The organism is Micromonospora sp. NPDC092111 (genome assembly GCF_044755745.1).
GTDB lineage: Bacteria > Actinomycetota > Actinomycetes > Mycobacteriales > Micromonosporaceae > Micromonospora.
Window position 1 is genome coordinate 1 of sequence record NZ_JBIVRQ010000005.1, and the last position, 54,305, is coordinate 54,305.

Below are 54,305 nucleotides of genomic sequence, written 5' to 3' on the forward strand. Positions count from 1 at the left end.
ACAGGACACCGACACCAACGACCTACCAGCGCTCAGCGCCTAACAACAACGAGGAATCACGCTCAACCGCAAACACCACGTCCAAGGACTTGACCTTGAACGGGGGCCAACGTCCCACTGTCCGACCAGGGGATGGCGGCCGGCGGAAGCCGGGATCCCGCCGCTGACCTGCGTACGCTCGACGCGGCAGCCAGCCTGGGCGGATCTCGGATGTTAACGGGATGTGACCCCGCGATCACGACCCGCAGAAGGGCGCCCGCGCCGCGGTGGCCCGGCTAGCTGTGTCGGCCGGGGCCTTTGCCGGCCGGCCGCCCTGCCCCGCTCGGCCAACGCCTGCGGTCGGCTGTGTCACCGGCCGCAGCCGGCGCGGCCGGCACCGCCCGGGCGACGGGTCGCCCCCGCGCAACCCGAAGGCGAACCCTCGAACCTTCGACAGGGGTGGTCACGGCGCAGGAGTCAGGAGAACCACTCGACCGTCGACGTTGAGGATGTGACCGTCGCCGAGGCGGGCAAGGGGCTCATCCCAGTGGACATGGCCGCACACCGTCAGAGCTGGCGCGTGGGCGCGGAGGCGCGCGCCGACAGCGCGGTTGCCGGCCTGGCCGATCCCGTCGCCTGCGGGTCCTTCGTGCAGGACCAGTACGTCGGGTCTGTCGGCGAGCACGGCGTCGATCGAAGCGAGCTGCCGGCCCTCGCTGCGGCGTCCCGGCCGGTGCGGGTCGCCGACGATGCCGCTCACGCCGGCGAAGCGGACACCTCCGTGGTCGACCCAGGTGCCGTCCAGCAGGGTTGCGGCCGGGCCGAGGTCACGGAGATCGTCGGCGGACACGACATCGTGGTTGCCGGCCACGCCTAGCACCGACGGGCACCCGGCCGCCGCGAACGCCAGCCACACGTCGTCGACCTCACCGGAGGCGCCCCGACGATCCGCCCGGGGCGACGAGTACAGATCACCGGCGAGGACCACCACGACGCGCTGCGGCGGCGGCAGGAGTCCCTGGTCGGCCCACACGTGCAGATAGTCGGCCAGCGCCACACCCAGCAGTACCGGCGCGCCGCCCCACGGCGAGGGGGCCACGCCCTGCAGGTCGCCGGTCACCACCACCGCGTCGCAGCCGTCCGGCACGGCGGCGACCCCGAGGCGGCCCACCGGCAGCCGCACCGTTTCGGTCCCGCCTCCGGAACGCGCCTGCTGGTATGCGACTTCGGTGACGGCCTTGACGTCCGGGCCGGTGATGCGCACGTCGACACCGTAGCCGCGCCATGCTGATCCGTCGCGCCCTATCCCCCAGCGCCCGGTCACGTACCGTACGCAACCCCGGACCGGCCCGGCGGTAGGCGGAATCCGGCGAGCATAGAGATCGACACGATGTCGAGAACTGGTGATCGGCTCCGTCACCGCGGTGAACGTGACCATGATGGGTCGCACCAGCACTGAGGAGAACCAAGATGGCCAAGTACCTGCTGCTCAAGCACTACCGCGGCGCTCCGGCTCCGGTCAACGACGTGCCGATGGACCGGTGGACGCCGGAAGAGATCTCGGCGCACGTGCAGTACATGAACGACTTCGCCGCCCGGCTCGAAGGGACCGGCGAGTTCGTCGACGGTCAGGCGCTCGCCCCCGAGGGGACGTTCGTCCGGTACGACGGCGAGGGGCGCCCGCCGGTCACCGACGGCCCGTTCGCCGAGACCAAGGACCTCATCGCCGGCTGGATGGTGATCGACGTCGACAGCTACGAGCGCGCCGTCGAGCTGGCCGGGGACCTGTCGGCCGCCCCCGGGGCGGGCGGGAAGCCGATCCACGAGTGGCTTGAGGTGCGCCCGTTCCTGGCCGCGCCGCCCACCATCACGGAGTGACCTCTCGGATGAACGAGGCCCTGCTCCGGAGCCTCACGCCGAGCGTGCTCGGGATCCTCGTCCGCCGTGGAGTCGACTTCGCGGCGGCCGAGGACGCCGTGCAGGACGCGCTGGTCGAGGCGGTCCGCGTCTGGCCGGCCGACCCGCCGCGCGACCCGAAGGGCTGGCTGGTCACCGTGGCCTGGCGCCGGTTCCTCGACACGACCCGGTCGGACGCCGCCCGCCGCCGGCGTGAGGACCTCGTCGACGAGGAGCCGGCACCCGGGCCCGCCCCCGGGGTGGACGACACGCTCCAGCTCTACTTCCTGTGCGCCCACCCGTCGCTGACGCCGTCGTCCGCGATCGCGCTCACCCTGCGCGCCGTCGGCGGGCTGACCACCCGCCAGATCGCCCACGCCTACCTGGTGCCCGAGGCGACCATGGCGCAGCGCATCAGCCGGGCCAAGCGCACCGTCTCCGGAGTACGGTTCGACCAGCCCGGCGACGTCGCCACCGTGCTGCGCGTCCTCTACCTGGTCTTCAACGAGGGCTACTCCGGCGACGTCGACCTCGCCGCCGAGGCCATCCGGCTCACCCGGCAGCTCGCGGCGGCGATCGACCATCCCGAGGTGGCGGGGCTGCTCGCCCTCATGCTGCTCCACCACGCCCGGCGCGCCACCCGCACCACGCCCGACGGCAGCCTGGTGCCGCTCGCCGAGCAGGATCGCCGCCGATGGGACACCAGGGCGATCGCCGAGGGCGTCCAGATCCTCCAGGCGGCCCTCGCCCGGGACCGGCTGGGCGAGTTCCAGGCCCAGGCCGCCATCGCGGCACTGCACGCCGACGCGCCCACCGCCGGGGAGACCGACTGGGTGCAGATCGTCGAGTGGTACGACGAACTCGCGCGCCTCACCGGCAGCCCGGTCGTCCGGCTCAACCGCGCGGTGGCGGTCGGCGAGGCCGACGGACCGCGCGCCGGGCTGGCGGCGCTCGCGGCGCTGGACGACTCACTGCCCCGCCACGCGGCGGTGGCGGCGTACCTCCACGAGCGCGACGGCGACCTGGCGACGGCGGCACGGCTGTACGCCGAGGCGGCCCACCGGGCCCCCAACCTCGCCGAGCGCGACCACCTGACCCGCCAGGCCGCCCGGCTCAACGCCCGCCGGCGGCGCTGACGGGTCACGCCACGTGGAACCCGCCCGGCCAGGTGTCGGGCGATCGTGCTGCGAGGGCCGCCCGGGTGCGGTCCGGGTCAGGCGGCGTCTTCCCGCCGGTCGAGGGTCAGCGCGGCGGCACGGTGGGCCCGCTGCCGATGTCGAGGTAGTCGGCGAGCCGGGCGGCGCCGGTGAGCATCGCCCTGCCGCGCTCGGTGAGCCGTTCCCGCCACTGGCGCAGGGACGCGGCGAGTGGTTCCGTGCCGCCGGCGTCGCGCACCCGACGCAGTACGCCGGCGATGTGGTCGAGCCGGTACCCGCCACGGCGCAGCAGGTGTGCGAGTTCGGCGTCGCGGACGTCGTCCGGCGAGTAGGCGCGGTAGCGGGTCGCCGGATCGCGTGCCGGCTGGAGGATCCCGGCCCGCTCCCATTTGCGCAGGGTCGCCGGTCGGACGCCGAGCCGGTGCGCCAGGGCACTGATCGGCACGGCCTTCCGGGTCTGCGGTCTGCGCTCCGTGCCGATGAGTACCGCGACGGCCACCTCGACCGCGTCCAGGGTCTCTCGGTCGCGTTGCAGCAGGGCATGGCTGCGGTCGATCGCGCACAACGCGGTGTCGATCTCGCCCCGGTTGACGGCGCGCATGATCTCGCCGCTGGCCGCGTGGCCGTGGCCCGGGATCAGCGCGAGGTAGGCGCTCAGCGCCTTCGCGTGCACCTCGGTGAACCGTCGGTAGCCGCTTGAGCTGCGCTCGGCCGACGGTAGGACGCCGTCCCGCTCGTAGTTGCGCACGGTCTGTGTGGACAGGCCGTGCGCCCGCGCGAGGTCGGCCGGCCGGCGTACCCCGGTGTTTGAGGTTTTCATGGCTGTCATCGCGCTCGATCGGTCGAAAGTCTCAACGGGTGATGCAACGATACGGTCAATGGGGTGACGTTCTTCCTCGACCTGCTTGCCGTACCGCCGACCCTGCTCGCGCTCGGCGAGCCGACCCATGGCGAGTCCGCCTTCCTCCAGCTCCGCAACGGGGCCTTCGCGTCGCTGTGCGAGCGTGGCTACCGGTCGATCGCGCTGGAGATCGACCGGGCCGCCGCGCTGGTCGCCGACGAGTTCGTCCGAGGCTCCGCCACCGTGACGCTCGACCGCGCGCTCGCCGAGGGGTTCAGCCACGAGTGGGGTGTCGCCCCGGCCAACCGCGACCTGCTGCTGTGGATGCGCGAGTGGAACGCCGGGCGGCCGGCTTCCGAGCACCTGACGTTCCACGGCTTCGACGCCCCGCTGGAGATCGCCGGCGCCCCGAGTCCGCGGCGCTATCTGGTCCAGGTTTGTGACTTCCTCGGCTCCCACCGATCGGCGGAGATCGGCGAACTGGTCGGTGCCGAGGAGCGGTGGAGCGATCCGGCCGCGATCTGGGAGCCGGGCAGGTCGATCGGGCGCTCGGCCGACGCCCAGCGCCTGCGGGTGATCGCCGACGACCTGCTGACCGAACTGTTCATGCAGGCGCCCCGGCGGCCCGATGGCTGGCGGGCGGCGCTCGTGCAGGCGACCTCCGCGGTCGCGGTGCTGCGCTACCACGCGGCAGCCGCCGCACCGCTGCCGCAGCCCGAGCGTGTCGCCCGCCTGGTCGGGGTCCGGGACGCGTTGATGGCCGAGAACCTGCTCGCGATCCGCTCGGCCGAGGCGCACCGTGGTCCGACGCTGGTCTTCGCGCACAACCGGCATCTCCAGCGCCAGCCGAGCACGATGACGATGGCCGGGATGGAGCTGTCGTGGTCCAGCGCGGGCGCGATCGTCGGATCACTGCTCGGCGACCGGTACGCGGTGATCGCCGGCAGCCTCGGTGCCAGTCCCGCGCTCGGCATCGGGGCACCGGACCCGTCGACGTACGAGGGGAAGCTCCAGCAGACGACCCGCCTCCCCCGATACGTCCGGGCCACGGAGGTGGAGCGAGGCGAGCAGCGGACCCACGACTACCGCTACTTCCCGCTGGACCAGGCCACCGTCGAGCACGCCGACGCGCTGTTGCACGTCCCGACCGGCACCGGCCCGGCCATGCTCGCCGATCGGATCCGCACGCTGCCCGGCGTCGAGCAGCTCGTGGCGAGCGAGGAGAACGGATCACCGGAAGGCACCTGGGGCGACCGGTTCCTCTACGTCGGTCCGGACCGTCGACAGCCGTTCGCCACCATCGTCGAACACGACGTGCCCGGCTTCGACGAGGCATCCCAACTCGACCGCCCCGGCGTCTTCCGCCTCAACCTGGACCTGGGCCGGGCCGAGTTCGAGAGACTGTTCGGCTTCCCACCCAGGGACTTCGACGAGCACCGGCACGAATTCGACTTCGCCCGGCTGGACACTCTCGTGCCGCATCCGGGCTACGCGCTCCACGGCTTCGGCAGCATCGTCATGCCCGGCCCACAGATGCTGCCCGAGATCGACCGGCTGGTCGCGATCGCCCACGCCCGAGCAGTCGCCCGCCACGACCGCGCCACCCGCCGGGCCACCGACCAGCAGGGCTGAGGGCCTTTGACCACCCGCCGCGCGGACGGGGTTCCCCTCTCCGCGCGGCGGGGTCGGGTCATTCGCGTCCGGTGATCTCGACGGTGGTGCGGGCGAGCGTCCTGCCCGTTGCGTCCAGAGAAGTCAGCAGGACGGTGTCGTCGACGGCGTCGACGGCGGTGGCGGGCACCAGGAACATCTGGGCGTGGACGTCCGCCCGGACGCCGGCGGGTGCGCCGACCACGACGGTCCGCGCGTCCCGGGTGGGCAGGTAGCCGACGAGACCACCGAGGGTCTCGCTGACCGTGTGCTCGGCACCGCCGCTGGTCGCGCCGACGGCCGCCTCGTGACGGCCGGAGGCGAGGCTCTCGACGTACCAGCCCGACGATCCCGTCCAGAGCCGGAGCGTACGACCGTCGTCCAGCGCGACCGTCGAGACCACGGCGTAACTGGCGGGCGGCTGCCACGCCTGCTGCGGCGCCGCCGGATGCGGAGCGAGCATGATGATCGCCGCGATCACCAGGGACGCCACCGCGAGCCCCACGAGGCTGCGGAGGGGGGCGTGGAACCGAGCGCTGTTCATGCCACGATTCTCACCGCTTTGGACGGTCACCGGAGTCAGCCGGATCGCCGGATCTCCGGCTCCGCACTCCTCCCCTGCGTTCACCTATGGTGGACCGCATCCGATCAGACTCCCGCCGTCGTCGCACCGCACCTGGCCGGGGCGGTCACTTGAAGATCGCCAGCGGATCGATGACGATCTCGCCGGCCCGGTCGTCCCAGTTCTCGACCCGCCCCAGGCAGCGGGCTCGGAAGGGCCCGTTCGGCACCCGGAAGCGCAGGTCGGCGTCGTCGCAGTCGACCCGTACGCGGGGCGCGGCGGACGGGTCGTCGGGTTCCCCGTACGGCGCCTGGAAGGTGAGCGTCCTCGGGTCGTCGCCACCTTTGCGGTACACGCCCCTGATCAGCACGAACTGATCCAGGTCGCGTAGTCGGACCGCGCCGCGCGCCCCCGCCGAATGGTCGCGGGACAGGTCCCGGGCCAGCATCGGGGGCAGGGTGACGGTCTGCCGCTCCAGATCGACGTACGCGACATCGCCGGCCTTCTCCAGCACGTCCATGATGATGCCGACGACCGTTATCGGCTCGTCCTTCTCGATGTACTCGTGGAACACGTTGCGGTCGACCTGTCGGGTCAGCGCGGCGTCGGTGAGCCCCGCGAACGCCGCCCGGACCTCGGCGTTCGTGCTGCGGGTGATCTCCTCCCGGACGGCCCGCTCCAGCGCCGGCTTGTATCGCAACTGCTGATACATGCCCATGATGGCCTTGGTGTTCAGGTAGAAGGCCACGTCCAGGCTGCGGGGCCGGCGCCGGTGCGTGCGCCAGCGCCCCACCAGCAGCAGCGCGACGCCGACCCAACAGAGCGCCGTCGCGGACCACAGCAGGCTCCAGGAGCCCCAGACCTGCCACCAGAGAGCATCAGTAGCAGCCACGGATGTCCCCGAACGCGTCGAGCAGGGACGAGCGGGTGGCGTCGACCATCCGACCGCCGGTCGCGCGGGCGACCCGGGCCAGTTCCACCGGATCGGCCTCGCCGTAGCGGATAGCGAAGACGGGCACTGATCGGCCTCCTCGGCGTACGGTACGCAGAAATTCCTCCGGACCGATGCCCGCGTTGTTCTCACCGTCGGTCATCAGCACCACAGCCACGGACCGGTCGCCGTCGCTCTCGATGGCCTCGCGGTACGCGTGCGACAGCGCCGACCAGACGGCCGTGTCGGCGTCGAACTGGCCGGAGCCCACGAAGTCGCGCAGCGCATCGAGGTCGCGCTGGCTTTCGACGGTGAAGTTGCGTTCCCGCAGTACCCGCCCGCCGAACTGGACGACCGTGAAGCGCTCACCCCGGTAGAACCGGAAGAATTTGCCCCGGTGGGTCCGGTCGGCCCCGCTCAGCCCGGCGAAGGCGTCCCGCAGTGCCGAGATCCGCGCCCCCCTCATGGAGCCGGAGTAGTCGAGCACGAAGATGACCCGCCCCGGGCGGCGCAGCTTCGGGTCGGCGTACTTCTCCAACAGCGTGTCGACGACCGCCCGCTGGTCCGGGAAGTACAGCGCGGTGCCGATCGATCCGGTCAGCCGCGGATCGCGTCGGCTGGCGGGGTTCACCGGTCGGCGCAGCGTGCGCTGGCTGATCCGTTCCTGCACCTGGTTGCTACGCAGCCAGGAGACCACCGTGTCGTAGCGGGCCCGCTCCGCCTGGTCGAGGAGTACGAGCGGATGGTCGGACTGCACGATCCCGTCCGCCGGATAGACGATCTCCAAGGGGCGCCGCAGCTTCCCGCTGGCGTTGAGCGACAGCAGCGTCGCCTCGTGCCCGATCAGCGCCTCGACGTCGTCCTGGCGGGCCACGAACGAGTCGACCAGCGCGGCGGAGGACGGGGCGGACAGCGTCTGGCCGCTGAGGAATCCGCGCAGTCGGTCGCACGTGACGTCCTCGGGTCGCAGCGCGGCGCCGGTGCCCGCAGCGGCGGTCGCCACGCCCACCAGCGCCGGCAGGGCGGCGCCGCTGCCCCGGGGGTCGGCCATCGCCAGCCGTAGCGTGCCGGCGGCGGCGCCGTCAGCGACGTCCGCCCAGGTCAGGGGCGCACCGGCGGCCTGCCGGCGGAGCTTCGCCCCGGCCTCGGGCGTTACTCCGACAACCACCGGGGAGAGCATGATCGGTGTGCTGATCGGGGCGGGTGCGGGGTGGTCCGGGTCGTTCAGGACGAGTTGGAGGTATCCGCCCGAGGAGAGCCAGGCCAGGTCGTACGGCTGGTCGGCGGTGGGCAGTGGCGACGTGTCGACGCCGGGACGGTAGTCGACCCGCACCGCCACGCCGGTCTCGCGGCGCAGGTCGTCGAGAATCGGCTGCATGTCGGCGAGGTCGGTGCTGGCCAGGATCCGCAACGGCGGCCTGGCCGGGACATCGGGCGTGCAGGCGGTGGCCAGCGCCAGCGCGCAGAGCGCGGAGGCGCATCGTCGGAGCCGGTGCCGGCTCATCGCGAAGGACAGTTACCGGTCATGGTGATCATCCGCTCCAACGTGTCGAACGGCGGCCAGTGTGCGGTGGTGCCGGTGTGCACGGCCTCCGGCGGCCGGGGGAGGCCCTGGGCGTCGAGGTGGTGCTGGAGCGGGCCGCCGTCGGCGGCGAAGCTCTCGCCGACAGGTCGGAACCCGAGTTCGATGGCCCGCCGTCGCAGGTCGGGGTCCTTGGTGAGCAACTGCCCGACCCGCTCCCCGGCGGGCGTGAGCGGGATGAACTGAGGTTCGGTGAGGAAGTTGACCGACGGATACAGCAGTATCCGGTCCGCGTCCACGCTTCCGGTGTGGGTCTTGAACCGCAACTGGTACGACAGGTACTGGTGCTCGTAGATCACCACGATCGGCCGGCTCCGGCCCTCCGGCGACGTGTAGGGCTCGATCAGGTCGGCCGGCGGTAGACCGATCACCCCGAGCAGCGGCTCGATCGCAGCGGCCAGTTTCTCGGCTGCGCGCTGGTCCTTCGGAATCTCCTCACCGTTGCGCACGAACGCGACCAGCGCCATGTAGGTGGCGGCCGAGTTCGCACGGCAGATGTCCGGGGTCCAGGCGGTGACCCGGTTCGCGCTGGCCAGCCGGCCGAAGGAGTTCCAGCGCCGGCCGTCCTGGACGAGCTGGAGAAATCGCTTCAGGTCGAGGCGGTAGTACAGCTCCGGCCCGGCGTCGCCCGTCACCGGGACGGCGATGCCGGCCGCCTGCAGGCTCTCCGCGTACTCGCGGTAGCTGGCCAGGACGATCGGACTGGTGAACGGCTTGTAGGTGGTCGTGCTGCGGCCCTGATCCTTGAGCCTCGCCAGGATCAGGTCCGCAGCGGGCTGCCCGGAGGGAAACACGAAATCGTACGGGTCGAGGCTGTTGGTGGCGATGTCCCGCGAACCGCCACGGCTGATGTGGACCCGGACGTGGTGTTTCAGCAGCAGCCGCTCGACCTCGGCGTCGAGGAAGTACTCCGATTTGGAGGCCAGTCTGCCCTCGACCACGGCGATCGGCCTGAGCGGTGCCCAGGCGTTGCCGGACAGGAGCAGGATCAGCGATCCGATCGCGGCGACCACCGACACCGGCACGATCGACCACAGGAAGCGCCCGCCGAGAAATGCCCGGCTGGGCTGCCACTGGATGGCGAGACGGGGTTCCTCGACAGCCGACCTACCGAGAGCCACGGCATCCCCCAGGTCCGCTCCCGATCCACCTGCGCACAGGGTAACAACCACGGCAAGAGCGCGACGCGCGCCGATTCAGGCGCGCTCCCGGTGGACGCTCCGGGCCGCCGGCCCGGGGTGGCGACCGGCTCCGTCGACTCACGGGCGACCTGTCCCCGTCGACTCACGGGGTGCCGCGTCCGCCGCCACTCAGTCGAGACAGAACTCGTTGCCCTCGACGTCCTGCATCACGAGGCACGACTCGTTGTAGCCGTCGGCAAGCAGCAGTCGCACGCGTACCGCGCCGAGCGCGATCAGTCGTGCGCATTCGGCCTCAAGGGCGGCCAGCCGCTCGTCACCCACGAGCCCGGTGCCGACCCGTACGTCAAGATGCAGCCGATTCTTGACGACCTTGCCTTCGGGAACGCGCTGGAAGAACAGTCGCGGGCCCACCCCGGAGGGATCACCGCAGGCGAACGCCGCACCCTGACGCTCAGGCGGCAGCTCACGATCGAAATCGTCCCAGGTGGCAAACCCCTCCGGTGGCGGCGGTACGACGTACCCCAGCACCTCGCACCAGAACCGAGCGACGCGCTCGGGTTCCGCGCAGTCGAAGGTGATCTGGACCTGCCTGACCGACGCCATCGGTCCACCATAGAGGTGGAGTCTTTCCGTCGTCACCACGGGGAACCGGCCCGGTCGGGCGCGGCCCGGGGTGCTGGGACACTATCGTTCTGGCGTGCACATCCGTTTCGACGTCCCCGCCGATCCCGCCTATCCCGGCCGCGTGGCCGCTGCGCTCAGCAGCGTCCGGCTGCGCAGGTACGGCTACGTCGGCGCGGTGCTGGCGGCGGTCGGAGCGATCGGTCTCGCGGTCTCGTGGGGGTTCGCGTGGGGCGAGCAGGTCTCGCCGCTGTGGTTGTCGATGGCCGTGGCTGGTGTGCTGTCGATGCTGTACTCGCCGTGGGTGCGGTGGCGCGCCCGACGCCGCTCCGGTCGCTACGCCGTCGAGGGCGGCTACGACATCACCGACGACAACATCATGATGCGCAGCGGCTCGGAGTCCGGCGGCATCGCCTGGGACGGGGTCGCCCAGGTGAGGGACACCCCGGAGTTCTGGATCGTGTACGTGGGCCGGATGCCGGCGACCGTGATCCCCCGCCGCTTGATGTCCGCCGAGGACGCCGAGACGCTGCGAGCCTTCATGACCGGACGTGGGCTGCTCCAGCCCCGTTGATCTCGTCTCCCACCGACCGCGCCGGCCGGACCCCCGAGTTCGTCGGGCCGGTCGTCGACTGACCGGACGGTGTACGCGCTGCCGCATCGACCCGCGCCGCCCACCCTGCCCGCCCCGCGTTCACCACGGATGATCCCCGACACGAACTACGATCTTGGCGCGGGCGTGTTCCACCTCAAGGCGGCGGATCGCCGCGGCCGTTTCCGCCAGCGGATACGTCCGCTCCACGATGGGTGTCAGCTTTCCGGACTCCAGGAGCTCGGTGAGGACGGCGAGGTTCGCGGCGCTGGGGACGGCACTGAGCTGGAGCACCCGGTGACGGACGAACCGGGCCACCAGCGTGCCCCGCACCATCAGGCCCATCGGGCCGACGAGGCTGCCGCCACCCGACACCCCGCCGCCGGAGAGCACCACCGTTCCCCGTGGGGTCAGGGCCCGCCGCAGGTCGGCCAGTGACCGGTTGCCGACCAGGTCGAGCACCACGTCGTAGCGTCCACGGTCGCGGGCGAAGTCGTCGCGGGTGTAGTCGACGGTGTGGTCGGCCCCCAGCGACTCGACGAGTTCGGCGTTCATCGCACTGCACACCGCGGTCACCTCGGCGCCGTACGCCTTCGCGAGCTGCACGGCGAACGTGCCCACGCCGCCCGAGGCTCCGTTGATCAGAACGCGGTGCCCGGCACCGACGCGGGCCCGGTCGCGCAGCCCGATCAGCGCCGTGTTCGCCGCGAGGGGAACCGCCGCCGCCTGCCCGTAGGTGAGGTTTCTCGGCATGGTGGACACCGCCCGCGCCGGGGCGCAGACGTACTCCGCGAATGCGCCGTGGGCCTCGCCGTACACGTCATCTCCCGGGTGGAGGTGTGTGACGTCGGCGCCGACCGCCTCGACGACGCCGGCGAAGTCGGTGCCCCGTACGGTCACTTTCGGGCCGCGCAGGCCGAGCTCCGGGGCGCCCAGGCGGGCCACATAGGGGTCGCCCCGCAGGAAGTGCCAGTCGCGGGCGTTGACCGAGGCGGCCCGCACCCGGACCAGCACCTGGGAACGGGTCGGGGTGGGCGTCTCGACGTCGGCCAGCCGGAGCACGTCCGGGTCGCCGTAACGGTGGTGGACGATGGCTTTCATCTACGCCTCCACAAGCTTCGTCGCGCGGGTCGGAACGGCCGGGACGGGGTGTCGCCGGCGGATCAGCCATTCGGCGATGGCCAGATTGAGCGTCCAGGCGGCACCCATGAGCGCCGCTCGGGACAACTCGGTGGTCGGACCCACCGCCAGCATCCAGGTCGACAGCAGTACGGCCTGCGTCCCCGCGCCCTGCCCGATCGCGTAGCCCCGCATCATCCAGGCCCGATGTTGGCGGATACGGCGCTGCCGGATGGTCAGGAAACCCGCGGCGATGGACCCGAACATGGCCGCCGCGAACAGGTACCGCAACGCCATGAGCAGTGGACCGTCACCTGGCGGCAGCGGGTAGGAGGCGTTCATCCACCAGCCGGTCGCGGCCACCGTGAGCCCGCACAGGACGAGAACCCGCCCCGTCCGGCGGTGCCAGGTCCGGTGCCGGGCGCGGAACCCCGGCGCGAACTGGAGCGCCCCCAACACGCTGAACGCGACGGCGGCGACGATGTGCAGCAGCACCGGGACCGGCGCGGCGAAGAAGCGTTCGTTCGCGGGCGTCACCTCCCCGCCGGAGAGGGCGGCCACCCGCAGCGCGCCGCCGAACGTGGGGACCGCACTGAGCAGGAGAAGCCCGGTGATGAGGGGCCAGTCCCGGCGTCTTGTCGTCATGGCCTGAGCATGGCGATCGGAGGTCTGCGGGTTCATCGGTCCACGGGCCGCAGGCGAACCGGCCGATGGTCGGGGACGTGGACCGTACTTTCGGCGGCCGTCCTGGGCGGGGGGTCGCCTCAGCCGCCGCGCACCCGATCGGTCTCGTACGCCCACATCGCGACCTCGACCCGGTTACGCGCCCCCAGCTTCGCCATCAGGCTGGCGATGTGGGTCTTGACCGTGCTCAGCGTGATGTGCAGCTCGGCCGAGATCTCCGTGTTGGTGCGTCCCCGGGCCACCGCGGACAGCACCTGCTCCTCCCGGTCGGTGAGCCGGTCGATCGGCTGCCGGGGCGGGGCGGCCGGCCCGGCGTCGGCGAACGCCTTGAGCAGCCGGGTGGTGATGCTCGGCGCGATCAGGGCATCCCCCCGGGCCGCCGCGTGGATGGCCTGGGTGAGCAGGGCCGGGCCGCAGTCCTTGAGTACGAAGCCCTTGGCGCCGGCCCGCAGGGCGGCGTAGACGTACTCGTCCAGGTCGAAGGTCGTGATGACCACCACCGCCAACGGGTCCACGACTCCCGGCCCGGCCAGCAGCCGGGTCGCCTCGATCCCGTCCAGACCGGGCATCCGAATGTCGAACAGGCACACGTCGGGGCGTAGCCGCCGAGCCAACTCGACCGCCCGCTGCCCGGTGGCCGCCTCCCCGATCACCTCGACGTCGGGCTGAGCGTTGAGGATCATCGCCAGCCCGGTGCGCACGATCTCCTGGTCGTCCGCCACGATCACCCGCACGCTCCCGGGTCGGCTCATGCCGCAGCCCGGGGCAGCGCGGCGGTGACCGTCCAGCCGTGGTCGCGGTCGGGCCCGGCGTCGACCGAGCCGCCGAGCAGGTGGGCCCGCTCCCTCATGCCGATCAGTCCGAAGCCGCCGCGCCCGGACACCCGCGCGGTCGGGCCGCCCCCGTCGTCGCTCACCCGCAGGTGCACCATGTTCTCATCCGCCACGACCCGCACCGTGATCCGTGTCGCGTCCTGGGCGTGCCGGCGGGCATTGGTGACCGACTCCTGGGCCAGCCGGTAGATCGTGGCCGCCACCGACGCCGGTAGTCCATCCAGATCGCCGACCAGCTCCACCTCCACGGCCGGACCGTGATCGGCATGGCCGGCCAGCCGCTGGAGGTCGGCGATGCGCGGAGTCGGCAGACGCTCGGCCGGTTCGTCGTGGCGCAGGGCCCGCACCATCGTGCGCATCTCGGCCAGGGCCCGGCTCGCCTCGGCCTCGATGATCCGCAGCGCGTCGGCAGCGGCCGAGGGTTGCGTCTCCATCATGGCCAACCCGGCCTGGGCCCGGACCGCCATCGCGGACACGTGGTGGGCGACCGTGTCGTGCAGGTCGCGGGCCAGCCGCTCCCGTTCGAGCAACTTCACCTGCTCGAACTCGCGTTGGCGAGCCCGGGCCCGCCACCGTAGCGCGGCCCCGACCGCGAGCGCGGCCGAGATCACCCCGGCTCCGGCCAGGGCGTCCCCGGGGCCGACGTAGCCGACCGCCGCCGACCAGGTGATCTTCGCGGCGACGATGGCCGCGCCGAACGCGGCCTCCCGCCCCGAGCCCCACCGCGACAGCGAGAACACCAGGAACAGCAGGAAGGCCAGCGTGTTCATCCGGAGATCGCCGTGTACGAGGACCTCGCCCAGGGCGCAGGCCGGGAAGGCGACCACCGTCATCAGCAGCGGCCTGGTCCGCCGCCACAGCAGCACCGGGGTGAGGCCGACTCCGATCAGAACCGGCACGACGGTCGGCGATGGCAGGTCCGACCGGACGAGCCCTTCCAGCGACCCCGCCGCCGCGAGCAGGGCCACCAACGCCCAGTCGCGCCACCCGCGCCGTGGCGGGTTCGCCGGGCGAGGCTCACGCCACCAGGACCGCAGCAGCTCGCGCACCACCTGATCGTACGGGCGGGCACCGCACCCGTTCCATACCCTCCTGGTGCGCCTCGGGACTGCCGCATGATCGCGGCTTCGGGCGCCGGCCAGTTTGGAAGTGCCTACCGGCGGCTGTCTCGGTCTGGTTCGGCGGGCACGGTTGCGGTACTTGGCCGCTGTGGTGCTGTCGTTTGTCTGGTCCAGCCGATGAAGCGGTGGTGTAGTGCGCCGGCCGGTGCCCAGGGCATGTCCTCGGCGGCTTGGACGAGGTAGGAGCCGAGGTAGAGGGCCAGCGACACCGGGGCGTCGGCGTACTCCGCCCGCAGCTCCCGTTTACGGGTGAGGCAGGGCCAGGGCAGGTCGCAGCCGCCACAGCTCCAGATCGGCAGGACCGGGCCGTGGGTGCTCACCGCGCACCACCCAGGAACTGGACGGTGATCGTGCGGGCCTGACGGCTGGTCGCCCAGTTCACCTGCCAGCACGGATACGGGACCAACCGTGACCACCAGCGGTGGCAGCCGACACACATCCCGTCGAGCCCTCGGACATGCACCGCGAGGATCGCCTGTTCCTGGCTACCGCTCACTACTCACCTTCCTGCGGCCAATGGCCACGATTGATCGGGACCAAGTGCCGGGCACGACAGGGCAAGTCGGCTCCACAGCGACAGATGCGCGCCGCTGCTGTGCCACGGCCTGCTCGGCGGCCTGGCGGCGCTGGCCGGTGCCGGGTGGTGGTGGTGAGTCCGCCCGCCGCAGCAGCCAGCGCAGGATGTCGCACAGCTCGGACCAGACCGCCACAGATTCCGAGGGTCTGCCACCAGCGCTGCCAGGTCGACCCGGCAACAGTGCTCATCGGCTCGCGGCGTCGAGCAGGAGGGCGGCATCGACCAGCAACTCCTGACACCACGGCCCGGTGCAGTCGGACGACGGCCAGCCGCACTCGACAAGGTGCGCGTACACCCACACCATCCCCAACTCCCAGGACTCGTGGACGCGGACCAGGTCGATGGTCAGGGGGTGCTGGCCGAGGATGCCGGGGCTGGACTGCCACTGATGCCCAGCCAGCCGAACCCGGTGCCCCTCAGCATCGGCGAGGGTACTCACCGGATCGGCCGGGAGTAGCGATACTCGGCGGTGTTCCGCCGATGAGCCTGGGCGATCAGCCGGTCGCGGGCAGCGGCCTGCTCCCGGGCCTGAATGCGCCGGCCGGTGCCAGGGGGTGGGCTGAGCTGGCGGCCGGTGAGCCAGCGGTACAGCCGGCGGATGAGGTGCATGGTGATGTCGCCTCCCTCGCTCCGAGGACGGCGATGTTTGCTCACATCACGTTCGGGATGTGCACCCCCGCCGCTTCAAGCCTCTCGGTGTGGTCCCCCGAGGTACAGGCGACCCGTGTCCGCCGAGCGTCCGCCGCTGTCCGCGGACAGCGGCGGCTAGGGTGTGCCCGTGAGCGACTACGTGCAGGTTTGGACGGCTGTTCACTCCCGCGACGCCGCCGTGAAGCTGGCGCAAGACGGTGTGGCGGCCAGGCTCGCCGCGTCCGCCCAGGTGGTCGGGCCAGTCGCCACCGTGTTCTGGCACCACGGCGAGCTGGGCACCGGCGAAGAGTGGCAGGTCATCCTGTACACGACCATCGAACTGTACGGCGCGATCGAGTCGTGGCTTGGCGAAGATCACCCGTGGGACAACCCGCAGATCATGGCCACCCCGATCGTGTACGGCTCGCCGGAGTACCTGGCGTGGATCAGTCGGGCAACTGCGGACGGCCAGCAGCTCCCGTGAGCAGTGCCCGCAGCTCGACCACGCCCGGCAGGGTGGAGTACGGCTCCAGGCGGTTGAGGAGCGCGGCGAGCCGCTGCCCCGGGCGGATCGACCCGACACCCCCGGACAGCCGCACCGCCGTCGTAGCGGTGGCGCACGCCTGCTCCACCTCGTTGGCGTCGAGGTAGGCGTCGGCCAGCCACGACAGGTACAGGGCCTTGTCGCGGGCGTGTGTGTCATCGAACCGGGCCATTGCCCGCTCCAGCATCGGGATGGCGCGGACCGGCCGGCGCAACACCGTCCAGCAACGGCCGGCCATGATCTCACCTTCGGCGTGGTCGACCCAGTACACCCAGTCGGGTTCGGGCCGGTCGTCGTGCTCGGTAAGACAGGTGGTGCCGTGCGCGAGGTGCCGGTCGGCTGCGGTGGCATCACCGGCGACGGCGTACGCCCATGCCGTCCGTAGGTGCAGCAGCGCACGTACCCCCGGTGTCGCGTTGTCGGCGGCGGCGCAGGCGGCTGTCGCGGTGTCGACCGCCCGCCCACCGACGGTCTGCTGGTAGGCAAGGAACGCGAACGCGTTGCCGGTGAGCGCCTGGTCGCCCGCGTCGCGGGCAGCGGCGAGGCTGGTCCGGTACATGTGGTCGGCGCGGACGTGTTGACCGGCGTCGAATGCGGCCCATCCTGCGAGCTGCGTCTGCTCGGCGAGAATAGCCAGTAGCTGACGGCCGGTGGCTTCGCTGTAGGAACCTTCTTGCAGGAGCCGGCTGGTGGAGTCGACTTCCGCCGCGTACAGGTGGTGGGTATCGGCGCCGCCGAGGTAGTTGTCCAGGCGGCGAAGTCGGGCGGTGCGTTCGGCGAGGCGTCCCGGGGCGGACGCGCCGACTTGCCGGCCGTGGCTGAGCAGGGTATGCGGCAGCGCGGCGGCGACTCCGGCGGCAGCGACGAATTCGCGCCGGCCGATGGTAGCTCGGATGCTGCCGAGGGCCACGAGTTCACCTCCGGCGTTGAGTGCGTCGTCCACGCGTTGGGCGACCGCCGTGGTGGGTGCCTTGGCTCCGGTTTCCAGCTCGTGCAGGTACGTCTTGCCATAGAAGGTGAGCTTGGCCAGCTCGCGTAGGGAGAGGCCCCGGGTGTCACGAAGCTGTCGCATCCGTTCGGGGAAAGACGGTTCGGTCACGGCTTGGCCTGCTCTCGGGGTAGAGGACCCGATCGGCGGCACCGCCAGCCTCTACCCCGACGGGCCGCCCGTCTCGCACGGTACGCCCTGCGTGCCCTCAGAGCAGCACACCCGACTACTCAACAGGTCCACCGTGTTGCCGAGGTGCTGACCTGGCCTGCGGCGGTGATCTACCCCGGGCAGGAGCCGGTCGGCTACTGTATGTGGAGCTGGCGGAGATCCTGCGCGCCCGGATCACGTCCGGGGTCGCCATCAGTTGTCACCCAGCCCAGGTTTCAGACGTTGAAGCGGAAGCAAGCCGGCGTTCCGATAAACGACGTTGCCAGGGTGATGGGTGAGCAGACATCCACCGCCCTGAACCGGTACACGCACTCGACGAGTGAACGTGACTGCCGGGTGCTGGCGTCGTTCGCCGCCCCGCCTCCCGCAGGTGTGGCCGGCGGCTGGAGAGTGGCCGCGCCGACCGGTTGGGCAGGTCGACCGGGCGGGAGCGATCCTCATCGCAGGTGCATGACCGTGACCGCCCCCACGAGCAGGAACATCGGCGACGCAGCGGCGGTTCCGAGCACCACGGCCGAGCTGATCCGGCTCGCCAGAAGGCTCCGGACCAGGAGCAGCCCGACCAGCAGGGTACCGAGGAGCGCTGGCGCGGTGTTGACGCCGAGGATCAGCATGTCTTCAAACGGCGAGTTGTCGTACCACACCCTGACTGTCGATTGCAGGTCAAGGATGACGATGTAAGCGATGAAAACCAGGAAGTGCCAGCCGAGCATGACCGTGTACGCCGCACCGGCGTCCAGCCCGTAGTCGTCGCCATGCTCTGCTCGTCGCACCCGATCGCGCTCCCGTTCCGCCGGTGACGTCGTCGTCGCACACGGTATCCACGCGTAGGTGAGGATTCAAGACGCGGCCATGCCCCGCCTGTGGTACGCGGAATCCGAGGCGAGCCGATCGGCAGAGCCAGCGCGATGCTCACTACTCGGCGGTGTTCCGCCGGTGGGCTTGGGCGATCAGTCGGTCGCGCGCGGCGGCCTGCTCGCCCGCCTGGATGCGGTGGCCCGTGCCGGGCGGCGGGGTGGGCTGGCGGCCGGTGAGCCAGCGGTACAGCCGGGGGATGAGGTGCATGGTGTCGCCTCCCTCGCTTCGAGGGGCGGCGATGTTCGCTCACATCGCGTCAGCCTGGATACGCACCGCCGCCACTGAGAATCATCTTGTGACGACGGAGCGCATCCGATTAGAGGTGACGCGTCCGGCACCTGTCCGTAACCGGGGTCCCGGACAGGTCAGCAGGTGGCGAGCGCCGCAGCCGACCGGTACTCCACCGTCCACTCAGCGTCCCGCTGGTCGGCCGGTAGACCGTTCAGCCCCGCTAGGAGGTGGTCCCGGGCTGCGGCCCGGTCACCAAGTGCCAGGTATGCCAGTCCGAGGCCCATCTGGCAGAACGTCGGGGACAACCAGTACGCGATGGCCGGCGCCGCCTCCGACTCGGCGGCGGTGGTCAGGTCGCTCGCTTCGCCGAGCAGCCGGGTCGCGGTGGCCCGGTCGCCGAGCAGCGCGTACCCGTGCGCGGCCTGCACCGCGTCTCCGACTCGTTGCAGCGCCGACGCGCCGGGAGTGTGATAGGCGGCGACGAAGTGCCTCACGATGCCGCGCGGGTTGCCGCGCTGGCGCTCCAGGTAGCCGCGGAAGTTCTCCACCTGCGCGGCCATCGGGCCGCTGTCGACCGCGTCGGCCTGGTCGGCGGCCTCGGTCAACACCCTGATCGCCTGGACGTCGTTACGGGCCTCGGCGTGCAGCCAGCCGACGAACTGTGTCCACTCCGCCACCACGGCGTGCAGCCCGGTCGCGTGCGGTCCTCGGGCTGCCCGGGCGAGGTGCTGGACTATGTGCCACTGCGGTTCTGCCCAGGACAACATCATTGGCGCGGCGATGGCGTCGTCGAGGCGTCGCTGCGCGGCCAGCGCGTCGGCCAGCAGACGCACGGTGGTGGCGTCGAGGTGTGTGGGATGGGCGACGACGTGGGCGATCCGCTGATCGTCGTCGGGTGTGGTCACCGGCGGCGCGTCGACGACCATCTCGGCGAGCGCTCCAGCGGCCCCCAGGATGACGTCCAAGCGTGCGGCGAAGTCACGCGTGGGCCGGGCTCGCCCGGTTTCCAGGTCGTGCAGGTACGTCTTGCTGTAATGGGCGCGTCGGGCCAGGTCTCGCAGCGACATGCCGTGGGCCTCGCGCAGCCGGGACAACTCGCCGGGGAATCGTGGGTCGACGACAGTGCGTATGCGTGCGGGCATCGGGTGCTCCCAGGTAGAGGACTGGGCGGCGCCCGCCGGCCTCTACCCCGGCGGGCCGCCATCCCGCACGGTACGCCGTGCAGGCACACAGGCGCCCGATTGGACTACTGGACTAGTCCACCGTGTCGCCCGAGAGGCTGACCTAACCTGCGGCGGTGATCTACCCCGGGCAGGAGCCGGTCGGCTATGCGGAACTGGCGGCCATCCTGCGCGCCCGGATTACGTCTGGCCTGCTCAAGCCTGGTGACCGGCTGCCGTCCGAGCGGGCCTTGAGCCAGACATTCGACGTGGCGCTGATGACCGCCAGGGCGGCCGTGAAGCTGCTGCGGGACGAGGGCCTGGTGGAAGTGGCACGGGGCCGGGGTGTCCTGGTGCGGATGCCGGTGGAGCCGGAGCTGGTGGTCGTGGATCTGGACGACTGGGTGTCAGCCCGTATGCCGTCCCCCGAGGAACGAGCGACGTACCGGGTGCCGGAGGGTGTGCCGCTGGTGGTGGTGACTCACCCGGACGGCTTGCAGGACTTGTTCCCGGCGGACCGGTACCGGGTGGTCTACCGGCGGCCGTGACAGATGAGGATGGATCCCAGGATTTTGTATCCTGCGCATTGATATCGGGCGGTATTCAGTCAGATTTGTGACTGATCAGGCCACCGTTGTTCATCAAATGGAAGTCGCCACTGGCCGATGATCTCGGACCGTGCATCATCTGCACAATCGGCAGCAATAGCGTTGCGTGGCACACCGTGGGATCCGTGAAACTTCCACGACGACAACTCCGTGGGGGACCAGCCCGAAGGAGCCTGGCCCCGCAGTGGGCGATCCCGTTACCGAGCTGGTGATGGCCATCGTCGGAGCTGTCTTCCTGGCCTGCTTCGGCGTGACCACAGCCTTTGACCATGCAACTTAGGTGGCGGTGGGCGTATACGCGGCCCTCGCCGCCGGGGCTGTGCTCGGCGTCCAGGGATGGCTGATCGCATGGCTGGCTGGCTGGCTGGATCGTCCACAGTCCCGGCAGGAATTAACCTCTATCGTCTACAGCCTGCGAGCAGACGGAGTCACCGGCACAGGGACGGGCAGATGAACGACGACCACGACGCCGCCGCAGCCATGAGCTTCATCTTCGAGGCCGGCGTACTCAAACGCGCCGCCCGCACCGGCTGGTGGTTCGCCGGCATCAAGCACCCCGAATCCATCGCCGAACACTCGTTCCGGACCACGCTCATCGGAATGATGCTCGCCGCCATGGAAGGTGCCGACCCAGCCCGGGTGTCGATGCTGTGCGTTCTGCACGACACCCAGGAAACCCGGATCACCGACATCCCACACATCGCCAAGCGCTACCTCACCGCCGCACCCAACACCACCATCACCGCCGACCAGGTCGCCGCATGCCCACCGGCCGTCGCCGACCTCATCAACGCCGCCGTCGCAGAATACGAAGCGGGCGAGACACCAGAGGCCATCGTCGCCCACGACGCTGACAAGCTGGAATGCCTCGTCCAAGCAGTCGAGTACCGCCACCAGGGCATCGACAACGTCCAACGCTGGATCGACAGCTCACGCGCGGCACTCAAGACCACCAGCGCCCACCGCCTCGCCGACGCCGCCCTCACCGGACAACCCCTCGCCTGGCTCACCCCTCCCCCACCACCGGCATAACCACCAGACACCAGGTGCTTCCATCTCTACGGCGTGGTGAGTCGGGGTCACCCGGTCAACCTAGGGCCTTCACACACTCCGGCCAACAGTCAGCCTGAGCCTCCCGGCGCCTCTTGGCGGCACCGATCGAGGCTGGTTCATCTAGAGTCGGCCCCGTGGAATTCGGGACCTTCGCCGGCTTCGGCCTGGTGCTCTGTGCGGGATTTGCCTGCCTCTTCCTCATCGCCGTCGTCGGGCTGCTCGCGGCCTGGTGGAAGCCAAAGGGCTGACGGAGCCACCTCAGCTTGGGAAGGTGCATTGATCGCCAGACAGATCATCGTAAACCTGCTGGTGATAAGGCTCGTCATCCCGAGAGCGGGTGAGAGTCCGGGCAGGGAGATCCCCGTTGCTGACCCCTGTTGACCCGGCTGTCGGGCACGCAGCGGGCACGCCCCAGCTCTGGGAGACTGTGCACGTCCCCTCCCAGGGAAGGAGCCGTGAATGGGCCGCATGGCCGATGGAACCCCGATCCCCGTGCAGTGCGAGGGGACCGTGCTGTTCCATGAGGACGATACGGGCACGTGCGAGGAGCTGGATTGTCCCGGGATCGGGCTGCGCCACCGTGGCCTAATCGACGTATGCCGCCTCGATAACTGCATCCATTGCACTTCGGGGCCGACTTGGAGTGACCACCTCTGATACTCGCCATCACTCCGGGGCAAGCCAGTCGACGAGCCCTCGGTCTGACCTGGGCGGACCTCGACCTCGACGTGGGTGAGCTGACCATCGGTCGGCAACTGCAACGCGTACGCGGGCAGCTCCTGCACCGCGACACCAAGACCCCGGCGTCCGACGCGACCCTGCCCCTGCCCGACATCTGCGTGGCCGCACTCAGGCTGCGGAGGAACCAACGCGACGAGTCCCGAGCAGCCGCCGGAAAGGCGTGGCACGAGAGCGACCTCATGTTCACCACCCGTTACGGCACCCCCGTCGAGCCGCGTAACTTCCAGCGTTCCTGGCAGACCCGGTACGACCGGACGGGAGTCCGGCCGATCACCATCCACGATGCCCGGCGGACCTGCGCCACCCTCCTGGCCGACCTTGACATGCACCCACGGGTCGCCATGCAGATCCTCCGGCACGCCCGGTTCTCGGTTGCGGTACTTCGCTGTCGTACGACAGCAGAAAGGCCACCTCCCGAAGCCGGGAAGTGGCCTTTGACCTGCGTGGGCGATACTGGGATCGAACCAGTGACCTCTTCGGTGTGAACGAAGCGCTCTCCCGCTGAGCTAATCGCCCTCAGCGCCGTTGACTCTACCTGATCGTGCGACGGACCCAAAAACCCGGGGGCGGTCAGTGCGTCGCCAGGTAGTGCAGCAGCCGGGCCACCAGGTCGATCCCGAGGCTGTACTTGAGTGAGAGCCAGAGCACCACGGCGACGAAGACCAGGCCGACGGAGCCGAGCAGGAACCGCACCGCCAGCGAGCGGGTGGCCGCCCAGCGGGTCCAGGTCTGCACGTGATGGCGGGTGAAGCCGAGCAGTCGGCGGGCCCAGTGGAACTCGACGGCCCAGATGGCGAGGCCGCCGATGACGATCAGCCAGCCGGGGCCGGGCAGTGGGATGAGCGCCACGCCGAGGGTCACCACCAGCGCCCCGGCGATGGCGACGAAGATCTTGAGGGTGACCCGGCCGGTGGGGTTGGCCCGGATCAGGTCGAGGGTGGTGCGTATCCGCCACCGCCAGCCGGTGGGGCGGTCGGCGAGGGCGGTGCCGCCGGATCGGGCGGCGGCGGGCCGGGACCGGTCGCGGGCACCCCGGGACGACGCCCCGGCACGGCCGGCGCGAGCCGGGTCGGACGTCGTCCGTCCGTCCCGGTCGTGTGGTTCCATCGACACCCCGTCACCCCGCCTTTTGGCTGCTCGGGCCCCTACTTTCGGCGAGTTGGCCGTGCCCGCCGCATCCATTGAGGAACGGTTCGTGACCATTTCACCCCTCAGTGTCGCCCCGGCCCGTCACTTGCGCAGACCACTGGACGTTACCGGAGTAAGTCGACGACTGAACCACCCGACTTCGGGCGGACTCCCGCACTGGGCGGAACGGGCAATCCTACAAGAATTCTCACATTCTCGCGGCGATTCCCACCCCCTTCCCACCACTGGGTGAAGTCAGCGTATGGCGGAGCGTAGCCAGCAGTAGCACCTGAGTATGGGAAAAGCGGGACACGCGCGTTCCGCAGCGGTGCCGGGGGGAGAACGTCCATGAGTGTCATCCGACCGACGACCGTAGAGGTCGAGACGTCGCTAAGGCTCGTCGCGCCTGACGCCACCGCCTTGCCGGTGCGTGCCAGCCTGCGTTACGACCCTGCTGACCCGTACGCGGTCCATGTCCTGTTCCATGCCGAGTCGGCCGGTGGCGAGGCGGTGAGTTGGTCCTTCGCCCGTGAACTACTGGTCACCGGGCTGGACGAGCCGGCCGGCATCGGGGACGTCCGGGTCTGGCCGTGGGCCACCCCGCGCGGCGACTTCGTCGCGCTGGCGCTGTCGTCGCCCGACGGCAACGCCCTGTTCGAGGTCCCGCGCAGCGTGCTGGTGCGGTTCCTGCGCCGAACCTACGTCGTCGTCCCGCGCGGCCGGGAGGCCGAGCACCTGGACGTCGACACGGCGGTGAACCGGCTGCTCGCCGGACGCTGACCAGCTTCACCGGAGCCGCGCGGAGCTGCCGAGTCCGCGCGGCTCCCGCCTATCCGGACCACGCGGAGCTGCCGACTCCGCGCGGCGCCGGCCAGCGGCGACCGGGTACGGCGGTCAGCCGTGCGTCGTGATGCCGCCGTCCACCGGGATCACCGCGCCGGTCAGGTACGCCCCGGCCCGCGATGCCAGGTAGATCGCGGTGCCGGCCATGTCCTCGGGCCGGCCGATCCGGCCGAGCGGCACCTGCTGCTCGATCGCCGAACGGGACGCCGGATCCTCCAGGGCGAAGGCCATCATCTTGCTCTCGAACGGTCCCGGGGCGATCGCGTTGACCGTGATCCGCTCGCCGGCCAACTGGTGGGCGAGGGTGCGGGTCAGCATGTGCACGGCCGCCTTGGTGGCGGAGTAGGCGTACACCTCCATGGCGGGCACCCGGAGCCCGTCGATCGAGCCGATATTGATCACGCGGGCCGGGTCGTCGTCGCTGGCCGCCGTGCGCAGCGCCGGCAGCAGCGCGGTGGTGAGCCGGAAGACCGCCTTCACGTTGACCGCCCAGAGCTTGTCGAACGCGCTCTGCGGGTACGCCTCCAGCGGCGCGCCCCAGGTCGCGCCCGCGTTGTTGACCAGCACGTCGAGCCGGTCGTACCGCTCTCGGACGGCGGCGGCGAGCGTCTCGGCGCCGGCGTCGTCGCCGAGGTCGGCCGGGATCGCCACACAGCGCCCCTCGGCGGACAGCTCCTCGGCCACCGCCGCGCAGACGTCCGCCTTGCGGGACGAGATGACCACGGTGGCGCCGGCCCGGACGAAGCCGCGGGCGATCATCAGCCCGATCCCCCGCGAGCCACCGGTGACCAGCACCGTCTTGCCGTCGACCGAGAACAGATCCGTCATGAGCATCCCATCACGCGTCGCAGTCCTTACCGATCGGTAACGTAGTCCGGCCTCGGCGGGCGGACAACCCCGTCCACGGACGCCGGGGCCACGGGCGCGACAGGGTCCCGTCGCCGGGATGCGACGGCTGGCGTCGCCGGTTACGGTCGACCACGATGGTCCCTTCCGGTCAGCTCTCCCCGGCAACCCGTCCCGACCTGTCCACCACCGATATCGACGTCCTGGAGTTGGCCGACCTCGCCGCCGAGGTCGGCCGGCACCGGCCGGTCCTGCTCGACGCCGATCTGCTCGTCCTGGTCACCGGCGGCCACGGCACCGCCGAGCTGGACTTCCGCGCGCTGTCCTGCCGGCCCGGCACGCTGCTGCGGGCCACCCCGGGCCAGGTGTTGCGCTGCCCCGCGCGGCTCGACGCGACCGTCATCCGCTGGACCGCCGAGGCGCTGCACGGCCTGGACGTCGACCCGGACGCCGTGCCCACCCACCACCAGTTGGCCGGCGAGGACGAGGACGCCGTCATCAACGAGGTCTCCCAACTGGTGGTGGACCACCGTCGGCACCGGCACGACCCGGCCGCGCGGCCCCTGCTCCGGCACCAGCTCGCGGTGCTGCTCATCCGGCTGGCCCTGCTGCCCGGCGGGTCGGACCCGAGCCGGTCGCCGGCCGGCACCGGCCCGCACCGCGCCGAGCTGGTCACCTTCCACCGGTTCTGTCGGGAGGTGGAGCGGGCCTACCAGCACACCCGCCGGGTCGAGGACTACGCGGCCCGGCTGGGCTGCTCGGTGCGTACCCTCACCCGGGCCTGCCTGGCGGTGACCCGGCGCAGCGCCAAGCAGGTGCTGGACGAGCGGGTCGCGCTCCAGGCCCGCCGGCTGCTCGCCGCCACCGACGAGCCGGTGGCCCGGATCGGTCGCCGGCTCGGCTTCCCCGAGCCGACCAACTTCGGCCGGTTCTTCACCCGGGAGGTCGGGGTCAGCCCCGGCGCGTTCCGGGCGGGCCGGGACCGGCCGGCGCAACGGATCGTGCGGCCGCGCCGGCCCGCCGATCCCCCGGTCGACAACGGGCAGGCATGATGACAGGGTGCAGATCTCCGCGCGCGGTGACTACGCGGTCCGGGCGGCCCTGAGCCTGGCCACCGCCTACCCCTCGCTGCTCTCCACCCAGGCGATCGCCACCGAGCAGGACATGCCGCGCAAGTTCCTGGAGGCCGTCCTGGCCGACCTGCGGCGGGCCGGCGTCGTCCGGGCGCAGCGCGGCGCCGAGGGCGGCTACACCCTGGCCCGGCCGCCGCGTGAGGTCACCGTCGGGGCCATCCTGCGCGCCGTCGAGGGTCCGCTGGCCGGGATACGCGGGCTGCGCCCCGAGGAGACCCGGTACGAGGGTTCGGCGGAGAACCTGCCCCGGCTCTGGGTGGCCGTCCGGGCCGCCGTCCGGCAGGTGCTCGACGAGGTGAGCCTCGCCGAGGTGGTCAGCGGGCGGCTCCCGTCGCACGTGCGGAAGCTGACCGCGCTGCCGGACGCCTGGGAGCCACGCTGAGTCACCCCCGTCCGCACCCCGACGCCGTGGTCCATCTCGGACCGGAGCAGGTTTCGGAATTCGGGGAACCGGGCATGTTCCGGGCCGAGACAGCAAGGCAGGACAGGGAACGCGAAGGGAGCGCCACGATGGGTCTGATGTTCCGCAAGCGCAAGAAGTACGGGCCGATCATCCTGAACTTCACCGAGAACGGGTTCTCCTCGTGGAGCATCAAGATCGGCCGCTGGTCCTGGAACTCCAAGGCCAAGGCGCACCGCGTCGACCTGCCGGGGCCGCTCTCCTGGAAGCAGGACAAGTCCCGGGCGTGATCGTCCCGACGTCGAGCGGGGTGCCGGTGGACCACCGGCACCCCGCTCGACGTGTTCAGTCCGCCGACCGGCCGGCCGGGGCGGCGCTGATCAGCACGTCCCCGCCGAGCCGCCCGTGCTCCGGGTCCCGGGCGACCGTGCCGCTGTCCAGCAGGGCGGCCAGCGCGTCGGTGGCGTCGGCGGCCCGGTAGGCGGTCGCGGTCAGCGCGTGCCGGCGCAGCTCGGTCACCGTCCGGGGGCCGGAGCGGGCCAGCTCGGCCAGCAGTTCGCGGCGCAGCGGTCCGGGCTCGGGATGCGGGGCGACGTCGAGCAGCGTCCCGGCCGGGTCGCGGTAGCGCACCCCGGTGGACCCGTCGGCCGCCCAGAGCGCCTCCTTGAACGCCTCCAGACTCTTGTCGAGCCCGGTGCCGAAGGCGACCAGCCGGGCCGGTGACCCGTCGGCGGGGACCAGCTCGACCTCGGTGACCAGCGGGAAGCCGGCGGCGGTCAGGGCCGGGCGCAGGGTGCCGGACGAGGTGGCGGTGAGCAGCACCTCGGCCGGCCGGCCGCCGGCCGTGGCGGTCAGCAGCGCCGGGTCCGGGGCGGCCCCGTCGACCACGGTGAGCAGCGGGGCGCCGGCCGCGCCGGCCGCCTTGAGCACCACCGGCAGCCGGGCCGGGTCGCCCGGCACCACGTGCACGGCCACGTCGGTGGGGAGGGTGGCCTCGACCGCGCCGAGCCGGGCCGGCAGCTCGGGACCACCGCCGGCCAGCACCAGGACGGTCAGCCGGCGGCCCCGGAGCCGATCGGCGAACCCGGCCACCACCCGCAGGGCCGCTTCGGCGGTGCCGGGCTCCCCGGCGTACGACAGCGCGAGGGTGGCCCGTCGGGAGCGGTGCAACGCCCCCGGCAGCCAGTGGTCGAGCTGGCGGACGAGCAGTTCACGCAGGACGGCGTCGGTCGACATCCTGTCGTTGTACCGTACGGCCGGCTTAGGCCGGCACGGAGATCCCGACTCCGCCCCGGGTCTGGCCGCCGTAGCGGGCCCGCTCGCGGTCCAGGTCGAGCCGGCCGATCCGCTTGCGGGCGGCCAGCGCGGCGTCGTCGAGCAGGTCGGCCGGGACGATCCAGACGATCTCGAACTCCAACCCGTCCGGGTCCTGCCCGTAGAGGCTCTTGGTGGTGCCGTGGTCGGAGGCGCCGACCAGGGCGCCGGCGGCGGCCAGCCGCTCGGCGGTGGCGCCCAACTCGTCCAGGGTGTCCAGCTCCCAGGCCAGGTGGTAGAGGCCGACGGTGGCCCGGCCGGCCTGCGAGCGGCCGGCGGTCGCGCCCACCTCGAACAGGCCGAGGTCGTGGTCGTTGGTCGAGTCGGGGGCCTGGAGGAAGGTGGCGCCCCGGAACCCGTCCGGGGTCATCGACACCGGGCGGAAGCCCAGCACGTCGCGGTAGAAGGCGACGCTGCGCTGGAGGTCGGAGACGTAGAGGACGGCGTGGTTGAGGCGGTGGATTCCCATGCCGGCCACGCTAGCGCGGTTTGATTGAGCGTTCAACTACTGTGACTATGATGGCTGCCATGACCCGCTGGCTGGACCCGGACGAGCAGCAGACCTGGCGGGCCTTCCTGGCCGCCTCCCGGGCGCTGATGGAGACCCTCGACCGCGAGCTGCAACGCGACGCCGGGATGCCGCACGCCTACTACGAGATCCTGGTCCGGCTCTCCGAGGCGCCCGACCGGCGGCTGCGGATGAGCGAACTCGCCGACACCACCGGCTCGTCGCGCAGCCGGCTCTCGCACGCCGCCGCCCGACTGGAGGCGTCCGGCTGGATCCGCCGCGAGGAGTGCCCCACCGACCGGCGCGGTCAGGTCGCCTTCCTCACCGACACCGGCTTCGCGGCGCTCGCCGCCGCCGCGCCCGGCCACGTCGAGGGGGTACGCCGGCACCTGTTCGACGCGCTCAGCCCGGCCCAGGTCGACCAGCTACGCCGGGTCAGCGAGACCCTGGTCGCCCACCTGACCGGTTCTTGACCAAGTTGTCGACCGGCAAGGGTTGTACTAATCGTCGCCGGACGAGCACGATGGGGCGTGTCCTCCGGCTTCGGTGAACTGACCCTCCAGGCGCAGCACCTGGTGTCCGCCGGCGACCTGGCCGGTGCCCAGCGACTGCTCGCCGACGCGCTGACCGACGCGGATCCGCGCCCCGACCACGCCTCCCCCGAGCTGGCCGACGCCGCCGGGCTCCAGGCGCGGCTGCTGGTCGCACTCGGCGAACCACACTCGGCGCGCGGCTGGGCGGCCTTCGCGTACGCGGCGTCGAGCCGGCTGCACGGCATCTCCGACCAGCGGACCATCTCGGCGGCGGCCACCCTGGCGGCGGTCCTGCACCGGGTCGGCAGCGACGCCCGCGCCGCCCGGCTCTACTCCGAGGTGATCCTGGAGCTGACCGCCCGGGACGGCCCCGAGTCGCTGCGGGTGCTCGCCGCGCACGCCGACCTGGCCACCGTCGAGTACGCGCGCGGCCAGTGCGCCCAGGCCCGCGAACGCCTCCAGGACGCCTGGGAGCTGCACCGCGAGGTGTACGGCGACGGGCAGCCCAGCGGGATCAAGATGGTCGCCCGGCTCGGCGCGATGCAACGCGACTGCGGCCGGTTCGACGAGGCGCACGACAACCTCGCCCTGGCCCGCGAGCTGGCCCGCCAGCACCTGGCCGCCGACGACCCGCTGGCCCGGCAGGTGGCCGCGCTGGCCCGGGCCGCCGCCGACCCGGACCACGTCTGCGACGACGAGCCGGCCCCGGAGCCCCACGCAGCGGTGGTGCCGGCCGCCCGCATCCCACCGCCGGCCGAGGGGCCACCCGACCCGAGCGCCTGGTCGACCGGGCCGGAGCCGCCGACCGGGGCGCCACCGGACCCGCCGCTCTGGTCGACCGGCTCGGTGCCGCCCGACGAGACGTACCCGCCGACGGTGCCCGGGCCGAGGCTCCCCGCCGAGGACGCCGGCTATCCCGGGGGCACCGGCCCCGCCTGGTCGACCGGCTACCCGGCCGACCCCGGGCCCACCGGGCACCCGCAGCCCACCGGGCATCCGCAGCCCACCGGGCACGCAGGGGCCGCCGGGTACCCGGAGGACGACGACCGGTGGCCGCCCGGGCCGGCGACCACGCCGGAGTACCCGCACGACCCGGTCCCACCGCCGGTGGCCGGGCTGACCGGCGGTCACCCCGACGCGGCGGCCGACGGGGTCCGCCGGGTCACTCCCCCCGCCCCGCCGGTGGACCCGTCCCGGCTGCTACCGGTGCTGGTGCCGCGCCGCCACGCGCCGCCACCCCGCCGCCCGGGAGCCGCGCCGCTGGTGGCCGCCGGGGTCGTCGTGGTGCTGCTCGGCGCCATCGCCGTGATCGCCGGGGTGTCCCGGGTCGGCGGCACCGGCGACGACCCGCCGGCACCCGCGCCGAGCAGCACCGGCGGCACCCCGGTCGGCACGCCGAACGCCGCGCCGCCCGCCTCGCCCGGGACCCCGCCGGGCCGGGTGACGCTGCGCGACCGGCCGGACGGCATCGCCCTGGGCTGGACGTACCCGGCCGGTGGGGAGGGGCCGGTGGTCATCTCCGGCGGCCGGTCCGGGCAGGACCCGCACCCGTTCGAGACCCTGCCGCCCGGCACGGACAGCTTCGTCGTCCACGGCCTGGACCGCACCACCGACTACTGCTTCACCGTCGCCGTGGTCTGGTCCACCGACGTGGTCGCCCGCGCGAAACGGGTCTGCACCGCCCGCCGGTGACCCACGCCGGGCGGGTCAGTCCGGGTCGGGCAGGACCGGCAGGCACAGCCGGACCAGCAGGCCGGGCCCGGCGTCGGCGAGTTCGACCGTACCGCCGGCCCGGCGCACCAGTTCCCGGACGATGGCCAGGCCGAGCCCGGCCCCGCCCGCGTCGCGGGCCCGGCCCTCGTCCAGCCGGGCGAACCGGCGGAACACCCGCTCCCGGTCCGCGGCCGGCACGCCCGGCCCGTCGTCGGCCACCGTCACCAGGTGGTACGCGGGATCCGCCGCCGGCCCGACCGCCAGGACCACCCGGGTACGGGCGTGCCGGACCGCGTTGTCGACCAGGTTCGCCAGCACCCGGCGCAGCTCGTCGGGAACACCGACCGTCCAGGCCGGCACCGCCGGCGGGGTGAACCCGACCGGCGGGGACGGCCAGCGGCCGGCCACCTCGGCCAGCAGCCCGCCCAGCTCCACCGGCCCGGTGTCACGCGGGCACGCCGCCGGCTGGGCGGGCTGCTCGTCCAGCCGGGCCAACAGCAGCAGGTCGTCGACCAGCCGGCCCAGCCGCTCGGTGTCGGCCAGCAGGTCGGCGGCGACCGCCGGCCAGTCGGTCCGGTCGCCGAGGTGCTGGGCCACCTCCAGCTCGGTACGCATGTTGGTCAGCGGGCTGCGCAGCTCGTGCGCCGCGTCGGCGAGGAACGCCCGCTGCCGCGCCCGGGCCGACTCCAACCGGTCCAGCATGTCGTTGAGGGTCACCGCCAGCCGGTGGATCTCGTCCTGGGACGCCGGCACCGGCAGCCGGCCGGCCGCGTCCCGGCCGGTGATCTCGGCGGCGCCGCTGCGCAGCGCCTCGACCGGGCGCAGGGTCGCCCCGACCACCCGCCAGGCGACCACCGCGAGCAGGCCCACCAGCAGCGGGAAGGCGAGCAGCAGCACCGTCCGGGCGGCCTGGGTGGCGTGCCGGACGTCCGCGGTGGAGCGGCCCACCAGGACGGTCAGCGGCTCCCCCGCCGCCCGCGCCGGCACCGCCACCACCCGGACCGGCCCCTCCCAGCCGAGCCGCTGCCCGGACACCATGGTCCGCTGCCGACCGTCCCCGACGAGCTGGTCGGGGCGGACCATCGGCACCAGCCGGTCGGCGTCGATGGAAGCCGCCCGGATCCGCCCGGCCGAGTCGACCACCTGCACCCGTAGCTGCCCACCGGCCACCGGCAGCGGATCGGGCAGGACATCCTCACCGGCCAGCCGGGCGACCGCGTCGGCGGTGCGGAACGCCTCCTCGTCGACGGTGCGCTGCAACGTCCAACCCAGCGCCACGAGCAGCACCACCCCGCCGAGCGCCAGCCCCACCGAGAGCCCGGCCACCCCGAGCACCATCAGCCGGACGCGCAGGCCGAGCGACGGCCAGCGGGGCCGGTTCACGTGGCCAGCCGGTAGCCGGCGCCCCGGACGGTCTCCAACCGGTCCCGGCCGATCTTGCGGCGCAGGTAGCCGACGTACACCTCGACCGCGTTCGGGGCGGTCCGCAGGCTGGCGTCCCAGACGTGGTCCAGCAGCTCGGTCTTGGAGATCACCTCACCGGGGCGGCGGATCAGGTAGTCCAGCAGCGCGTACTCGCGGGCGGTGAGCACCACCTCGACGTCGGCCCGGGTGACCCGCCGTCGGGCCGGATCCAGCCGCAGGTCCCCGGCGGTGAGCACGGTGGGACGCTCCGGGGCGCCCCGGCGCAGCAGCGCCCGCAGCCGGGCCAGCAGCACCACGTACGAGAAGGGCTTGGTCAGGTAGTCGTCCGCCCCGCAGTCCAAGCCGTCGGCCTGGTCGTACTCGCCGTCCTTGGCGGAGAGCATCAGCACCGGCAGCCAGTGCTCCTCGGCGCGCAACCGGCGCACCACCTCGTACCCGGACAGACCGGGGAGCATCACGTCGAGGACCATCGCGTCGTAGTCGCCGTGCCGGGCGGCGTCCAGCCCACCGGGGCCGGTGGCCGCCGTGTCCACCACGAACCCCTCGGCCGTCAGCCCCCGCTGCAACGCCGCCGCCAACCTGGCCTCGTCCTCCACCACCAGCACCCGCACCGCCCCAGCGTGCCACCCGGACACGACCGGCCGGAACGCCCTCCTCAGCCGCCTCACAGCACCGACCGGGCAGGATGTGCCCAGGAGGTGCCGTCATGTCCGTACTGAAGAGCCGCCCCGTCCTGCGGTGGCTGGTGCCGCTGGCCGCCGCGGTCACCGTCGTCGGCGGGGGTGCCGCGATCGGCACGTTCGCCGCGAACGCCGAACCGGCGCTGCCCCCGCGCAGCGCCGCCCAACTCCTCGTCGACCTACAGACCGCCCGGCTCGACGGGCTCTCCGGCACGGTGGTGCAGCGCGCCGACCTCGGCCTGCCGCCACTGGCCGGCCTGGTCGGCGGCGACCTGACCGGGCTGCTCACCGGCACGCACACCCTGCGGGTCTGGTACTCCGGCCCAGACCGGCACCGGATCGCGCTGCTCGACACCCTCGGCGAGCGGGACCTCATCCGCTCCGGCCGGGACGTCTGGAGCTGGGACAGCAAGGCCAACACGGCGACCCACCGCACCCTGCCCGAATCGGTGGGGAAGGCCACGGAATGCGCGGTGCCCGGAACCTGCGCCGGGGCGGGTGGCACCTCGGCGCTGCCGGCCACCCCGAAGGAGGCCGCCGACCGGGCGCTGGCCGCCATCGACCCCAGCACCCTGGTCACCACCGGCCGGTCGGCCACCGTCGCCGGCCGGGACGCGTACGAGTTGGTGCTCACCCCGCGCGACGAGGCGTCCCTGGTGCACCAGGTGCGGATCGCGATCGACGCGACCGAGCACGTGCCGCTGCGCTTCGAGGTGCTCGCGAACGGTGCCGACCAGCCCGCCTTCGAGGTGGCCTTCACCCAGGTCGACTACCGCCGGCCGGACGCCGACCAGTTCACCTTCAACCCGCCGCCCGGGGTGAAGGTGACCGAGGCGGACACCGACGCCCCCGGCCCGAAGGCGGGCCCCGGGGCGAAGGCGGGTCCGGACACGAAGGCGGGAGCCGCGCGGCGACCCGGCCCGGGTGACGCCTCGGGCCTGCGTACCGTCGGCACCGGTTGGACCACCGTGCTGGTGGCGGATACGGACGCCGCGGGCACCGGACGCGCGCCGGCCGGCGGCACGGCCGCACCGGGACAGCGGGCCGGCACCCCCGACGTGGGCCAGGCGATGGACCTGCTGAACGGGTTGCCGAAGGTCAGCGGGGACTGGGGCAGCGGCCGGCTGCTCACCGGAAAGCTGTTCAGCGTGCTGCTCACCGACGACGGGCGGGTGCTGGCCGGAGCGGTCACGCCGGAGCGGCTCTACCAGGCCGCCCGAGGCTGACGGCGCAGGCGGTCCACCGGGGCATCGGCAGGTCGGTGAACGCGGGCTGAGCCCGCAAAATGAGGTCCGGGGGTCCGGGTCGGCGCAAGCCGGCCCGGACCCCCGTTCTCGTGTCCGCATACTTCTCCCGATTTCACCCGCAGGGCCCGGGCCGGGCGGCCCTGAGTCGGCCGGCCGGCCGGCTGGCCGGAACTGCCGGTGGCCGAGGGCGCGCTGGCAGGCGGCAGGCGGGGAAGGTGTGCCGAGGGACGCAGCGTCCGAAGGGAGGGTGCCCGAGGGGAGGGTGGCAGGGCGGTGGTGTGACGTGGTCGGGGAATGGCGGGCACGCTTGGTGTGGAACCACGAAGGCGGTATCTTGAACAGTTCCCAGACACAAAAAGGAATGGCTCAACAGCCATTCCTGGCGCTATTCTAACCAACGAGGAGACGGCTTGTCAACGCACCCGGGCGAGCTGCGGCAGCAGGACGACGAGATCGGCCGCGAGCAGGAGTACGTCTCGATGCTCTACGGTCGGCTGGACGGCATGCGTGAGCAGGCCGCCCGACGGCTCACCGACGAGCTGCGCCACGGCGGCGGCACGTTGCAGGACCGCTCCCAACGGGACAGCGCCGTCCGGATGTACGCCGACCAGGTGGAGCAGTTCTCCGCGGTGGAGAACGGCCTCTGCTTCGGCCGGCTCGACGGTGCCGACGGCGCCCGGCACTACGTCGGTCGGATCGGCATCTTCGACACCAGCGGCGACTACGACCCGCTGCTGATGGACTGGCGCGCCCCGGCCGCCCGGCCGTTCTACCTCGCCACCGCCGCCAACCCGCAGGGCGTCCGCCGGCGGCGGCACCTGCGTACCCGGGAACGCAAGGTCACCGGAATCAACGACGAGACGCTGGACATCGAGGCGGCCTCCCCCACCGCCCACGAGGAGCTGACCGGCGAGGCGTCGCTGCTCGCCGCGCTGACCGCCGGCCGGACCGGCCGGATGCGGGACATCGTCGAGACCATCCAGGCCGAGCAGGACCGGATCATCCGGGCCGACCTGCCGGGCGTACTGGTGGTGCAGGGCGGGCCGGGGACCGGCAAGACGGCGGTGGCCCTGCACCGCGCCGCGTACCTGCTCTACACCCACCGCCGGCAGCTCTCCACCCGGGGTGTGCTGCTGGTCGGGCCGAACGCCACCTTCCTGCGGTACATCTCGCAGGTGCTGCCGACGCTGGCCGAGACCGGCGTGCTGCTGAGCACCCCCGGTGACCTCTTCCCCGGGGTCAGCGCGCGCCGCGCCGAGCCGGCGGAGACCGCCGCGCTCAAGGGCCGGGCGGTGCTGGCCGAGGTGCTCGCCGCCGCCGTCCGCGACCGGCAGTGGGTGCCCGACGCGCCGGTGGAGATCGAGCTGCCCCAGCGGGAGGTGCTGCGGCTGGACCCGGCGACCGTCCGGGAGGCCCGGGACCGGGTCCGCCGCACCGACCGCCCGCACAACCTGGCCCGGGCGCTGTTCGACATCGAGATCGTGCACGCCCTCGCCGACCAGGTCGCCGAGCGGATCGGCGCCGACCCGCTGGGCGGGGAGAACCTGCTGGAGGAGGCCGACCGCGCCGAGATCCGCCGGGAGCTGCGCGACGAACCCGAGATCCGGGCCACGCTCGACCGGCTCTGGCCGGTGCTCACCCCGCAGCGGCTGCTCGCCGACCTGTACGCCGCGCCGGAGCGGATCGCCACCGCCGCGCCGATGCTCACCGACGCCGAGCGGGCGCTGCTGCACCGCGCGCCGGGCGAGGGCTGGACGCCCGCCGACGTGCCGCTGCTGGACGAGGCCGCCGAACTGCTCGGCGAGGACGAGCGGGCCGCCGCCGCCCGCCGGGAGCGGATCCGCTCGTTCCAGCGCGAGTACGCCGAAGGCGTGCTGGAGATCGCCCGGGGCTCCCGGTCCATCGACGTGGAGGACGAGGCCGACGGGGGTGAGATCCTCGGCGTCACCGACCTGATCGACGCCGACCGGCTGCTGGAACGGCAGGAGGAGGCCGACCATCTGACCACCGCCCAGCGGGCCGCCGCCGACCGGAGCTGGGCGTTCGGCCACGTCATCGTCGACGAGGCGCAGGAGTTGACCCCGATGGCCTGGCGGCTGCTGATGCGCCGCTGCCCCAGCCGCTCGATGACCATCGTCGGGGACGTGGCGCAGACCGGCGCGCTGGCCGGCACCCCGTCCTGGGCCGAGGCGCTGGAACCGTACGTGGCGCAGCGCTGGCGGTTGGAGGAGCTGACCGTGAGCTACCGTACGCCGGCCGAGATCATGGCGGTCGCCGCCGAGGTGCTCGCCGGGATCGATCCGGCGCTGCGTCCACCCCGCTCGGTACGCAGCAGCGGCGTGCCGCCCTGGGACCGCGCGGTCGCCCGGGACCGGCTCGCCGCCGAGCTGGTCGAGGCGACCAACCAGGAGGCGTCCGGACTGGGCGACGGACGGCTCGGGGTGATCGTCCCGGCGGGCCGGGCCGACGAGCTGATCGCCGTCGTCCTCGCCGCGCTGCCCGAGGTGGCGGTCGGCGAGCAGCCCGAACTGGAGAGCCGGGTGGTGGTGCTCACCGTCGGTCAGGCCAAGGGCCTGGAGTTCGACTCGGTGCTGGTGGTCGACCCGGACCGGATCGTCGCCGAGTCGCCGCGCGGTCGCAGCGACCTCTACGTGGCCCTCACCCGCGCCACCCAACGCCTCGGCGTCCTCCGCCCCGCCCCCTGACCACCGCTCACCCCGGGCGCCCCGACCCGGCGGGGCAACCCGACCCGCAGGGTGACCGGCCGGGCATGGTGACCCGCAAGATCGTGCTGTAACCAGGATGTAGTGGTCTCCCCAGACAGGGAGGCCACTACATCCATGTTCGAGCGTGATCATGAAACGCTGGGCCCGGAGCGGCCAGCCCCTTGTGGAGGCACGGTGCCCCGCAGGGCCGCCGGGACCGGACGGGCCCGGCTCTCGCACAAGAGCACGGTGCCCCGCAGGGCCGCCGGGCCGGACGGCACCGGCCTTGTGTGGAGAGCCAGTGCTCGCGGGGGTGCGCCACGCCCGGACCAGGCTCTTGTGGAGAGCACAGTGTCCACGGGACCGGCCGCGATCGGCCAGCGCAGCGCCGGGTCAGGTCGGGCCGGCGCTGCCACCGGGACGGAATCAGTCGTCGGTGAAGTCGCCGACCTGGCTGGCGCTGGCGGACTGGTCGCTGGTGGCGCCGCCCGCCGGGGTGCTCAGGCCACCGGTGGTGGCGTCGCCGGTGGTGGTCGGGGCGACCTTGCCCGGGTGCCGTTCGGGCTGACGGGCCACCCGGCGCACGCTGGCCGGGCCGGCCGTGCCGCCGGTGGTGGTCAGCGCGCCCTGTCCCCGGGTCGGGCCACCGTCACGCAGCACCTCCGGGTCGATCGGCACGTCGGCCGGGTCACCCGGGTCGTCCTCCTGGATCGCCCGGGTCACGTCCGTACGGGGCACGGTGACCTCGTCGAGCGCCCCGGGGCCGTACACCCCGGCGGTGAGCCGTTCCTCGGCCTGCCGGGCGGACTGTCGCATCGTGTCGTCCTCACGCACGTCCATCACCTCACAGAAGTGGCGGTAACCCGGTGGCTGCCCGCTGAAGTCGCCGCCAAACCGGTCGCCGCCAAACCGGTCGCCGTCAAGCCCCGTCACGCCACACCCCTCGCCGCCAAACCGGTCCCCGCCGGTTCATCGGCCGGCCGCCCGCCGCTCGCCTGGACGCCGTTCCGGCTGACCATGCTGACCGGCGGGTTGGCGGGAACCGCCCGCCCCCGAACGGGAGACAGCGTGCGCAGAACACCCCGTACCGCCCTCGTCGCCCTGGTGGCGGCGACCGTGCTGACGGGTCTCGTCGTACCGGCGCAGGCCGGGCCGCGTCCGGACCGGACGTTCGACCTCCAGGCCCACCGGGGCGGCCTGGGGCTTCGGGTGGAGAACACCCTTGCCTCGTTCGGCAACGCCCTCCAGCTCGGGGTGAGCACCCTCGAACTGGACGTGCAGATCACCGCCGACGGGCAGGCCGTGGTCACCCACGACCGAAAGGTCTCGGCCGCGAAGTGCGTCGACACCGCCCCGGTACGCCCCGGCGACCCGCAGTACCCGTATGTCGGCAGGTACGTGAACACGCTCACCCTGGCCCAGGTGCGCACCCTGGACTGCGGCGCCCGGACGCTGCCCGACAAGCCCGGTCAGCTCGCCGTGCCGGGTGCCCGGATGCCGCTGCTGCGCGAGGTCTTCGACCTGGTGAAGCGCTACCGGGCCGACGACGTCATGCTCAACGTGGAGACCAAGGTGGAGGCCGGCGCGCCGTCCGAGACCGCGCCCCGCGAGCAGTTCGTCCAGGTGACCGCGCGTGAGGTGCGCGCCGCCGGGCTGCTGCGGCAGGTCACCATCCAGAGCTTCGACTGGGGCGCGCTGATCCGGATGCGTCAGGTCGAGCGCCGGCTGCCGCTGGTGGCCCTGACCAACTACGACTTCCTCCAGGTCGGCCAGCCCGGCGCGTCCCCGTGGCTGGGCGGCCTGGACATCGACGACTTCGGCGGCGACCCGATCCGGGCGGTCCGCAGCTTCGGCGCGGCGGCGTTCTCGCCGGTCCACGGGTTCCCGCAGAACGGCACCGTCAGCGACCCGGGCTACCGCCCGTACGTCACCCGGGACCTGGTGGCGCACGCGCACCGCAACGGGCTCAAGGTGATCCCGTGGACGGTCGACGACCTGCCGACCATGGCCAAGCTGATCGACGACGGGGTGGACGGTCTGATCACCGACTACCCGGACCGGCTGCGCGGCCTGCTCGCCGCCCGGGGCTTCCGGCTGCCCCGGGCGTACGCCTCCCCGTTCGACGTCCAGGCGCACCGGGGCGGCCGGGCCACCCGGCCGGAGAACACGCTGCCCGCGTTCGCGCACGCGCTGGAGAATCCGGCGATCTCCACTCTGGAGCTGGACACCGGGGTCACCGCCGACGGGCAACTGGTGGTGCTGCACGACCGGACGGTCAACGGTTCGCACTGCGTCGACACCGCCCCCGCGCGCCCCGGCGACCCCCGGTACCCGTACGTGGGGAAGCTGGTGCACGAGCTGACCCTGGCGCAGTTGCGCACCATCGACTGCGGGTCGAAGACGCTGCCGGAGTTCCCGGAGCAGGTGGCCGTCCCCGGTGCCCGGATCCCCACCCTGGACGAGGTGTTCGCCCTGGTGCGGGCCAGCGGCCGGGGCGACGTCCGGCTGAACATCGAGACGAAGATCAGCCCGCTGGTCGCCGACACCGAGCCGTACCCGAGCTTCACCCGCAAGCTGGTCGAGGCGATCGGGCGGGCCGGCTTCGCCCGCCGGGCCACCATCCAGTCGTTCGACTGGCGCACCATCCGGTACGCCCACCGCCTCGACCCGCGGATCGCCACCGTCGCCCTGGTCTGGCAGTACGGCCCGGCCGAGTGCGCCACGCTCGCCGACGAGTGCTCGCTGCGCGCCGCCTACACCGACCCGACGGTGCAGAGCCCCTGGACCGGTGGCCTGGACTGGTGGCGTTACCAGGACCTGGGCCGGCTGGTCCGCGCCTCCGGCGCCACCACGGTCTCGGCGAACTGGCAGGTGCACGACCCGGCCCAGGGCACGGTGGCCTCGGCGGACTGGTACCTGCGGGAGAGCCCGACCTACTTCCACGGTCCGACGGTGCCCACCCTCCAGCGCCGGGACGGGCTGACGGTGGTGCCGTACACGGTCAACGACGCCGCCGTGTTGCAGCGGGTGATCGACCTCGGGGTGGACGGCGTGATCAGCGACGACCCGGAGTTGCTGGTCCGGGTGGCCGTGCGCAACGGCCTGCGCTGACGTACCACGTCGGTGGCGCTCCCGCCCGGGGGCGCCACCGACCGCCGGAATCCGGTGGCCGGCCGGTGTTACCTGCTCCGGGGGCCCGGGTAGACCCAGGGTGCCCCCGCCACAGCAGGCGAACCGTGCCGTGGCCGACCCGCGGTAGCGGGGCGAGGGAGTGCAGGTACTCATCACATCCGAGGAGGACAGATGAGCACGCAGGCTGCATCCACCAGGCCCATGAACCGGCCTACCCAGGACGTCCAGAACCGGGCGTCGATGCAGGAAACCGCCCAGCGCAACAACATGATGAACGAGCAGACCCGGCAGATGCCGGCGATGCACGACGGGCATCGGGAGCAGATGCCGTCCCCGGGTACGGAGACGAAGCAGTCGTTCCTGACGACCGAGTTCTGGATCTACGCCGCCGCGGTCGCGGTGGTCGTGATCGCCGCGTTCTGGCGCGGCACCACCGGTAACGGCCTGAACATCAACAACCCGAATCAGGCGTGGTGGTACCTGACCGCCCTGACCGGCGCCTACCTGCTGAGCCGGGGTCTGGCGAAGGCGGGCACGGCACGGCGTTCCGGCGCGGAGCGCATGCGGCGGCGCTGACCGACGAGATCAGCTCCTGAGAACGGTGGCCCCCGGGATTCCTCCCGGGGGCCACCGCTGGTCTCAGCGGGTCACTCGAAGTCGCCGCCGAAGTCGCCGCCGTCGCCGCCGTCGTCGTCGCCGAAGGCGTCCTCGATCAGCTCACCGGCGACCAGGCCACCGACGACGCCGAGCGCCGCGCCGGCCACCACGCCGCCCACACCCGGCCCCCGACCCCGGTGGCCGTGGCCGTGCGTCGGGTAGCCGTGGCCGGGGTAGCCCTGCGGCGCGCCGAACCCGGAGGCGCGCAGGTTGCCGTAGTGCGAGGTGGTGTCCCGCAGCCAACCGTCGACGACCTGCGTCCAGTCGACCCGGTCGACGTCGGCGTGCGAGACGGTGTAGCGGCCGAACGCGTCGTGCCCGGAGCTGAGGAAGCCGCCGCGCTTGTCGCACTCCAGGATCACCTCGACGCCGTGCGGGCCGGTGACGAAGGTCAGCTCGACCTCGGCGATCGTCTGGGCGTACTGCGGTGCGGCGAAGAACTCGATCTCCTGGTAGAACGGCAGCGTCTGCTGGGTGCCTCGGATGTGGCCGCGCTCCAGGTCGGCGTGCTTGAACTGGAAACCGAGCCGCTGGAACGCCTCCAGGATGCGCTCGTGCACCGGCAGCGGGTGCACGTTGACCTGGTCGAGGTCGCTCTTATCGACCGCGCGGGCGATCGCCAACTCGGTACGTAGACCCATCGTCATGCCGCGCAGCCGCTGGCCGTAGACGTCGGTGATCGGGGTCTCCCACGGCACCGAAAGCTGGAACGGGATGGCGAGCTGCTGCTTCGGGGCGAGCTGGAGCGGGCCGCTGACCACCATCCGGTGGAACTCCATCACCCCGGCGTACTCGGTGTCGCCGCCCTCGATCTCGACCCGGGTGACCAGGCCGAGGGTGACCTGCTCGATGTTGGCCGGGGCGTCCCCGCCGAGCAGGTTCACCTGGCCGTCCAGGGCGAGGCCGGGTCGGGTGTTCGGGTTGGCCAGGACGGTGTCGACGCTGGGCCCTCCCACGCCGAACGCGCTCAGCATCTTCTTGAAGACCATCGGAACTCCCGCTTCACGGTCGCGTACTCCACCGTGGAGCACGCACGGTTACTCTGCGCACTCTAAGGGGAGCGACTGAGAAGTACCTGGGAGGCGCTCAGCGTGGCGTGGCGGCGTCCGGGGCGGGCGGGCGGCACCAGCGTCGGGGCCACGGATCGGCCCGGCTGCGGGCCAGCGGTTCAGTCGACCTCGACGACGACCAGCTCACCGACCTGGTCGCCGATCTGGCGGCAGCCGTCCGGGGGCAGCCCGGCGTCGGTGATCAGCAGGTCGGCCTCCTCCAGCGGGGCGATGGTGGCGATGCCGGTCGTCTCCCACTTGGTGTGGTCGGCCAGCACCACCAGCCGGCGGGCGGCGCTGATCAGCCGCCGGTTGACCGCCGCCTCCAACAGGTTGGGAGTGGTGAACCCGGTACGCGGGCTCATCCCGTGCACACCGAGGAAGAGCACGTCGACGTTGAGCGTCCGGATGGCCGCCTCGGCGACCGGCCCGGTCAGCGCGTCCGACGGGGTGCGGATGCCCCCGGTCAGCACGACGGTCTGGTCGGCGCGCGGGTTCTGGTAGAGGGCGTCGGCGACCGGGATCGAGTTGGTCACCACGGTCAGCCCACGGACGTCGGCGAGCAGGGTGGCGAGCGCGGCGGTGGTGGTGCCGGCGGAGAGCGCGACGGCCATCCCCGGCTCCACCAGCCGTGCCGCCCGCTCGGCGATGGCCCGCTTCTCGTCCTGCTGCCGCACCGACTTGGCGGCGAAGCCGGGCTCCTCGGCGGAGCCGGGACCGGCCAGGGTCGCCCCGCCGTGCACCTTGTCGACCAGCCCGCGTTCGGCGAGCACCTCAAGGTCACGCCGGATCGTCATGTCCGAGACACCGAACCGGCTGACCAGGTGGCTGACCCGTACGCCGCCGCGCTGCCGGATCAGCTCCAGGATGGCGCTCTGCCGTTGCGGGGCGAGCATCGGACCTCCTAACCGGGCGGACGGGGAAAAGGTACCGGTCAGGCCGCGGCGGATACCGGCGGCGGGGTCGACGGGTCCGCGTGCTCGGCCGCCGGTTCCTCCCGGACCACCGCCACCTCACCGGCGGGCACCCGGAGCCCTCCGGCGGCGGACGCGCCGGTGAGCAGGTCGGTGCCGGCGACGTCGAGCCGTACCTCGGCGTCGGAGTGGTTGACCACGAAGAGCCAGGACCGGTCGCCGGCCCGGCGTCGCACCACCTCGACGCCGGGCGGGGCGGCCACCGGCGGCCGGGCGCCGGACTCGGCGAGCAGCCGCGCCACCAGGCCGTCGGTGGCCGTCTCGTCGAGCCGGGTGGCCAGGTACCAGGCGGTGCCGTCGCCGACCCGGTGCCGGGTCAGGGCGGGAACCCCGGGCAGCGGCCCGTCGGCGTACGAGGCCACCACCTGCGCGCCCTCCGGGTGCAGCCACTCGGTCCACACGTCGGCGGTGGACCCGTCGTCGAGGGTGACCCGCTCCCCCGCCCGCAGCGGGAAGAACTCCTCGGTACGGATGCCGAGCAGTTCCCGGAACGCGCCCGGGTAGCCGCCGAGCCGGATGTGGTCGTGCTCGTCGACGACGCCGCTGAAGTACGTCACCAGCGCGGTCCCGCCGGCTTCCACGTACCGGCGCAGCGCCTCGGCGTCGGCGTCGCGGACCAGGTACAGGGTGGGCACGAGGACCAGCCGGTAGCCGGACAGGTCGGCCGACGGGTGCACCACGTCGGTGGTGACGCCGGCCCGCCAGAGGGCGTCGTAGAGGGCCCTCATCCGGTCGGCGTAGGTGACGTCGACGCTGGGGCGGGAGTCCAGCTCCGCGCCCCACCACGCCTCCCAGTCGAAGAGGATCGCCACCTCGGCCTCGACCCGGCTGCCGCGTACCTCGGCCAGTGCCTTCAGGTCGGCGCCGAGCCGGCACACCTCGCGGAAGACCTTGGTGTCCGGGCCGGCGTGCGGCACCAGCGCGGAGTGGAACTTCTCCGCGCCGGCCCGGGAGGCCCGCCACTGGAAGAAGAGCACCCCGTCGGCGCCCCGCGCCACGTGGGCGAGGCTGTTGCGGCGGAGCTGGCCGGGGGTCTTGGCGACGTTGCGCGGCTGCCAGTTGACCGCGCTGGTGGAGTGCTCCATGAGCAGCCACGGCTCTCCCCCGGCGACGCCGCGGGTGTGGTCGGCGGCGAACGCCAGGCCGAGGTGGGCGTGCGGGTCGGCGGCGGTCAGGTAGTGGTCGTTGGCGACCAGGTCCACGTCGGAGGCCCAGGAGTGGTAGTCCAGGTACTTGCTGCCGGTGCCGATCATGAAGTTGGTGGTGACCGGCTGGTGGACCCGCCGCTTCAGCACCTCCCGCTCGGCGCGGAGCTGGGCGCGCTGCTCGTCGGAGGAGAACCGCAGGAAGTCCAACTGCTGGGTGGGGTTGGCGAAGGTGGGCGCGGCGCGGGGAGGGTTGATCTCGGCCCAGTCGTGGTAGCGCTGACTCCAGAAGGTGGTGCCCCAGGCCGCGTTGAGCCGGTCCAGGTCGCCGTAGCGAGCCCGCAGCCAGGCCCGGAACGCCTCGGCGCTGACGTCGCAGTAGCAGTGCACGGTGTGGCAGCCCAGCTCGTTGGAGACGTGCCACATGACCACGGCCGGGTGGTCGGCGTACCGGTCGGCGACCGTCTCGACCAGGGCGAGTGAGCGCCGGCGGAAGACCGGCGAGCTGGGGCAGTACGCCTGCCGCCCGCCGGGCCACCACACCGTGCCGTCGGCGGTGCGGGGCAGCGTCTCGGGGTGCCGGTGGGCCAGCCAGGGGGGTGGGCTGGCGGTGGCGGTGGCCAGGTCGACGTGGATCCCGCCGTCGTGCAGAAGGTCGAGGGCCCGGTCGAGCCAGCCGAACTCGTAGCTGCCGGGGGCCGGTTCGAGCAGCGCCCAGGAGAAGATCCCGACGGAGACCAGGTCGACGCCGGCCTGTCGCATGAGCGCCACGTCGTCGGCCCAGATCTCCTCGGGCCACTGCTCGGGGTTGTAGTCGGCGCCGTAGAAGATCCCGTCGCCCTGCCAGGTGCCGTGCTGCCGCATGAGAGCAGAGCGTGCCCCTACCGGCCGACCAAGTCAACACTTTCCAACATCGACCAAGTTTCCAACGTTCACCGGCGAGAACCCCTGCCAACGCTGGGATATCGATCCGGAGCTGCCCTCTTGACAGGACCGTACGGAGGGGTAGCTTCAACCGCCACCGGAAGTTCATGTTTGCCAATGTTGATTCTCGGTGGATCTATGTTGGCATTCGCGGACGGCCCACCACCACCTCGACCCCGGCGCGGAGTACGCCAGCCCGCTGCTCCACGCCGCGCACCTAACGGCCGGGCTGGACGGGCTCAGCGACGTGCTCCACACCCACCTGCGGGCCCGACCGGGACATCCCCGTTCCCCCCGGCCGGTGACCCTCAATGTGTGGGAGGCGGTCTACTTCGACCACGACCTGGACCGGCTGCGGGCACTCGCCGACCGGGCCGCCGAGGTCGGCGTGGAGCGGTTCGTCCTCGACGACGGCTGGTTCACCGGCCGCCGGCACGACCGGGCCGGCCTGGGCGACTGGCACGTCGACGCCGACGTCTGGCCGGCCGGCCTGCGACACTCCGTATCGGCGATCTGGCGGTATCCCGCGCCGGGAACACCGCCAGATCGCCGATACGGAGTGGATCAGCCATCCCGGGGCGCGGTGGTCGTACCGGACGCGGGGGTGGCCGGGTCCCTGCGGACCCGGCCACCGGTGTGACGACTTACCTCAGCTCGCGGTGCAGGTCACCGCGGGTACCGAGTTGGTGCCGTTCGAACTGCCGAGGAAGCCGAAGCTGGTGCTGGCCCCGGCGCCGAGCCGGCCGTTGTAGTCGACGTTGCGGGCGGTCACCGTCGACCCGCTGCTGGTCACCGTGGCGCTCCAGAACTGGCTGACGGTCTGGCCGTTGGCGAAGGTCCACTTCGTCGTCCAGCCGGTGATGGCCGCGTTGCCGGCGGTCACCTTGACCTCACCCTGGAAGCCGCCCTGCCACGAACCGACGATCGTGTAGGTCGCCGTGCAGCCACCGGTCGCCGGCGGGGTGGTGGTCGGCGGCGTGGTGGGCGGGGTCGTCGGCGGGGTGGTCGGCGGCGTGGTGGGCGGGGTGGTGGGCGGCGTGGTCGGGGTGGTGCCGGAGTAGACCGACGCCTCCTTCGCGGTCGCCTTGATGCCGTTGGCGCCGTTGAAGATCCGCTGGCCCCAGGTGGTCAGCGCGGCCGGGTTGAAGTTGGTGGCCATGTCCAGGTACTCCACGCCACCGCCGTTGCCGCTCCACGACCAGCCCAGGTAACCGATCCCGTTGGCCTGGCTGTACGACAGGATGGTGTCCTCGTCGGGGTTGCCGTCGGAGTGGTCGAAGCCGAACTCGCCGACCACGATGGGCAGCTTGGCGGTACGGAACCGGCCCAGGTAGTCGGTGATCTCGGCGGCGGTGTCGAAGACGCCGTACATGTGGATGGAGAAGACGGTGTTCTTCGCCGGGTCGGCGGCGAAGACCGTGGCGGCGTTGTCCCGCATGGTGAAGGACCAGTCCTGGCCCCAGTTCGGGGCGTCCACCATGATCGTGTGGGTGAGGCCGCCCGCGCGGAGCCGCTTGACCGCGTTGGCGGTGTCGGTCGCCCAGGTGCCGTAGCCCTGGTTGCCGTACGGCTCGTTGCCGATGTTGACGATGACGTACCGCTCCTGGCCCTGTAGGGCGCTGGCGATGCTCAGCCAGTAGTCGACCGCGCGGTCCAGGGTGATCGCGCCGGACTGCTCGCCGTAGCCGGTGGTGTCGTGCACCTCCAGCACGCAGATCAACTTGTTGGTCTTGCAGAGCGAGATGACGTTGCTGACGTCGGCGGCGCTGTTCTTGGTCCAGCGGTCGCCGCTGGCCAGCACCACCCGTACGGTGTTCGCGCCCAGCGCCTTGACGTTGGCGAAGGAGCTGGTCTGCTGCGGGTACCAGGTGTGGGCGTGGTTGACGCCACGCATGATGAACTCGTTGCCGTTGGCGTCGTAGAGCTTGCCGCCGGAGACCGAGAAGCCGGCCGCGGCCTGGGCCGGCTGCCCGAAGGCGAACACGGCGGCGAGGATGGTGAGCAGGGCGACGCCCGCGACGGAAAGTCGCTTCTTCATGGCTTTCCTCAGGAAGGGTCGACCCCGTTGCCCTGGCGGGGTTGCGGTGGTGGTGATCTGCTGGCGCACGACTGCAGCCCACAGCCGCCGCCTGACTCCCTGGCCGCGCACGGATCAGCCTAGGCCGATGGAACCCGGAAAGCAACCGGTTAAGTTCGCCGCCTGTTCACCGGGCCGAGCCGTGGCGGCCCACGCCGACCGTGGGCCGCCACAGAGGCGGTCATCCCCACCACAGGATGTGACGCCACCGGCCTGAACCGGTTAAGCCCGGACCATAGACTCAGCGCCGACCACCGTCAAGAGCCCGGCCGGCCGCCGGCGTCGCCGCCCACCACACCGGCGACGGCGGCGGCCGGTACTGGTGCATGTCCGCCCGGTCGGCAGGCTCACGCCGGCGACGCCCACGGTGCCCCGGGACACGAGCCGGGCACCCCGGTCGCCCGTTCCGAAGCGGACGCCGAGGTTGACCGCGACCGGTCACGGGTATCCGGGGACGGTCGGCAGCCGGAAGGAGAAACCAGGATGGTCAGCGTCGGCTACACCCTGATGAGCGAACAGGCCGGCCCCAAACAGCTCGTCGACCACGCGGTACGGGCGGAGGCGGCCGGCTTCGACCAGCTCGTCATCTCCGACCACTACTACCCGTGGCTCGACTCGCAGGGCCACTCCCCGTACGCCTGGTCGGTGCTGGGCGCGGTCGCCCACGCCACCAGCCGGGCCGCGCTGATGTCCTTCGTGACCTGCCCGATCCGCCGCTACCACCCGGCCGTGGTGGCGCAGAAGGCCAGCACCGTCGGGGCGCTCTCGGACGGCCGGTTCACCCTCGGCCTCGGCGCCGGGGAGAACCTCAACGAACACGTGGTCGGCGGTTGGCCGCACGTGCAGCAACGACACGAGATGTTCGAGGAGGCCCTCCAGATCATCCGTCCGCTGCTGGGCGGTGAGACGCTGACCTTCTCCGGCAACCACTTCGACGTCCCCGACGCGTACGTCTGGGACCGGCCGGAGCGGCCCGTCCCGATGGCCGTCGCCGCCTCCGGGCCGTCGTCGGCCACCCTCGCCGCCGAGTACGCCGACGGCATCGTCGCCACCGAACCCGACCCCCGGATCATCCAGCTCTACGACGACGCGGGCGGCGTCGGCCAGCCCCGCTACGGCCAGGTGGCCATCTGCTACGGCCCCGACGAGGCCGAGTGCCGCAAGATCGTGCACGACCAGTTCCGCTGGTTCGGCAGCGGCTGGAAGGTCAACGCCGACCTGCCCGACCCGGACGCCTTCGCCGCCGCCACCCGGTACGTCCGCGAGGACGACGTCGCCGAGGGCATCTCCTGCGGCCCGGACGTCGACCGGCACGTCGAGGCGTTCCGCAGGTTCGTCGACGCCGGCTTCACCCACGTGGCGATCGTGCAGGTCGGCGGGGACACCCAACCGATGTTCCTGGACTGGGCACAGGAGCAACTCCTGCCCCGGCTCCGCCGGCTCTGACCCACCCGAGACGATCCGGGCCCGCCGGTCATGAGGTTGGCGACGCTGCCGATCTTCCTGACCGCCACCAACGTCATGACCGCGTGCCCCGAGCATTCGCGGGCCGAACGACAGGATTGGACTAGAGGGGCCGCCAGGCGGCTTCGTCGTCGGGGTCGGCGACGGCGCGGACCCGGGCGGCCAGGCCGAGGGCGGCGTCCGGTCCACCGAGGAAGGTGCGGCCGGGGATGTTCTGCGTCGAGACATCGGCCCGGCAGCCGGGGCAGCCCGGCAACTCGCCCACCGACCATTGGCCGTATCCACGGTAGCCGTCGTACGTCGCGGCGGGCCGTCCGGCGACGGTGCCGTTCGTGCCGTTCGTGTCGTTCGACTCATCGAAGCGCTCCAGGCCGAGCTGGAAGTCCGGGTCGACGCCGGACGAGCCGGGTGCCTGGAAGCCGAGCCTCACCCACTGCCACCGGTTGTCCCGCCACGACACCTGCGCCTGGCTGAGCCGGGCACCCGCCGGCAGCGCGACCGGTTCGACCGGCACCCGCAACGGTTGCCGGTCCCACACCAACCCGTCGGCCACCCGCCGCAGCACCTCTGCCGCACGGTCGACGTTCACGCCGGTGACGGTGACCCAGGCATCCGGGGCGTACTGCCAGGACAGCACGATCTCCCTCCCATTCGGGCTGGTGTGCAGGAAGGCCGGGTGACCCTGCACCGGGGCGACCGATGACCCCGGCGGGGTGGCCCAGGGCGTCGGCCCGGTACGCAGCTTCCCTGACATCTGGTTGTCCCGCGTCAGCTGCTGGGCGAAGAAGTTCACCCCTCGGGCAGTCACGGCCACAGTGACGCTGCGCACCAGCGTCCGCCCCTTGGTGTTCCCGATCGGCCTGAACAGGGCTGCCCCGATCGTCTGGTGGTCGCTGCGGGCGTTGAGGCTTCGCTCGGGCAACCCGTCCGGCAGCCAGGTCAGCCGGAAGAGCTGCTGGGCCGGGTCGAACTCGGTCGGGGCCACCGTCGGCGGCCCCTCCCGGTCGGCCGGGGTGGGTGCCGGTCGTACCCCGAGCAGGGCGGTGACGCCGAGCAGCGCCACGGCGGTGACCGCCGCCGCGGCGGCGACCGCCACCCGGCGGCGATGCCGTACCGCCCGATCCCCCGCCACCAGCAGGGCCTGCGCCCTCGGCCCACCGGCCGGCAGGTCGTCGGCGGCCCGGGTCAGCAGGTCCCGGACCAGGGTCTCATCGTCGTGGCTCATCGGTTCACCTCCGTCGGATCCAGCAGCGGCAGTTGTCGGCGCAGTGCGGCCAGCCCGCGCGCGGTCTGGCTCTTGACGTTGCCGGTCGAGCAGCCCAGCACCCCGGCCGTCTGCTCCACGGTCAGGTCGGCGTAGAAGCGCAGCACCAGCACCACCCGCTGACCGGGTGGCACCGCCGCCAGCGCGGCGCGCACCGCCACGGTGTCCACCACGGCCTCCGTCGGCGGGTCGCCCATCGGTTCCGGCTCGGGTGGCCGGTCGAAGAGCTGCACCCCGAACCAGCGGGAGCGGCGCTCCTGCCGGAACGCGTTGACCAGCATCCGATGCACGTACGCCCCGACGTCGTCGGCGGCCCGCGCCCGGCCCCACTTGACGTACAACCTGGTCAGCGTCTGCTGCACGACGTCATCCGCCCGGTGGGCGTCACCCCCGGTCAGCAGGTACGCCGTCCGTCGCAGCTTGGGCGTCACCGCCGTCACGAACTCGACGTACTCCTGCCGTTGCGTCGCCTGCATCGACCACTCCCCGTCCCGGACGCTGGCACTGTCACCGTACGGATGGCCTCCGGGCCGGGAACGGTTGCACGTGCACGGTCAGCGGCGTAGCCCCAGCGCCGCCAGCACCTCGCGGGTCGCCGCCCGGACCGGGTCGACGACGGCCCGGCGTACCCAGCGGGCGGTCGGGGTGCCGGTGACCCGCCAGGCGGCGGCGAGCACCCGCAGCACCGGCCGTACGCCGTGCCGCCAGCTCCAGCCGACCGCCCGCGCCAGCGGTCGCAGGGTGCGCACCCCGCACCAGCGCAGCAGCCGGCCGGCGGCCCGCCAGGCGTAGCCGAGGGCGTCGCCGACGACCCGGGCCACCGCCACCGTCACCCGCCACAGCACCCGGCCCACCGCGACCAGCCCGGCGCGCAGGGCCCGGCCGAGCGGGGCGAGCAGCCGGACCAGCCAGCGCACCGGCCGGCGCAGGTGGTACACCAGCCAGGCCAGCGGGCGCAGCACCAGCGTGTTGATCGACCAGACCAGCGCCCGCAGCAGCCAGCCCAGCGGAATCCAGACCAGCCGACGCAGCAGCCAGCCCAGCGGGCGCAGCACCCAGCGGGTCAGGAACCCGGCCAGCGGGGCGAGCACATGGCGGTGCAGCAGCCGGGCGGCGACGACCGTCACCTCCCAGAGCAGCCGCAGCGGCACCACCACGACCACCGCGACCACCCTGGCCAGGGCGGTGACCAGGGGCGGCGCGGGCGGGCGGGGCACCGGGGAGTCGGACACGCCGACCACGGTAGGAACCGGCGGCAAGCCGGTCAGGCCGGGTCGAGGTCCAGCTCGGCGACGACCGGATAGTGGTCCGAGGCGTACTCGGTGTCGCCGTCGCGGACCACCCGGCAGCCTCGCAGCCGGGCGGCGAGCGCCGGGGTGCCGAGCAGGTAGTCCAGCCGCATTCCGGAGAACTCGACGCCGCCGCCGTGCCGGGTGGGCGCGGTCAGACCGGTCTCGGGCGGACCGCCGGCGCGGGTCCAGAGGTCGACCAGGCCGGCGGCCAGCAGCCGGGCCACCGCCCGGGTCTCCACGGTCCGCCCGTCGCGGCGCAGGTGCCGCCGTCGGTACGCCACCGGCAGCCGGGCCACCCGGTCGGCGTGCTCAGTGCCGGGGTCCAGGGTGTTCAGGTCACCGGCGAGCAGGGCCAGCTCCCCCGGTGCCCGGCGCAGCGCCCCGGCGAGCCAGCCGGCCTCGACCCGCCGCCGCAGCCCGGCGTACGGGTCGAGATGGGCGCTGAGCACGGTGAGCGGGCCTGCGGTGGTGGCCAGCTCCACCCGCTGCGCCGCATGGTGGAACGGCCGACGGACCGGCCCGGCGGAGCGGACCGGCCAGCTCGGGCGGACCAGCACGGCCACCGGCTGACCGAAGCAGGTGCGGGCCAGGTACGGCCGCATCCCCACCCGGTCGGCGAACCCGGCCAGCACGCCCGGCCGGTCGAAGCCGCGCAGTTCCTGCACGGCCAGCACGTCGGGGGCCTGCGCGGCGACGACCCGGGTCACCAGGTCCCGCCGGCCGGGTCCGGTGCGGTCCCGGCCGCCGGTCCTGATGTTCCAGGTCATCATCCGCAGCACGGTCGGTGGCTCACTCCGGGCGGCCGGCCTTGGCCAGTTCGTCGTCCAACTCGTCGACCTGCTCCGACTCGATCTCGGGGCGGTTGCCGGCGTGGACGTCGGCGTTGGGGCGGACCACCCAGTAGAGCAGCCCGATCCAGAGCACGCTGAGCAGGATCGCGCCCATGAAATCGGTAGGGTGGTGCATGCCCCGGTACATCCGGGAGGTGGCCACGCCGACCGGCATGATCACGGCCAGCGCGACGAAGAGCCAGCGCCACCAGCGGTCGGTGCGGGCGAACACGATGATCGCGATGGCCGACCAGAGACAGATGGTCGCCGCGATGTGCCCGGACGGGAAGGACGAGGTGGGCATCTGCCCGTCCAGGTTCTCCACCGCCGGGCGGGGCCGGTCGACGACCCGGGCGGCGGCGAGGAAGAGGCTCAGCTCGCCGAACAGGGCCAGCACCACGAAGAGCACCGGCCGCCAGCGCTTCCAGACGGCCAGCACCAGCGGGCAGAACACCAGCGAGACCAGCAGGATCGCGTGGGTGTCGCCGAACTTGCTCCACCACCAGCTCAGCTCGGTGAGCAGGTCGGTGTGCCGGGCGGCGAACCAGCGCGGCACGTCGGTGTCCAGGGTCGCGAAGACGGTGCCCTCGGCGTGGTAGCTGACGTACCGGCCGAAGCCGTACAGGGCGCCGAAGACGATCACCCAGCCGACCAGCAGCTCGGCGACCGCAGAACGGGGGTGCTCCAACACGTGCTCCTCGGCCGGCGCGGGAGTGATCTTGTCGCCGGCCTCCGGCTCCAGGCCCTCGGACAGCGGCGGCACCGGACGGCCGCGCTCGCGCCGCCACAGCCGGAAGGCGTACGCGGTGACGCCGAGCCAGGCCGCGCCGAGCAGCCAGCCGGCGAGCACGTCGGAGACGAAGTGCACGCCGAGCGCGATCCGGGTCAACCCGATCAGCGCCACCAGCACGGCCACGCCCGCGATCACCGGCCGACGCCAGCGGGGCGACATGGCCGGCAGGAAGACCAGCAGCAGCGCCCCGTACGCGACGAACGAGCCGAGCGCGTGCCCGCTGGGGAAGCTGTTGCCGGGGGCGCTGGCGACCGGCACGTCGACCACCGGGCGGAGCCGGCCGACCAGGGTCTTCAGCGACGGGTCGAGGATCAGTCCGCCCACCCCGGTGATGATCAGGTAGACCGCCAGCCGGGACTGGCGGCGGATCAGCAGGCCGACCACGGCGATGGTGACCAGCCAGATCAGCACCGGCCGGCCGCCCAGGTCGGTGACCGCCTGGAGCACGGTGACCAGCGCGTGGTGCGGCGCGACGAGCCCGTTGAACCACTCGGCCGCCTCGTGGTCGGCGTGGTACAGCGGGCTCCACCTGAAGCGGACCAGCATCAGCAGCAACCCGAAGCCGACGCCCGCGCCGGCCACGGCCAGCAGGCCGGCGACACTGCGTTCGGCGAAGTGGCCGAGCGGCCGTCCGGCCGTCGTCTCCCTGACCGCGGTCAACCCGCACCTCCCTGCGTCGACGTGGCGAGGCGCGCAGTACCCGCTTCCGCCTCCCCGTACACGCCGGGCCGGTGGGAGCGGTCAGAGTGCGGTCATCTCGCCGGTGTCGAGCAGCTCCACCCGTTCGGCCTCGGGCTCCCACAGGTCCGGCTGGGCCGGCTCCTGCACGCCGATCCGCATCGCCTCCAACTGGGCGGCGAAGGCCAGCCCGCCGAAGAGCGCCACGCCGGTGAGGTTGGCCCACAGCAACAGGGCCATCATCCCGGTCAACGCCCCGTACGTCTGGCCGAACCCGCCGCCGAAGGTGACGTACCCGGCGAGCAGCAGGCTGGCCAGCCACCACAGGACGGTGGCGATGCCGGCCCCGAAGAGCAGCCAGGACAGGCCGGGCTGCCTGCGCCGGGGCGCGTGCCGGAAGATCACCGCCACGGCCACCACGGTCAGCCCGAGGCTCAACGGCCAGCGCACCACGTCCCAGGCACCGGCGGCCAGGTCACCCCACTCGTAGTGCCGCTGCACCGAGTCGCCCATCGCCCCGCCGCCGACCAGGATCAGGAACCCGGCCAGCGCCGGCAGGCCGGCGACCACGGCCAGCACCGCCGCCCGGAGGTACTTCCACCGCGCCGGGCGGTCCCGCTCCACCCCGTAGATCCGGTTCGCGCCGCGCTCGATCTGGGCCATCGTGGTGGTCAGCGCGACCAGGCCGGTCAGCAGGCCGAGGGTCAGCGCCAGCTCACCGGCCCGTTCGGTGCGCTCGCCGTCGCCGAGCAGTTCCTGCACCATCTGCTCGCTCTGGCCGGGGGTGAGGGCCAGCACGGTGTCGGCGACCACCCGGCCGCCCTCCTCGACGCCCAGGTCGCTGATCAGACCGGTCAACGCGATCATGAACGGGACCACGGCGAGACAGAGCTGGAGGGCGAAGGCCCGGGAGTGGCTGAACCCGTCGCCGTAGCGGAACCGGATGAACGCGTCCCGCAGCAGACACCAGCCCCCCTGCCGGCGCAGCGTGCGCCAGGCGTCGTCGGCGGAGAGCTCGTCCGACGACATCAACCGCGTCTCGGGGACGAGCTTGGTACTACTCACGGCGGGCCTCCTCGACCAGCTTCTCCCCGCGCTCGGCCGCCGCGTCGGCGTCGTACGCCAGGTCCGGGTCGCGTGCCGGGCGCGGTACGCAGAGCCAGAGCGACGCGGGCCTGATCCGGGCGTGCAGGACCCGGCCCGGCTCGATCAGGTCGCCGTCGAGCTGCCGGGGCTGCGCCCGGTTGCTGGTGATCTCGACGGTGCGGGCCCGGTGCACC

56 protein-coding genes, 1 tRNA gene and 1 pseudogene (1 of these 58 running past the window's edge) are annotated in these 54,305 nt (G+C 72.5%); 20 read left to right on the plus strand and 38 right to left on the minus strand.

The features are described from left to right. Positions 1–442 precede the first annotated feature (442 nt). Positions 443–1,243, minus strand: a complete 801-nt coding sequence (locus ACIQG9_RS12530) for a metallophosphoesterase (RefSeq protein WP_400400983.1) — start codon at positions 1,241–1,243, stop codon at positions 443–445. A gap of 206 nt (positions 1,244–1,449) precedes the next feature. Here ACIQG9_RS12530 and ACIQG9_RS12535 point away from each other — a divergent pair, with 206 nt between their 5' ends. Then, on the plus strand, positions 1,450–1,857 hold the full coding sequence (locus tag ACIQG9_RS12535; RefSeq protein WP_400400985.1) for a YciI family protein: 408 nt from the start codon (positions 1,450–1,452) through the stop codon (positions 1,855–1,857). An 8-nt stretch (positions 1,858–1,865) separates the two neighbouring features. Then, positions 1,866–3,011, plus strand: a complete 1,146-nt coding sequence (locus tag ACIQG9_RS12540) for an RNA polymerase sigma factor (protein ID WP_400401657.1) — start codon at positions 1,866–1,868, stop codon at positions 3,009–3,011. A 106-nt stretch (positions 3,012–3,117) separates the two neighbouring features. Here ACIQG9_RS12540 and ACIQG9_RS12545 read toward each other — a convergent pair whose 3' ends face one another. Next, complete coding sequence (locus tag ACIQG9_RS12545) at positions 3,118–3,861, minus strand: TioE family transcriptional regulator (protein WP_400400987.1); 744 nt, start codon at positions 3,859–3,861, stop codon at positions 3,118–3,120. A 54-nt stretch (positions 3,862–3,915) separates the two neighbouring features. Here ACIQG9_RS12545 and ACIQG9_RS12550 point away from each other — a divergent pair, with 54 nt between their 5' ends. After that, positions 3,916–5,505 carry a DUF6194 family protein gene (locus ACIQG9_RS12550; RefSeq protein WP_400400989.1) on the plus strand — a complete coding sequence of 530 codons (1,590 nt, stop codon included), beginning with the start codon at positions 3,916–3,918 and terminating at the stop codon, positions 5,503–5,505. Positions 5,506–5,563: 58 nt separating this feature from the next. On the opposite strand, the gene ACIQG9_RS12555 is transcribed toward ACIQG9_RS12550, so the two are convergent. The 5 genes from ACIQG9_RS12555 to ACIQG9_RS12575 form a co-directional block, all read right to left on the minus strand. Next, positions 5,564–6,067 (minus strand): hypothetical protein, encoded by a 504-nt coding sequence (locus tag ACIQG9_RS12555; protein WP_400400991.1) that lies wholly within the window; start codon positions 6,065–6,067, stop codon positions 5,564–5,566. A gap of 145 nt (positions 6,068–6,212) precedes the next feature. Further along, a complete protein-coding gene (locus ACIQG9_RS12560) occupies positions 6,213–6,977 on the minus strand; it encodes a hypothetical protein (RefSeq protein WP_400400993.1) in 765 nt (254 codons plus the stop codon). Continuing rightward, complete coding sequence (locus ACIQG9_RS12565; RefSeq protein WP_400400995.1) at positions 6,964–8,520, minus strand: VWA domain-containing protein; 1,557 nt, start codon at positions 8,518–8,520, stop codon at positions 6,964–6,966. Before ACIQG9_RS12565 ends, ACIQG9_RS12560 begins: the two co-directional genes overlap by 14 nt. After that, on the minus strand, positions 8,517–9,719 hold the full coding sequence (locus ACIQG9_RS12570) for a hypothetical protein (RefSeq protein WP_400400997.1): 1,203 nt from the start codon (positions 9,717–9,719) through the stop codon (positions 8,517–8,519). The genes ACIQG9_RS12565 and ACIQG9_RS12570 overlap by 4 nt, the downstream gene beginning before the upstream one ends. Before the next feature lie 189 nt (positions 9,720–9,908). Further along, positions 9,909–10,343, minus strand: a complete 435-nt coding sequence (locus tag ACIQG9_RS12575; protein ID WP_400400999.1) for a VOC family protein — start codon at positions 10,341–10,343, stop codon at positions 9,909–9,911. A gap of 94 nt (positions 10,344–10,437) precedes the next feature. On the opposite strand from ACIQG9_RS12575, the gene ACIQG9_RS12580 reads away from it, so the two are divergent. Next, complete coding sequence (locus tag ACIQG9_RS12580; protein WP_400401001.1) at positions 10,438–10,935, plus strand: YcxB family protein; 498 nt, start codon at positions 10,438–10,440, stop codon at positions 10,933–10,935. 120 nt (positions 10,936–11,055) lie between these two features. On the opposite strand, the gene ACIQG9_RS12585 is transcribed toward ACIQG9_RS12580, so the two are convergent. From ACIQG9_RS12585 to ACIQG9_RS12620, 8 genes are all read right to left on the minus strand, one after another. Next, on the minus strand, positions 11,056–12,054 hold the full coding sequence (locus tag ACIQG9_RS12585) for an NAD(P)-dependent alcohol dehydrogenase (protein WP_400401003.1): 999 nt from the start codon (positions 12,052–12,054) through the stop codon (positions 11,056–11,058). Then, complete coding sequence (locus ACIQG9_RS12590) at positions 12,055–12,717, minus strand: DUF2306 domain-containing protein (protein ID WP_400401005.1); 663 nt, start codon at positions 12,715–12,717, stop codon at positions 12,055–12,057. 119 nt (positions 12,718–12,836) lie between these two features. After that, positions 12,837–13,508 (minus strand): response regulator, encoded by a 672-nt coding sequence (locus ACIQG9_RS12595; protein ID WP_400401007.1) that lies wholly within the window; start codon positions 13,506–13,508, stop codon positions 12,837–12,839. Continuing rightward, positions 13,505–14,638 carry a sensor histidine kinase gene (locus tag ACIQG9_RS12600; protein WP_400401009.1) on the minus strand — a complete coding sequence of 378 codons (1,134 nt, stop codon included), beginning with the start codon at positions 14,636–14,638 and terminating at the stop codon, positions 13,505–13,507. The genes ACIQG9_RS12595 and ACIQG9_RS12600 overlap by 4 nt, the downstream gene beginning before the upstream one ends. 104 nt (positions 14,639–14,742) lie before the next feature. After that, entirely contained in the window at positions 14,743–15,030 is a 288-nt protein-coding gene (locus tag ACIQG9_RS12605) for a hypothetical protein (protein WP_400401011.1), read from the minus strand. Beyond that, complete coding sequence (locus ACIQG9_RS12610; protein WP_400401013.1) at positions 15,027–15,206, minus strand: hypothetical protein; 180 nt, start codon at positions 15,204–15,206, stop codon at positions 15,027–15,029. The genes ACIQG9_RS12605 and ACIQG9_RS12610 overlap by 4 nt, the downstream gene beginning before the upstream one ends. Before the next feature lie 265 nt (positions 15,207–15,471). Further along, positions 15,472–15,726 (minus strand): hypothetical protein, encoded by a 255-nt coding sequence (locus ACIQG9_RS12615; RefSeq protein ID WP_400401015.1) that lies wholly within the window; start codon positions 15,724–15,726, stop codon positions 15,472–15,474. Then, a complete protein-coding gene (locus tag ACIQG9_RS12620; protein ID WP_400401017.1) occupies positions 15,723–15,896 on the minus strand; it encodes a hypothetical protein in 174 nt (57 codons plus the stop codon). The genes ACIQG9_RS12615 and ACIQG9_RS12620 overlap by 4 nt, the downstream gene beginning before the upstream one ends. A gap of 169 nt (positions 15,897–16,065) precedes the next feature. Between ACIQG9_RS12620 and cutA the strand changes: the two genes are divergently transcribed. Further along, positions 16,066–16,401 (plus strand): divalent-cation tolerance protein CutA, encoded by a 336-nt coding sequence (gene cutA / locus ACIQG9_RS12625; RefSeq protein ID WP_400401019.1) that lies wholly within the window; start codon positions 16,066–16,068, stop codon positions 16,399–16,401. On the opposite strand, the gene ACIQG9_RS12630 is transcribed toward cutA, so the two are convergent. From ACIQG9_RS12630 to ACIQG9_RS12645, 4 genes are all read right to left on the minus strand, one after another. Next, positions 16,364–17,533, minus strand: a complete 1,170-nt coding sequence (locus ACIQG9_RS12630) for a helix-turn-helix domain-containing protein (RefSeq protein ID WP_400401659.1) — start codon at positions 17,531–17,533, stop codon at positions 16,364–16,366. The genes cutA and ACIQG9_RS12630 overlap by 38 nt on opposite strands. A gap of 524 nt (positions 17,534–18,057) precedes the next feature. Next, positions 18,058–18,393: a hypothetical protein gene (locus ACIQG9_RS12635; RefSeq protein WP_400401021.1), complete on the minus strand. Its 336-nt coding sequence runs from the start codon at positions 18,391–18,393 to the stop codon at positions 18,058–18,060. A gap of 142 nt (positions 18,394–18,535) precedes the next feature. Then, on the minus strand, positions 18,536–18,685 hold the full coding sequence (locus tag ACIQG9_RS12640; RefSeq protein WP_400401023.1) for a hypothetical protein: 150 nt from the start codon (positions 18,683–18,685) through the stop codon (positions 18,536–18,538). 158 nt (positions 18,686–18,843) lie between these two features. After that, positions 18,844–19,851, minus strand: a complete 1,008-nt coding sequence (locus ACIQG9_RS12645; protein WP_400401025.1) for a multiprotein-bridging factor 1 family protein — start codon at positions 19,849–19,851, stop codon at positions 18,844–18,846. A gap of 155 nt (positions 19,852–20,006) precedes the next feature. Between ACIQG9_RS12645 and ACIQG9_RS12650 the strand changes: the two genes are divergently transcribed. The 3 genes and pseudogenes from ACIQG9_RS12650 to ACIQG9_RS12660 form a co-directional block, all read left to right on the plus strand. Continuing rightward, the gene (locus tag ACIQG9_RS12650) at positions 20,007–20,417 is read left to right on the plus strand and encodes a winged helix-turn-helix domain-containing protein (protein ID WP_400401027.1); all 411 of its coding nucleotides are present in this window, start codon (positions 20,007–20,009) and stop codon (positions 20,415–20,417) included. A 510-nt stretch (positions 20,418–20,927) separates the two neighbouring features. Beyond that, entirely contained in the window at positions 20,928–21,509 is a 582-nt protein-coding gene (locus tag ACIQG9_RS12655) for an HD family hydrolase (RefSeq protein WP_400401029.1), read from the plus strand. A 710-nt stretch (positions 21,510–22,219) separates the two neighbouring features. Continuing rightward, a pseudogene (locus ACIQG9_RS12660) lies at positions 22,220–22,651 on the plus strand (tyrosine-type recombinase/integrase); the annotation flags it as partial. A gap of 64 nt (positions 22,652–22,715) precedes the next feature. Here the strand turns inward: ACIQG9_RS12660 and ACIQG9_RS12665 are convergent. Next, a tRNA-Val gene (locus ACIQG9_RS12665) sits at positions 22,716–22,787 on the minus strand. 54 nt (positions 22,788–22,841) lie between these two features. After that, positions 22,842–23,453 carry a TIGR02611 family protein gene (locus tag ACIQG9_RS12670; protein ID WP_400401031.1) on the minus strand — a complete coding sequence of 204 codons (612 nt, stop codon included), beginning with the start codon at positions 23,451–23,453 and terminating at the stop codon, positions 22,842–22,844. A gap of 294 nt (positions 23,454–23,747) precedes the next feature. Between ACIQG9_RS12670 and ACIQG9_RS12675 the strand changes: the two genes are divergently transcribed. After that, positions 23,748–24,179, plus strand: coding sequence for an SsgA family sporulation/cell division regulator (locus ACIQG9_RS12675; RefSeq protein ID WP_007457244.1), 432 nt, complete (start codon positions 23,748–23,750; stop codon positions 24,177–24,179). Between the two features lie 114 nt (positions 24,180–24,293). On the opposite strand, the gene ACIQG9_RS12680 is transcribed toward ACIQG9_RS12675, so the two are convergent. Next, complete coding sequence (locus tag ACIQG9_RS12680; RefSeq protein ID WP_400401033.1) at positions 24,294–25,070, minus strand: glucose 1-dehydrogenase; 777 nt, start codon at positions 25,068–25,070, stop codon at positions 24,294–24,296. Positions 25,071–25,225: 155 nt separating this feature from the next. Here ACIQG9_RS12680 and ACIQG9_RS12685 point away from each other — a divergent pair, with 155 nt between their 5' ends. The 3 genes from ACIQG9_RS12685 (at position 25,226) to ACIQG9_RS12695 (ending at position 26,911) form a co-directional block, all read left to right on the plus strand. Then, positions 25,226–26,140 (plus strand): helix-turn-helix transcriptional regulator, encoded by a 915-nt coding sequence (locus ACIQG9_RS12685; RefSeq protein ID WP_400401036.1) that lies wholly within the window; start codon positions 25,226–25,228, stop codon positions 26,138–26,140. A gap of 7 nt (positions 26,141–26,147) precedes the next feature. After that, positions 26,148–26,603, plus strand: a complete 456-nt coding sequence (locus ACIQG9_RS12690; RefSeq protein ID WP_400401038.1) for an RrF2 family transcriptional regulator — start codon at positions 26,148–26,150, stop codon at positions 26,601–26,603. A 128-nt stretch (positions 26,604–26,731) separates the two neighbouring features. Continuing rightward, positions 26,732–26,911: a DUF4236 domain-containing protein gene (locus tag ACIQG9_RS12695; protein ID WP_208569874.1), complete on the plus strand. Its 180-nt coding sequence runs from the start codon at positions 26,732–26,734 to the stop codon at positions 26,909–26,911. A gap of 55 nt (positions 26,912–26,966) precedes the next feature. On the opposite strand, the gene ACIQG9_RS12700 is transcribed toward ACIQG9_RS12695, so the two are convergent. Then, positions 26,967–27,857: a hypothetical protein gene (locus ACIQG9_RS12700; RefSeq protein WP_400401040.1), complete on the minus strand. Its 891-nt coding sequence runs from the start codon at positions 27,855–27,857 to the stop codon at positions 26,967–26,969. 25 nt (positions 27,858–27,882) lie between these two features. Continuing rightward, entirely contained in the window at positions 27,883–28,404 is a 522-nt protein-coding gene (locus ACIQG9_RS12705) for a VOC family protein (RefSeq protein ID WP_400401042.1), read from the minus strand. 50 nt (positions 28,405–28,454) lie between these two features. Between ACIQG9_RS12705 and ACIQG9_RS12710 the strand changes: the two genes are divergently transcribed. Both ACIQG9_RS12710 and ACIQG9_RS12715 read left to right on the plus strand, forming a co-directional pair. Continuing rightward, positions 28,455–28,916 carry a MarR family winged helix-turn-helix transcriptional regulator gene (locus tag ACIQG9_RS12710; RefSeq protein WP_400401044.1) on the plus strand — a complete coding sequence of 154 codons (462 nt, stop codon included), beginning with the start codon at positions 28,455–28,457 and terminating at the stop codon, positions 28,914–28,916. A gap of 57 nt (positions 28,917–28,973) precedes the next feature. Further along, entirely contained in the window at positions 28,974–30,668 is a 1,695-nt protein-coding gene (locus tag ACIQG9_RS12715) for a tetratricopeptide repeat protein (protein ID WP_400401046.1), read from the plus strand. A 15-nt stretch (positions 30,669–30,683) separates the two neighbouring features. On the opposite strand, the gene ACIQG9_RS12720 is transcribed toward ACIQG9_RS12715, so the two are convergent. Further along, a complete protein-coding gene (locus ACIQG9_RS12720) occupies positions 30,684–32,027 on the minus strand; it encodes an ATP-binding protein (protein ID WP_400401661.1) in 1,344 nt (447 codons plus the stop codon). 41 nt (positions 32,028–32,068) lie between these two features. After that, positions 32,069–32,725, minus strand: a complete 657-nt coding sequence (locus tag ACIQG9_RS12725) for a response regulator transcription factor (protein ID WP_400401048.1) — start codon at positions 32,723–32,725, stop codon at positions 32,069–32,071. Positions 32,726–32,820: 95 nt separating this feature from the next. On the opposite strand from ACIQG9_RS12725, the gene ACIQG9_RS12730 reads away from it, so the two are divergent. Then, a complete protein-coding gene (locus ACIQG9_RS12730) occupies positions 32,821–34,020 on the plus strand; it encodes an outer membrane lipoprotein carrier protein LolA (protein WP_400401050.1) in 1,200 nt (399 codons plus the stop codon). Between the two features lie 500 nt (positions 34,021–34,520). Next, a complete protein-coding gene (locus ACIQG9_RS12735; protein ID WP_400401663.1) occupies positions 34,521–36,746 on the plus strand; it encodes a HelD family protein in 2,226 nt (741 codons plus the stop codon). Between the two features lie 426 nt (positions 36,747–37,172). On the opposite strand, the gene ACIQG9_RS12740 is transcribed toward ACIQG9_RS12735, so the two are convergent. Further along, positions 37,173–37,580 (minus strand): hypothetical protein, encoded by a 408-nt coding sequence (locus tag ACIQG9_RS12740; protein WP_400401052.1) that lies wholly within the window; start codon positions 37,578–37,580, stop codon positions 37,173–37,175. Positions 37,581–37,814: 234 nt separating this feature from the next. Here ACIQG9_RS12740 and ACIQG9_RS12745 point away from each other — a divergent pair, with 234 nt between their 5' ends. Both ACIQG9_RS12745 and ACIQG9_RS12750 read left to right on the plus strand, forming a co-directional pair. Further along, on the plus strand, positions 37,815–39,857 hold the full coding sequence (locus ACIQG9_RS12745) for a glycerophosphodiester phosphodiesterase family protein (protein WP_400401054.1): 2,043 nt from the start codon (positions 37,815–37,817) through the stop codon (positions 39,855–39,857). Between the two features lie 192 nt (positions 39,858–40,049). Then, complete coding sequence (locus tag ACIQG9_RS12750) at positions 40,050–40,454, plus strand: hypothetical protein (RefSeq protein ID WP_400401056.1); 405 nt, start codon at positions 40,050–40,052, stop codon at positions 40,452–40,454. A gap of 71 nt (positions 40,455–40,525) precedes the next feature. On the opposite strand, the gene ACIQG9_RS12755 is transcribed toward ACIQG9_RS12750, so the two are convergent. The 3 genes from ACIQG9_RS12755 to ACIQG9_RS12765 all read right to left on the minus strand — a co-directional run bounded on the left by ACIQG9_RS12755 (position 40,526) and on the right by ACIQG9_RS12765 (position 44,567). Next, positions 40,526–41,524 carry a sporulation protein gene (locus ACIQG9_RS12755; RefSeq protein WP_400401058.1) on the minus strand — a complete coding sequence of 333 codons (999 nt, stop codon included), beginning with the start codon at positions 41,522–41,524 and terminating at the stop codon, positions 40,526–40,528. 179 nt (positions 41,525–41,703) lie between these two features. After that, a complete protein-coding gene (locus ACIQG9_RS12760) occupies positions 41,704–42,480 on the minus strand; it encodes a DeoR/GlpR family DNA-binding transcription regulator (RefSeq protein ID WP_400401060.1) in 777 nt (258 codons plus the stop codon). 38 nt (positions 42,481–42,518) lie between these two features. After that, on the minus strand, positions 42,519–44,567 hold the full coding sequence (locus tag ACIQG9_RS12765) for a beta-galactosidase (protein WP_400401062.1): 2,049 nt from the start codon (positions 44,565–44,567) through the stop codon (positions 42,519–42,521). Between the two features lie 190 nt (positions 44,568–44,757). Here ACIQG9_RS12765 and ACIQG9_RS12770 point away from each other — a divergent pair, with 190 nt between their 5' ends. Then, on the plus strand, positions 44,758–45,267 hold the full coding sequence (locus ACIQG9_RS12770; protein ID WP_400401064.1) for an alpha-galactosidase: 510 nt from the start codon (positions 44,758–44,760) through the stop codon (positions 45,265–45,267). Between the two features lie 9 nt (positions 45,268–45,276). Here the strand turns inward: ACIQG9_RS12770 and ACIQG9_RS12775 are convergent, their stop codons facing one another. Further along, a complete protein-coding gene (locus tag ACIQG9_RS12775; protein ID WP_400401066.1) occupies positions 45,277–46,665 on the minus strand; it encodes a cellulase family glycosylhydrolase in 1,389 nt (462 codons plus the stop codon). Positions 46,666–47,187: 522 nt separating this feature from the next. Between ACIQG9_RS12775 and ACIQG9_RS12780 the strand changes: the two genes are divergently transcribed. Next, a complete protein-coding gene (locus ACIQG9_RS12780; RefSeq protein ID WP_400401068.1) occupies positions 47,188–48,150 on the plus strand; it encodes a TIGR03557 family F420-dependent LLM class oxidoreductase in 963 nt (320 codons plus the stop codon). 121 nt (positions 48,151–48,271) lie between these two features. Here the strand turns inward: ACIQG9_RS12780 and ACIQG9_RS12785 are convergent, their stop codons facing one another. The 7 genes from ACIQG9_RS12785 to ACIQG9_RS12815 all read right to left on the minus strand — a co-directional run. After that, positions 48,272–49,393: a hypothetical protein gene (locus ACIQG9_RS12785; RefSeq protein WP_400401070.1), complete on the minus strand. Its 1,122-nt coding sequence runs from the start codon at positions 49,391–49,393 to the stop codon at positions 48,272–48,274. Next, the gene (locus ACIQG9_RS12790; RefSeq protein WP_400401072.1) at positions 49,390–49,908 is read right to left on the minus strand and encodes a SigE family RNA polymerase sigma factor; all 519 of its coding nucleotides are present in this window, start codon (positions 49,906–49,908) and stop codon (positions 49,390–49,392) included. Before ACIQG9_RS12790 ends, ACIQG9_RS12785 begins: the two co-directional genes overlap by 4 nt. Positions 49,909–49,986: 78 nt before the next feature. After that, the gene (locus ACIQG9_RS12795) at positions 49,987–50,664 is read right to left on the minus strand and encodes a hypothetical protein (RefSeq protein ID WP_400401074.1); all 678 of its coding nucleotides are present in this window, start codon (positions 50,662–50,664) and stop codon (positions 49,987–49,989) included. A gap of 32 nt (positions 50,665–50,696) precedes the next feature. After that, complete coding sequence (locus ACIQG9_RS12800; RefSeq protein WP_400401076.1) at positions 50,697–51,503, minus strand: endonuclease/exonuclease/phosphatase family protein; 807 nt, start codon at positions 51,501–51,503, stop codon at positions 50,697–50,699. Positions 51,504–51,513: 10 nt separating this feature from the next. Next, a complete protein-coding gene (locus ACIQG9_RS12805; protein ID WP_400401077.1) occupies positions 51,514–53,007 on the minus strand; it encodes a phosphatase PAP2 family protein in 1,494 nt (497 codons plus the stop codon). Between the two features lie 81 nt (positions 53,008–53,088). After that, positions 53,089–54,090, minus strand: a complete 1,002-nt coding sequence (locus ACIQG9_RS12810; RefSeq protein WP_400401078.1) for a YihY/virulence factor BrkB family protein — start codon at positions 54,088–54,090, stop codon at positions 53,089–53,091. Further along, positions 54,083–54,305: the final stretch of a diacylglycerol/lipid kinase family protein gene (locus ACIQG9_RS12815; RefSeq protein ID WP_400401080.1), read on the minus strand. 785 nt of this gene lie beyond the right edge of the window; 223 of the gene's 1,008 nt are visible here — the last part of the coding sequence; its start codon lies off the right edge, out of view; the stop codon is at positions 54,083–54,085. The genes ACIQG9_RS12810 and ACIQG9_RS12815 overlap by 8 nt, the downstream gene beginning before the upstream one ends.

What these genes read in the sequence shown, in the direction of transcription:
- ACIQG9_RS12595 (WP_400401007.1), bottom strand. Translation starts at nt 13,508, where the DNA reads ATGAGCCGACCCGGGAGCGTGCGGGTGATCGTGGCGGACGACCAGGAG.
- ACIQG9_RS12765 (WP_400401062.1), bottom strand. Translation starts at nt 44,567, where the DNA reads ATGCGGCAGCACGGCACCTGGCAGGGCGACGGGATCTTCTACGGCGCC.
- ACIQG9_RS12775 (WP_400401066.1), bottom strand. Translation starts at nt 46,665, where the DNA reads ATGAAGAAGCGACTTTCCGTCGCGGGCGTCGCCCTGCTCACCATCCTC.
- ACIQG9_RS12780 (WP_400401068.1), top strand. Translation starts at nt 47,188, where the DNA reads ATGGTCAGCGTCGGCTACACCCTGATGAGCGAACAGGCCGGCCCCAAA.
- ACIQG9_RS12555 (WP_400400991.1), bottom strand. Translation starts at nt 6,067, where the DNA reads ATGAACAGCGCTCGGTTCCACGCCCCCCTCCGCAGCCTCGTGGGGCTC.
- ACIQG9_RS12585 (WP_400401003.1), bottom strand. Translation starts at nt 12,054, where the DNA reads ATGAAAGCCATCGTCCACCACCGTTACGGCGACCCGGACGTGCTCCGG.
- ACIQG9_RS12730 (WP_400401050.1), top strand. Translation starts at nt 32,821, where the DNA reads ATGTCCGTACTGAAGAGCCGCCCCGTCCTGCGGTGGCTGGTGCCGCTG.
- ACIQG9_RS12760 (WP_400401060.1), bottom strand. Translation starts at nt 42,480, where the DNA reads ATGCTCGCCCCGCAACGGCAGAGCGCCATCCTGGAGCTGATCCGGCAG.
- ACIQG9_RS12705 (WP_400401042.1), bottom strand. Translation starts at nt 28,404, where the DNA reads ATGGGAATCCACCGCCTCAACCACGCCGTCCTCTACGTCTCCGACCTC.
- ACIQG9_RS12710 (WP_400401044.1), top strand. Translation starts at nt 28,455, where the DNA reads ATGGCTGCCATGACCCGCTGGCTGGACCCGGACGAGCAGCAGACCTGG.
- ACIQG9_RS12720 (WP_400401661.1), bottom strand. Translation starts at nt 32,027, where the DNA reads ATGGTGCTCGGGGTGGCCGGGCTCTCGGTGGGGCTGGCGCTCGGCGGG.
- ACIQG9_RS12590 (WP_400401005.1), bottom strand. Translation starts at nt 12,717, where the DNA reads ATGACGACAAGACGCCGGGACTGGCCCCTCATCACCGGGCTTCTCCTG.
- ACIQG9_RS12790 (WP_400401072.1), bottom strand. Translation starts at nt 49,908, where the DNA reads ATGCAGGCGACGCAACGGCAGGAGTACGTCGAGTTCGTGACGGCGGTG.
- ACIQG9_RS12645 (WP_400401025.1), bottom strand. Translation starts at nt 19,851, where the DNA reads ATGCCCGCACGCATACGCACTGTCGTCGACCCACGATTCCCCGGCGAG.
- ACIQG9_RS12655 (WP_400401029.1), top strand. Translation starts at nt 20,928, where the DNA reads ATGAACGACGACCACGACGCCGCCGCAGCCATGAGCTTCATCTTCGAG.
- ACIQG9_RS12670 (WP_400401031.1), bottom strand. Translation starts at nt 23,453, where the DNA reads ATGGATGCGGCGGGCACGGCCAACTCGCCGAAAGTAGGGGCCCGAGCA.
- ACIQG9_RS12755 (WP_400401058.1), bottom strand. Translation starts at nt 41,524, where the DNA reads ATGGTCTTCAAGAAGATGCTGAGCGCGTTCGGCGTGGGAGGGCCCAGC.
- ACIQG9_RS12545 (WP_400400987.1), bottom strand. Translation starts at nt 3,861, where the DNA reads ATGACAGCCATGAAAACCTCAAACACCGGGGTACGCCGGCCGGCCGAC.
- ACIQG9_RS12735 (WP_400401663.1), top strand. Translation starts at nt 34,521, where the DNA reads ATGCTCTACGGTCGGCTGGACGGCATGCGTGAGCAGGCCGCCCGACGG.
- ACIQG9_RS12575 (WP_400400999.1), bottom strand. Translation starts at nt 10,343, where the DNA reads ATGGCGTCGGTCAGGCAGGTCCAGATCACCTTCGACTGCGCGGAACCC.
- ACIQG9_RS12750 (WP_400401056.1), top strand. Translation starts at nt 40,050, where the DNA reads ATGAGCACGCAGGCTGCATCCACCAGGCCCATGAACCGGCCTACCCAG.
- ACIQG9_RS12700 (WP_400401040.1), bottom strand. Translation starts at nt 27,857, where the DNA reads ATGTCGACCGACGCCGTCCTGCGTGAACTGCTCGTCCGCCAGCTCGAC.
- ACIQG9_RS12640 (WP_400401023.1), bottom strand. Translation starts at nt 18,685, where the DNA reads ATGCACCTCATCCCCCGGCTGTACCGCTGGCTCACCGGCCGCCAGCCC.
- ACIQG9_RS12785 (WP_400401070.1), bottom strand. Translation starts at nt 49,393, where the DNA reads ATGAGCCACGACGATGAGACCCTGGTCCGGGACCTGCTGACCCGGGCC.
- ACIQG9_RS12540 (WP_400401657.1), top strand. Translation starts at nt 1,866, where the DNA reads ATGAACGAGGCCCTGCTCCGGAGCCTCACGCCGAGCGTGCTCGGGATC.
- ACIQG9_RS12630 (WP_400401659.1), bottom strand. Translation starts at nt 17,533, where the DNA reads ATGCGACAGCTTCGTGACACCCGGGGCCTCTCCCTACGCGAGCTGGCC.
- ACIQG9_RS12680 (WP_400401033.1), bottom strand. Translation starts at nt 25,070, where the DNA reads ATGACGGATCTGTTCTCGGTCGACGGCAAGACGGTGCTGGTCACCGGT.
- ACIQG9_RS12565 (WP_400400995.1), bottom strand. Translation starts at nt 8,520, where the DNA reads ATGAGCCGGCACCGGCTCCGACGATGCGCCTCCGCGCTCTGCGCGCTG.
- ACIQG9_RS12675 (WP_007457244.1), top strand. Translation starts at nt 23,748, where the DNA reads ATGAGTGTCATCCGACCGACGACCGTAGAGGTCGAGACGTCGCTAAGG.
- ACIQG9_RS12685 (WP_400401036.1), top strand. Translation starts at nt 25,226, where the DNA reads ATGGTCCCTTCCGGTCAGCTCTCCCCGGCAACCCGTCCCGACCTGTCC.
- ACIQG9_RS12695 (WP_208569874.1), top strand. Translation starts at nt 26,732, where the DNA reads ATGGGTCTGATGTTCCGCAAGCGCAAGAAGTACGGGCCGATCATCCTG.
- ACIQG9_RS12535 (WP_400400985.1), top strand. Translation starts at nt 1,450, where the DNA reads ATGGCCAAGTACCTGCTGCTCAAGCACTACCGCGGCGCTCCGGCTCCG.
- ACIQG9_RS12620 (WP_400401017.1), bottom strand. Translation starts at nt 15,896, where the DNA reads ATGCACCTCATCCGCCGGCTGTACCGCTGGCTCACCGGCCGCCAGCTC.